The 57,245-nt window shown below is 58.1% G+C and carries 52 protein-coding genes (1 of these 52 running past the window's edge); 34 read left to right on the forward strand and 18 right to left on the reverse strand.

What is annotated here, in order from left to right; translation table 11 throughout:
* The 3 genes from ABIQ96_RS20150 to ABIQ96_RS20160 all read left to right on the forward strand — a co-directional run.
* Nucleotides 1-512: SIMPL domain-containing protein (locus ABIQ96_RS20150; RefSeq protein WP_348216433.1), on the forward strand; the 512-nt coding region annotated here is incomplete at its 5' end.
* 20 nt (nt 513-532) lie between these two features.
* Nucleotides 533-1,231: a hypothetical protein gene (locus tag ABIQ96_RS20155; protein WP_348216434.1), complete on the forward strand. Its 699-nt coding sequence runs from the start codon at nt 533-535 to the stop codon at nt 1,229-1,231.
* 60 nt (nt 1,232-1,291) lie between these two features.
* Nucleotides 1,292-3,064: a VanW family protein gene (locus tag ABIQ96_RS20160; RefSeq protein ID WP_348216435.1), complete on the forward strand. Its 1,773-nt coding sequence runs from the start codon at nt 1,292-1,294 to the stop codon at nt 3,062-3,064.
* Between the two features lie 127 nt (nt 3,065-3,191).
* Here ABIQ96_RS20160 and argS read toward each other — a convergent pair whose 3' ends face one another.
* A complete protein-coding gene (gene argS, locus ABIQ96_RS20165) occupies nt 3,192-4,934 on the reverse strand; it encodes an arginine--tRNA ligase (RefSeq protein ID WP_348216436.1) in 1,743 nt (580 codons plus the stop codon).
* A 26-nt stretch (nt 4,935-4,960) separates the two neighbouring features.
* Entirely contained in the window at nt 4,961-5,434 is a 474-nt protein-coding gene (locus ABIQ96_RS20170; protein ID WP_348216437.1) for a PTS sugar transporter subunit IIA, read from the reverse strand.
* A gap of 201 nt (nt 5,435-5,635) precedes the next feature.
* Here ABIQ96_RS20170 and ABIQ96_RS20175 point away from each other — a divergent pair, with 201 nt between their 5' ends.
* The 5 genes from ABIQ96_RS20175 to ABIQ96_RS20195 all read left to right on the forward strand — a co-directional run bounded on the left by ABIQ96_RS20175 (nt 5,636) and on the right by ABIQ96_RS20195 (nt 11,574).
* The gene (locus tag ABIQ96_RS20175) at nt 5,636-6,970 is read left to right on the forward strand and encodes an ATP-dependent 6-phosphofructokinase (protein WP_348216438.1); all 1,335 of its coding nucleotides are present in this window, start codon (nt 5,636-5,638) and stop codon (nt 6,968-6,970) included.
* 83 nt (nt 6,971-7,053) lie between these two features.
* Entirely contained in the window at nt 7,054-7,614 is a 561-nt protein-coding gene (gene grpE / locus ABIQ96_RS20180; protein ID WP_348216439.1) for a nucleotide exchange factor GrpE, read from the forward strand.
* 5 nt (nt 7,615-7,619) lie between these two features.
* Complete coding sequence (gene dnaJ, locus ABIQ96_RS20185; protein WP_348216440.1) at nt 7,620-8,762, forward strand: molecular chaperone DnaJ; 1,143 nt, start codon at nt 7,620-7,622, stop codon at nt 8,760-8,762.
* A gap of 95 nt (nt 8,763-8,857) precedes the next feature.
* Nucleotides 8,858-9,577, forward strand: coding sequence for a 16S rRNA (uracil(1498)-N(3))-methyltransferase (locus tag ABIQ96_RS20190; protein ID WP_348216441.1), 720 nt, complete (start codon nt 8,858-8,860; stop codon nt 9,575-9,577).
* A gap of 98 nt (nt 9,578-9,675) precedes the next feature.
* Entirely contained in the window at nt 9,676-11,574 is a 1,899-nt protein-coding gene (locus ABIQ96_RS20195; RefSeq protein WP_348216442.1) for a hypothetical protein, read from the forward strand.
* On the opposite strand, the gene mazG is transcribed toward ABIQ96_RS20195, so the two are convergent.
* Both mazG and ABIQ96_RS20205 read right to left on the reverse strand, forming a co-directional pair.
* Nucleotides 11,575-12,390, reverse strand: coding sequence for a nucleoside triphosphate pyrophosphohydrolase (gene mazG, locus ABIQ96_RS20200; protein WP_348216443.1), 816 nt, complete (start codon nt 12,388-12,390; stop codon nt 11,575-11,577).
* A gap of 5 nt (nt 12,391-12,395) precedes the next feature.
* Entirely contained in the window at nt 12,396-13,268 is an 873-nt protein-coding gene (locus ABIQ96_RS20205; RefSeq protein WP_348216444.1) for a rhomboid family intramembrane serine protease, read from the reverse strand.
* Between the two features lie 573 nt (nt 13,269-13,841).
* Between ABIQ96_RS20205 and ABIQ96_RS20210 the strand changes: the two genes are divergently transcribed.
* Nucleotides 13,842-17,207, forward strand: coding sequence for a DEAD/DEAH box helicase (locus ABIQ96_RS20210; RefSeq protein WP_348216445.1), 3,366 nt, complete (start codon nt 13,842-13,844; stop codon nt 17,205-17,207).
* Nucleotides 17,208-17,347: 140 nt separating this feature from the next.
* Here ABIQ96_RS20210 and tal read toward each other — a convergent pair whose 3' ends face one another.
* From tal to mpl, 6 genes are all read right to left on the reverse strand, one after another.
* The gene (gene tal / locus ABIQ96_RS20215; RefSeq protein ID WP_348216446.1) at nt 17,348-18,307 is read right to left on the reverse strand and encodes a transaldolase; all 960 of its coding nucleotides are present in this window, start codon (nt 18,305-18,307) and stop codon (nt 17,348-17,350) included.
* Nucleotides 18,308-18,489: 182 nt separating this feature from the next.
* Nucleotides 18,490-19,341: a sugar phosphate isomerase/epimerase family protein gene (locus ABIQ96_RS20220; RefSeq protein ID WP_348216447.1), complete on the reverse strand. Its 852-nt coding sequence runs from the start codon at nt 19,339-19,341 to the stop codon at nt 18,490-18,492.
* Between the two features lie 51 nt (nt 19,342-19,392).
* The gene (locus ABIQ96_RS20225) at nt 19,393-20,637 is read right to left on the reverse strand and encodes an MFS transporter (protein WP_348216448.1); all 1,245 of its coding nucleotides are present in this window, start codon (nt 20,635-20,637) and stop codon (nt 19,393-19,395) included.
* 62 nt (nt 20,638-20,699) lie between these two features.
* Nucleotides 20,700-20,858, reverse strand: a complete 159-nt coding sequence (locus ABIQ96_RS20230) for a hypothetical protein (protein WP_348216449.1) — start codon at nt 20,856-20,858, stop codon at nt 20,700-20,702.
* A gap of 81 nt (nt 20,859-20,939) precedes the next feature.
* On the reverse strand, nt 20,940-21,149 hold the full coding sequence (locus ABIQ96_RS20235; protein ID WP_348216450.1) for a hypothetical protein: 210 nt from the start codon (nt 21,147-21,149) through the stop codon (nt 20,940-20,942).
* A 33-nt stretch (nt 21,150-21,182) separates the two neighbouring features.
* On the reverse strand, nt 21,183-22,568 hold the full coding sequence (gene mpl, locus ABIQ96_RS20240; RefSeq protein ID WP_348216451.1) for a UDP-N-acetylmuramate:L-alanyl-gamma-D-glutamyl-meso-diaminopimelate ligase: 1,386 nt from the start codon (nt 22,566-22,568) through the stop codon (nt 21,183-21,185).
* A gap of 126 nt (nt 22,569-22,694) precedes the next feature.
* On the opposite strand from mpl, the gene ABIQ96_RS20245 reads away from it, so the two are divergent.
* The 4 genes from ABIQ96_RS20245 to ABIQ96_RS20260 all read left to right on the forward strand — a co-directional run bounded on the left by ABIQ96_RS20245 (nt 22,695) and on the right by ABIQ96_RS20260 (nt 32,680).
* Nucleotides 22,695-24,437, forward strand: coding sequence for a family 16 glycosylhydrolase (locus tag ABIQ96_RS20245; protein ID WP_348216452.1), 1,743 nt, complete (start codon nt 22,695-22,697; stop codon nt 24,435-24,437).
* Nucleotides 24,438-25,095: 658 nt separating this feature from the next.
* Nucleotides 25,096-27,042, forward strand: coding sequence for a hypothetical protein (locus ABIQ96_RS20250; RefSeq protein WP_348216453.1), 1,947 nt, complete (start codon nt 25,096-25,098; stop codon nt 27,040-27,042).
* Nucleotides 27,043-27,097: 55 nt separating this feature from the next.
* Nucleotides 27,098-30,583, forward strand: coding sequence for a TIR domain-containing protein (locus ABIQ96_RS20255; protein ID WP_348216454.1), 3,486 nt, complete (start codon nt 27,098-27,100; stop codon nt 30,581-30,583).
* A 36-nt stretch (nt 30,584-30,619) separates the two neighbouring features.
* Complete coding sequence (locus ABIQ96_RS20260) at nt 30,620-32,680, forward strand: DUF4365 domain-containing protein (RefSeq protein WP_348216455.1); 2,061 nt, start codon at nt 30,620-30,622, stop codon at nt 32,678-32,680.
* Between the two features lie 85 nt (nt 32,681-32,765).
* On the opposite strand, the gene ABIQ96_RS20265 is transcribed toward ABIQ96_RS20260, so the two are convergent.
* Nucleotides 32,766-33,647, reverse strand: a complete 882-nt coding sequence (locus tag ABIQ96_RS20265) for a haloacid dehalogenase-like hydrolase (protein WP_348216456.1) — start codon at nt 33,645-33,647, stop codon at nt 32,766-32,768.
* A gap of 135 nt (nt 33,648-33,782) precedes the next feature.
* Nucleotides 33,783-35,201 carry a discoidin domain-containing protein gene (locus ABIQ96_RS20270; protein WP_348216457.1) on the reverse strand — a complete coding sequence of 473 codons (1,419 nt, stop codon included), beginning with the start codon at nt 35,199-35,201 and terminating at the stop codon, nt 33,783-33,785.
* 650 nt (nt 35,202-35,851) lie between these two features.
* Here ABIQ96_RS20270 and ABIQ96_RS20275 point away from each other — a divergent pair.
* From ABIQ96_RS20275 to ABIQ96_RS20290, 4 genes are all read left to right on the forward strand, one after another.
* Nucleotides 35,852-36,607, forward strand: a complete 756-nt coding sequence (locus ABIQ96_RS20275; protein ID WP_348216458.1) for a polyphosphate polymerase domain-containing protein — start codon at nt 35,852-35,854, stop codon at nt 36,605-36,607.
* Between the two features lie 16 nt (nt 36,608-36,623).
* A complete protein-coding gene (locus ABIQ96_RS20280) occupies nt 36,624-37,316 on the forward strand; it encodes a DUF4956 domain-containing protein (protein WP_348216459.1) in 693 nt (230 codons plus the stop codon).
* Complete coding sequence (locus ABIQ96_RS20285) at nt 37,313-38,068, forward strand: type II secretion system protein (protein ID WP_348216460.1); 756 nt, start codon at nt 37,313-37,315, stop codon at nt 38,066-38,068. The genes ABIQ96_RS20280 and ABIQ96_RS20285 overlap by 4 nt, the downstream gene beginning before the upstream one ends.
* 85 nt (nt 38,069-38,153) lie before the next feature.
* Nucleotides 38,154-39,950 (forward strand): ABC transporter ATP-binding protein, encoded by a 1,797-nt coding sequence (locus tag ABIQ96_RS20290; RefSeq protein WP_348216461.1) that lies wholly within the window; start codon nt 38,154-38,156, stop codon nt 39,948-39,950.
* Here the strand turns inward: ABIQ96_RS20290 and ABIQ96_RS20295 are convergent.
* A complete protein-coding gene (locus tag ABIQ96_RS20295) occupies nt 39,933-41,678 on the reverse strand; it encodes an ABC transporter ATP-binding protein (RefSeq protein ID WP_348216462.1) in 1,746 nt (581 codons plus the stop codon). The two genes, ABIQ96_RS20290 and ABIQ96_RS20295, sit on opposite strands and share 18 nt — an antisense overlap.
* Nucleotides 41,679-41,829: 151 nt before the next feature.
* Here ABIQ96_RS20295 and ABIQ96_RS20300 point away from each other — a divergent pair, with 151 nt between their 5' ends.
* The 3 genes from ABIQ96_RS20300 to ABIQ96_RS20310 all read left to right on the forward strand — a co-directional run bounded on the left by ABIQ96_RS20300 (nt 41,830) and on the right by ABIQ96_RS20310 (nt 43,756).
* A complete protein-coding gene (locus tag ABIQ96_RS20300) occupies nt 41,830-42,648 on the forward strand; it encodes a hypothetical protein (protein ID WP_348216463.1) in 819 nt (272 codons plus the stop codon).
* Between the two features lie 37 nt (nt 42,649-42,685).
* Nucleotides 42,686-43,495, forward strand: coding sequence for a hypothetical protein (locus tag ABIQ96_RS20305; protein ID WP_348216464.1), 810 nt, complete (start codon nt 42,686-42,688; stop codon nt 43,493-43,495).
* Between the two features lie 69 nt (nt 43,496-43,564).
* Nucleotides 43,565-43,756, forward strand: coding sequence for a hypothetical protein (locus ABIQ96_RS20310; RefSeq protein WP_348216465.1), 192 nt, complete (start codon nt 43,565-43,567; stop codon nt 43,754-43,756).
* A gap of 4 nt (nt 43,757-43,760) precedes the next feature.
* On the opposite strand, the gene ABIQ96_RS20315 is transcribed toward ABIQ96_RS20310, so the two are convergent.
* Nucleotides 43,761-44,204 carry a 23S rRNA (pseudouridine(1915)-N(3))-methyltransferase RlmH gene (locus tag ABIQ96_RS20315; protein WP_348216466.1) on the reverse strand — a complete coding sequence of 148 codons (444 nt, stop codon included), beginning with the start codon at nt 44,202-44,204 and terminating at the stop codon, nt 43,761-43,763.
* A 49-nt stretch (nt 44,205-44,253) separates the two neighbouring features.
* Between ABIQ96_RS20315 and ABIQ96_RS20320 the strand changes: the two genes are divergently transcribed.
* Nucleotides 44,254-44,583: an EF-hand domain-containing protein gene (locus ABIQ96_RS20320; RefSeq protein ID WP_348216467.1), complete on the forward strand. Its 330-nt coding sequence runs from the start codon at nt 44,254-44,256 to the stop codon at nt 44,581-44,583.
* A 12-nt stretch (nt 44,584-44,595) separates the two neighbouring features.
* On the forward strand, nt 44,596-45,333 hold the full coding sequence (locus ABIQ96_RS20325) for a putative 4-mercaptohistidine N1-methyltransferase (RefSeq protein ID WP_348216468.1): 738 nt from the start codon (nt 44,596-44,598) through the stop codon (nt 45,331-45,333).
* Between the two features lie 4 nt (nt 45,334-45,337).
* On the opposite strand, the gene tsaB is transcribed toward ABIQ96_RS20325, so the two are convergent.
* Complete coding sequence (gene tsaB, locus ABIQ96_RS20330; protein WP_348216469.1) at nt 45,338-46,018, reverse strand: tRNA (adenosine(37)-N6)-threonylcarbamoyltransferase complex dimerization subunit type 1 TsaB; 681 nt, start codon at nt 46,016-46,018, stop codon at nt 45,338-45,340.
* 293 nt (nt 46,019-46,311) lie between these two features.
* Here tsaB and ABIQ96_RS20335 point away from each other — a divergent pair, with 293 nt between their 5' ends.
* Nucleotides 46,312-46,641 carry a hypothetical protein gene (locus tag ABIQ96_RS20335; RefSeq protein WP_348216470.1) on the forward strand — a complete coding sequence of 110 codons (330 nt, stop codon included), beginning with the start codon at nt 46,312-46,314 and terminating at the stop codon, nt 46,639-46,641.
* A gap of 9 nt (nt 46,642-46,650) precedes the next feature.
* Here ABIQ96_RS20335 and smpB read toward each other — a convergent pair whose 3' ends face one another.
* From smpB to ABIQ96_RS20350, 3 genes are all read right to left on the reverse strand, one after another.
* Nucleotides 46,651-47,109, reverse strand: a complete 459-nt coding sequence (smpB, locus tag ABIQ96_RS20340; RefSeq protein ID WP_348216471.1) for an SsrA-binding protein SmpB — start codon at nt 47,107-47,109, stop codon at nt 46,651-46,653.
* Nucleotides 47,110-47,139: 30 nt separating this feature from the next.
* Nucleotides 47,140-47,343, reverse strand: coding sequence for a DNA-directed RNA polymerase subunit omega (locus ABIQ96_RS20345; RefSeq protein ID WP_348216472.1), 204 nt, complete (start codon nt 47,341-47,343; stop codon nt 47,140-47,142).
* 206 nt (nt 47,344-47,549) lie between these two features.
* The gene (locus tag ABIQ96_RS20350) at nt 47,550-47,945 is read right to left on the reverse strand and encodes a DUF3147 family protein (RefSeq protein WP_348216473.1); all 396 of its coding nucleotides are present in this window, start codon (nt 47,943-47,945) and stop codon (nt 47,550-47,552) included.
* 78 nt (nt 47,946-48,023) lie between these two features.
* On the opposite strand from ABIQ96_RS20350, the gene ABIQ96_RS20355 reads away from it, so the two are divergent.
* From ABIQ96_RS20355 to ureC, 11 genes are all read left to right on the forward strand, one after another.
* Nucleotides 48,024-48,809: a hypothetical protein gene (locus tag ABIQ96_RS20355; RefSeq protein WP_348216474.1), complete on the forward strand. Its 786-nt coding sequence runs from the start codon at nt 48,024-48,026 to the stop codon at nt 48,807-48,809.
* A 143-nt stretch (nt 48,810-48,952) separates the two neighbouring features.
* Nucleotides 48,953-50,686: an urea ABC transporter permease subunit UrtB gene (urtB, locus tag ABIQ96_RS20360; RefSeq protein WP_348216475.1), complete on the forward strand. Its 1,734-nt coding sequence runs from the start codon at nt 48,953-48,955 to the stop codon at nt 50,684-50,686.
* A gap of 3 nt (nt 50,687-50,689) precedes the next feature.
* Nucleotides 50,690-51,826 carry an urea ABC transporter permease subunit UrtC gene (gene urtC / locus ABIQ96_RS20365; RefSeq protein ID WP_348216476.1) on the forward strand — a complete coding sequence of 379 codons (1,137 nt, stop codon included), beginning with the start codon at nt 50,690-50,692 and terminating at the stop codon, nt 51,824-51,826.
* Nucleotides 51,823-52,611 carry an urea ABC transporter ATP-binding protein UrtD gene (urtD, locus tag ABIQ96_RS20370; RefSeq protein WP_348216477.1) on the forward strand — a complete coding sequence of 263 codons (789 nt, stop codon included), beginning with the start codon at nt 51,823-51,825 and terminating at the stop codon, nt 52,609-52,611. Before urtC ends, urtD begins: the two co-directional genes overlap by 4 nt.
* 6 nt (nt 52,612-52,617) lie before the next feature.
* On the forward strand, nt 52,618-53,340 hold the full coding sequence (urtE, locus tag ABIQ96_RS20375; RefSeq protein WP_348216478.1) for an urea ABC transporter ATP-binding subunit UrtE: 723 nt from the start codon (nt 52,618-52,620) through the stop codon (nt 53,338-53,340).
* 260 nt (nt 53,341-53,600) lie between these two features.
* Nucleotides 53,601-54,434, forward strand: a complete 834-nt coding sequence (locus tag ABIQ96_RS20380) for a hypothetical protein (protein ID WP_348216479.1) — start codon at nt 53,601-53,603, stop codon at nt 54,432-54,434.
* Nucleotides 54,435-54,571: 137 nt separating this feature from the next.
* Nucleotides 54,572-55,819 (forward strand): urea ABC transporter substrate-binding protein, encoded by a 1,248-nt coding sequence (urtA, locus tag ABIQ96_RS20385; RefSeq protein WP_348216480.1) that lies wholly within the window; start codon nt 54,572-54,574, stop codon nt 55,817-55,819.
* A 115-nt stretch (nt 55,820-55,934) separates the two neighbouring features.
* Complete coding sequence (locus ABIQ96_RS20390) at nt 55,935-56,231, forward strand: hypothetical protein (protein WP_348216481.1); 297 nt, start codon at nt 55,935-55,937, stop codon at nt 56,229-56,231.
* Nucleotides 56,232-56,243: 12 nt separating this feature from the next.
* The gene (ureA, locus tag ABIQ96_RS20395) at nt 56,244-56,546 is read left to right on the forward strand and encodes an urease subunit gamma (RefSeq protein WP_348216482.1); all 303 of its coding nucleotides are present in this window, start codon (nt 56,244-56,246) and stop codon (nt 56,544-56,546) included.
* Nucleotides 56,543-56,860: an urease subunit beta gene (locus tag ABIQ96_RS20400; RefSeq protein WP_348216483.1), complete on the forward strand. Its 318-nt coding sequence runs from the start codon at nt 56,543-56,545 to the stop codon at nt 56,858-56,860. Before ureA ends, ABIQ96_RS20400 begins: the two co-directional genes overlap by 4 nt.
* Nucleotides 56,857-57,245, forward strand: partial view of an urease subunit alpha gene (gene ureC, locus ABIQ96_RS20405; RefSeq protein WP_348216484.1) — the 5' portion only. Its footprint extends 1,333 nt past the window's final position; the window shows 389 of its 1,722 coding nt (coding positions 1-389); its start codon is at nt 56,857-56,859; its stop codon lies off the right edge, out of view. The genes ABIQ96_RS20400 and ureC overlap by 4 nt, the downstream gene beginning before the upstream one ends.

The following is a 57,245-nucleotide window of genomic DNA, read 5'->3' on the forward strand; positions in this document are numbered from 1 at the left end:
AAGCCCAGGGCATCAAGCCGGACGACATCAAGACCCAGTCCGCCAGCATCACCGAGGAGTTCGAGATGGTGCGTGAGGACAAGGTGCTTCCCGGCACCACCGTGCCCCTGCGGACGGAAACCCGCAAGTCCGCCGGCTTCCGCGCCATGCAGGTGGTATCCGTGAGTTCTTCTAACGTGCCGCAGATTGAGAAGGCCTCGCGCGAGATCACTTCGCTGCTGGAACAGGGCGTCTTCGTGACCTCCAATGCGCCGAACTATTACTATACCCGCCTCGGCGAACTCAAGCTGGAGATGCTGGCAGAGGCCGCCAAGGATGCCCGCAACCGCGCGGAGAACATCCTGCGCTCGGCTGGCAATACCGGCATCGGACCGCTCGTGGATTCCTCGATGGGAATCATCAATATCAACCCGGCCAACTCCACCGAGACCTCCAACGAGGGCAACAACGACACCTCATCCTACGAGAAGGATATTATCACCATCATCCGTGCCGAGTACAAGGTCAATTGACAGGTCACCTGCTTGAACCAATGAAAACCATCACGCTCATCATCACATCTCTCTTCGCCAATGCCACGCTCGTCCTCGCTGATGGCATTCCGGTGAACCACAAAACCGGTGAAGTTACCATTGCACACACCATCGTCTCGCTCACGGCGGAGCAGATCGAGGAAACCCAGACGCTCGGCACTTTCACCCTCACTCCGGAGCAGTGGCGCGAAATCCGCGCGAAGTCGCCGCAGTGTCCGAAGCGATACAACAACATTCTTCCAGTGACATGGAATGACTGCACCTGCGGCGTGGAAGATGGATACGTCATTGCACTGTCCCGGGATCGCATCGCCGTGTTGCATGACGGAGATTCCGTCATCAGCGTCGAATCCGTCCGCTACGAGCTATTCAAAGACCGACGCGTCACCACACTCCGCATGAATGAAAGCGGGGAGTTTCATCTTGGAGGAACACGGGTTCCTTTCCCCACGCTGCTCAAAGCGTTTGCCGTGCCGCCTGAAGGAGCAAAGCGCGACGAACATGGAAAACTCCAGGTGACTGTCAGCGAATATGGGAGCGTGTATCAGTGTTTACGTGGTCTGGATGTGGAGTTGCCAATGGGAGCGAAGCCGTCGGATGCCGTTTTTGCATCACGCCTCAAGCAAATCGCCGCCGCGGCGGATCAAATGGGCTTTTGGGTGCTTTTCTCGGAAAAGGAGAGCGCTTCAGATGAATGAATCCCAATGAATGAGGGATCATTTTTTCCGTCTCAGGACACGCGCCGAACTCAAGCCACCATGGACCAACACACACCCGATCGCGAAACGCCCCACCGCTGGCAGGCCATCGCGTTTCATGTGAAAACCCGCTTGTTTCAACTGCGGCGGGGCTTCGCCGAATTCGGCAAACGTCCCGCAGCATACGGCAAGGCACAGGCGCTGATAGATGCTCCGGTGGTCGCCGAGAAACGTGGGCCATTGTGGCGGGAGGTGAGCCCGGGGGAGTTTGATCTAACTGCTGGAAAGGTCGAGAACCTGCGCATCGCCGCCCGCGCGTTTCACGGCCTGGAAATCCCTTCGGGCGGAGTGATTAGCTTCTGGCGGCAGCTCGGACGGACCACCCGGCGCAAAGGTTACCATTCCGGACGCGAACTGCGCGAAGGCTGCATCGTCCCTGCCATCGGTGGCGGACTCTGCCAGCTCAGCGGCCTGCTCTATCAGGCAGCGCTTGAAGCAGGCCTCGAAATCATCGAACGCCACGGCCACTCGCGCGTGGTTCCGGGTTCCCAGGCCGAACAGGATCTGGATGCCACGGTTTTCTGGAACTATGTGGATCTGCGCTTCCGCAGCCAACTGCCATGGCGCATCGAAACGGAACTTACCGCAACCGAACTGGTGGTTCGTATCCGGGCGATTTCCGGTTCTCAGCAACCGGAGACACCTGTGCCCTTGCCGTTTTCCGCGCCTCGCGCGCTGCCCTCCGGTGATTGCCTTTCCTGCGGCATGACCGGGTGTTTCCGCCACCCGTCCGCAGTAAACGAAAACGTTCCGGCGCTGGGGCATTCCGTATTTTTGTTAGACGCGCACTGGCCTGAGTTCGATCGTTGGTGCGCGGAACACTCGCGACCCGGAGACCGGTGGTTCACACCCATGGACGGCCGTAAGTGGCACAAGCCGAACTACCAGTGGTCCGCGCCAGTTGGCCTTGTGGTGCGTCACGCCACGCTTGCCGCGCTGCGGCGTTCATGGAGCCAGCGCCGGCTGCCCGCCCAAGGAGCCCGCAGGCAAAAGGTCCTGATCCAGGGCGAGGCGGAAATCGCGCGGACTTACGCGTCGATGCTCGATCCCAAATGCCGTCATGTGGTGATTTCCCAGAATCTCCTGCCGCATATTTGGCGGCTCGGCGTGCTGGGTGGCCGGAGTTTCGATGTATTGTTAGAACGCTGGCCGATGGAGGAACTGCAACGGCGGCTCGACCAGGCAAGGGTCGCACATCCGCAATCCACCACATTGGGCGACTTCCGCGCCGATGAGGATTTGCTGCGTGCCGAGCGGGAGGCTCTCGCCGCCGCCGGACGCCTGATCACGCCGCACCTGGCGCTGGCGGCCCATTTCGGCGCGCGCGCCTGGTTGATCCCATGGGAAATGCCTGACCCGATGCCCCGCTTCGCTGTCGCGGGAAAGCCTTCGTTGCTTTTCCCCGCGTCCAAGCTCGGCCGCAAAGGCGCCTTCGAACTGGCAGCCGCGCTGAAGTCCGGCATTGACGCGGAACTGCGCTTCCTCGGAGCGGCCGATGAAGGAGCCGCCGACCCCTTTGTGGGACTGGATTGCTGTCGCGGCAAGGCGAGCGACCTCGCATCGGCATCGGCCTTGGTTCTTCCCGCGTGGATCGAACACCAACCCCGTCTCGCGCTGCTCGCGCTTTCCAGCGGTGTTCCGGTGATCGCCACCGAGGCTTGCGGTCTGCCACCTCATGATATGTTGCACGTGATCGCCTCGCCGGATGCCGCCGCACTTGCAGCCGTGATCCGTTCCGTCTTGCGCCCCTCTCTGTCAACATGCGTTGCCTGACTCCGCGCACGCTCCTGTCAGTGGTTTCGGATCAATCGCTTGGCCGCGACAGGATCATCAAGGGCGATGCAATCCGCAATCTGTCCCAGATCTTCGAGAGCTGTTTCGGTCTCTACGGGGCTGCGCGTTACATCCGCTCCGGAACTTCGATTCCTAGCAGACCCAGGCCTGTTTTCAAGGTCCGGGAGGTGAGGTCGCAGAGTGCCAGACGGCTGGAGCGGATCGGTTCGTCCGCTTTCAGCACCGGGCAGGCCTCGAAGAACGAGTGGAACGCGCGGGCCAGTTCCAGCACATAGTTGGCCAGCAGATTGGGACGGAAATCATCGAGGATGGTCGGCAAAATTTCACCGAAGCGCACCAGCAGGCGCACCAGGTGGATTTCCGCGTCTTCGTTGAGATGGATTTCCGCCGTGGTGGCATCGAACGGGCCGTCGAGTTTGCGGAAAATCGAGCGGATCCGGACGTGCGAGTATTGCAGATAGGGAGCAGTGTCGCCTTGCAGCGCGAGCATCCGGTCCCATGAGAAAACATAGTCGGTTAGGCGGCCTTGCGAGAGCTCGGCGAATTTCACCGCGCCGATGCCGACGGTTTCCGCGATCTGCGCGGCCTCCTCGCCTTGCAGATCCGGGTTCTTCTCGGCGATGGCTTTCGCGGCGCGCTCGACAGCTTCTGCCAAGACTTCGACGAGGCCGACGTTTTCGCCGGAACGCGTGCGCATCAGCTTGCGGTCGTCACCGAGGATAGAGCCGAAGCTGATGTGTTGGAAATCGCCGGTTTTCCCCCAACGCGCGGCGGCGTCGAAGAGCTGGCGGAAATGGAGTTGCTGCGGCACGCCGACGACATACCAGACGTGGTCGGCCTTCCACTCGTCGATGCGGTATTGGATCGTCGCGAGATCGCTGGTCGCATAGAGATAGCCGCCGTCAGCCTTGCGAATGATCGCGGGATTGTCGGTCCAGCCGTCTTCCTTGTGGACGAGGAACGGATCGGCCTCCTTCGGCTTTTCGCCATCAGAGAAGACGCAGATCGCGCCGTTGCTCTCGCGGGCGATGCCTTTTTCCAAGAACTCCTCGACGGTGCCGGCGAGGCGGTCGTTGTAGAAACTCTCGCCGTGCCAGTAGTCGAACTTCACATCGAGGCGGTCGTAGATTTTCTGCAATCCAGCTTTTGAAACGTCGATGCACTTCTGCCAGATCGCGAGATTGGCCGGGTCGCCGGCTTGGAGCTTCACAAGCTCCGCCTTGCAGGCGTCGAGGATGCCTTCGTCTTCCTTGAGCGCGTTGACCTTCCGATAGATGCGGACCAGTTCCGCGATTGGATCGGCAGTTAGAGCAGCTTCGTCGAGGAAATGATTCCAGCCGTAGATGATCATCCCGAACTGCGTGCCCCAGTCGCCGATGTGGTTGTCCGCGATGACGTTGAAGCCGAGAAACCGCGCGATGCGGGCCAGCGAATCGCCGATGATCGTCGAGCGGATGTGGCCGACGTGCATCGGTTTCGCGACGTTCGGCGCGGAGAAATCGACGACCACGGTTTTGCCCGCGCCGGTGGCGGGGACGCCGAGGCGTTCGTCGCGGATCAACGCTGCGGCACGCGCGGCGTAGGCGGTGGGAAGGATGCGGAAATTGATGAATCCCGGACCGGCGATATCGGCGGTGGCGAGATCAGTTAGTTCGAGATGATCGATGATTTCCTGAGCCAGCGCGCGCGGATTTTTCTTCTGCTGTTTCGCTAGCACCATCGCCGCATTCGACTGATAGTCGCCGAACCGAAGATCCGCGGCGGTCGTCACGGAGGCGGTGGCGGGCTCGCCGAGCGTCGCGGTTAGAGCGGCGGCGAGACGGGATTCAAGTTCCTGGAGAAGCGTCATAAAAAAGTCGGTGAAAACCGGCGGGATCAAGCGCCCACGCGGGACGGCTTGGATTCGAAGATGGCGGAAATATCCTCAAGCGTCGCGGCGCTGCCGAGCTGGCGGAGAACCTCGCAGTTGGTGAACATTTTCGCGATGGCCGCCAGCGTCCGCAGATGCAGGTGGTAGTCCTTCCGCGGGACGATGAAGAGGACGATGAAATGGACCGGAGCGTTGTCGAGCGCGGCGAAATCGATGCCGCCCTTGGACCGCCCGAAGACCGCGATGACATGATCGAGATGATCGGAAAACGCGTGGGGAATGGCGACGCCCGAGCCGATGCCGGTGCTGACTTGTTCTTCGCGCGCTTTGAAGGCAGCGAGCATTTCATCGTGCTGATCGGTGGGAAGCTGGCCGGCCTCCACCAGATGCTCGACCAATTCGACGATGGCAGGCCAATGCTCCACCGCCTTCATATCGAGGATGATCTGGTCGCGATTGAGCAGCTTGGCCAACTTCATAAAGCAAGATACACGGATGCAAATAAATGCAGTGGGGGCGAGTGGTTACGGTGATCACATCGTGATGGCAAGCGGATTTCACCACCCCGGAAGAGGCTGAATTGGTTGGATGGTCCACGAAATCGTCATTTTATCCCCATTTTCCCGTCCATCCACACTCTTCCATGATTAGCACGCCGATTGCTAACCGCACCTGAAACCATGTCCACGACGCCTCCCGCCTACGGAAATCTCACGATCAGCAACCTGGGTCCACGCTTGTTTCATTCCCCGACACTCAAGCGCGGCTACTCCCCGGAAGGCCCTGCCTGGCATTCAGATGGCGACCGAATTCTGCTCAACGACCACCTCAGCGTCATCGAGCATGCCTTGAAATATCACACCCCGCTGAAATCCATCGAGCTGGCCGGCCCCCGCCGCGAGATATTCTTCGACCCCGCCAAGTCGGCCTGCGCCATCGTCACCTGCGGCGGTCTTTGCCCGGGGCTCAACGACGTCATCCGCGCCATCGTGATGCAGGCCCGCTATGGCTATGGGGTCAAACGCATCCTCGGCATCCGTTACGGCTACGAAGGACTCAACCCCGCCTACGGCCACGAACCGATGGAACTCACGCCGCGGTCTGTTAGCAACATCCATCATTTCGGAGGCACGATGCTCGGGTCTTCCCGTGGCAAACAGGAAGCCGCCGTGATGGCGGACCGGATTCAGGAACTCGGCGTGAACATGGTTTTCGTGATCGGCGGAGATGGTTCGCAGCGCGGGGCGAACGCGCTGAATCAGGAATTTGAAAAACGCCAGAGCCCCATTTCCGTCATCGGTGTGCCGAAAACCATCGATAACGACCTGCTCTACATGGATCGCAGTTTCGGCTATCACACCGCGTTCGCCTCCGCGTTCCAAGCCGTCACCTCCGCCCACACCGAGGCCGCCGGCGCGCGCAACGGCGTGGGATTGGTGAAATTGATGGGACGCGACTCCGGTTTCATCGCCTGCTCCGCCGCTCTGGCCACCGGCGAGGCGAATTTCGTGCTGATCCCGGAAGTGCCTTTTCAATTGGACGGTGAAACCGGCCTGTTCGCGATGTTGGAAAAACGCCTTGCCGAGCGCGGCCACGCCGTCGTGATCGTGGCCGAGGGGGCAGGGCAGGACTTGTTCGACGCGGGGGCTCTCGGCACCGATGCCTCGGGAAATCAGCGCTACGGCGACATTGGTACCTTTCTCAAGGATCGCTTTTCGGCGCATTTCAAATCGAAAAACACCGAGCTTAATCTCAAATACATCGACCCCAGTTACATCATCCGTAGCGTGCCGGCCGCTCCAGAGGACCGCGTTTTCTGCAGCAATCTCGGACGCCACGCCGTCCACGCCGCGATGGCGGGCAAGACCGGGATGGTCGTCGCACGCTGGCACCAACGCTTCGTCCACCTGCCGATGGACCTCGTCACCAGCGGCCGCCGCAAGGTGGATCCGGCAGGCGACCTCTGGCGCTCGGTCCTCGAATCCACCGGCCAGCCCGCGAAAATGGGAACCTGAGACCCGATCCGCGGCGCGGCATTTCGACTTTCGGTGTGCCAAGTGGGTTGACGCTCGCCCCGATGCGATTACACCTATCCGCCATGCAAGCCGACAACGATCCAAACCAAGCGCATGAAATCCCGGTGGACACCACCGCGGTGGACCCGATTTCCGATGCCCCAGCCGCCGAAGCCACCACGCTCGACCCGTGGGAAGAACTCGAGGCCGAGGCCGCGAAATGGAAGGAAATTTCCCTGCGCACCGCCGCCGAGATGGAAAATCTCCGCAAACGCACCACCCGCGACCGCGAGGACGCCATCCGTTATGCGAATCAACGTCTGCTCGAAGAACTCATTCCGGTCATCGACAATTTCGAAATGGGCATGCAGGCCGCCTCGCAGGACACCAAGTCGATGATCTACATCGGCATGGACATGGTTCGCCGCCAGCTCAACGAATTTCTCTCCTCCCAAGGTGTTGAGGAAATCCCGACCACCGGCAAGTTCGACCCGAATCTCCACGACGCCGTCGCCCAAGAGGAATGTGCCACCGGCGAGGAAGGCCGCATTCTCAAGGTCACCCGCCGTGGTTTCAAATTGCGCGACCGTTTGCTCCGTCCCGCCAGCGTCGTTGTCTCCACAGTCCCAACTGCCGCGGAATAATTTTCATGTCAGCCAAACGCGATTACTACGAAATCCTCGGCGTCTTGAAGGACGCCTCCGCAGATGAAATCAAAAAGGCCTACCGCAAGCTCGCGGTGAAGTTCCACCCGGACAAAAACCCGGGCGATCACACGGCCGAGGATAAATTCAAGGAACTCGGCGAAGCCTACGAGGCCCTCAGCGATGCCGACAAGCGCGCAGCCTACGACCGCTACGGTCACGCGGCGTTTTCCGGTGGTGGCGGCGGACGCCCGAGCGGCGGCGGGTTCCACGATCCGATGGACCTTTTCTCTCAAGTCTTCGGCGGCGCTTTCGGCGGCGGATTCGAGGAGTTTTTCGGTGGCGGCGGTTCACGTCGTGGCTCCGGCAAACAAAAAGGCAGCGATCTTCGCTACGACCTCGAAATTTCCCTCGAAGAAGCCGCTCGCGGCGTTGAGAAGGAACTTGAAATCGAGCGCTACGTCCCATGCGAACCCTGCGGCGCGAAAGGCACCAAAGGCTCCGGCGGCGTCAAAGCCTGCTCGACCTGTGGCGGCCGCGGTGTTGTCGCGCGACAAGCCGGGATTTTCATTCAGCAAACCACCTGTCCGGAATGCCGCGGAGCAGGGGAAACGATTTCCGACCCGTGCACGAGCTGCAAGGGTGACGGTCGCGTCCAGCGTGACAGCCGGATCAAGCTCCGCATCCCGGCCGGCGTCGATACCGGCACGCGTCTGCGTTCTTCGGGAAATGGCGATTCCGGCGTCCGTGGCGGCGCTGCGGGCGATCTCTACGTTTTCCTCCACGTCCGCGATCACGACATCTTCGAGCGCGACGATTCGGATCTCTTCTGCTCCGTGCCGCTGCCGTTTTCCGTCGCGGCGCTCGGTGGCGAGCTCAAGGTCCCGTCACTCGACGGCCAATCCTCGATCAAAATCCCAGTCGGCACCCAAGGCGGCACCGTTTTCCGCCTTCGCGAAAAAGGCATGCCCGCACTTTCCGGTGGCCGTCGCGGCGACCTCAACGTCACCGTGCAAGTGGAGGTTCCGACCAAGCTCAACGGCGACCAACAGGAAAAACTCCGGGCGTTCTCCGAATCCATCGGAGAGCACAACTCCCCGATGCAGGAAGGATTTTTCCAAAAGGCGAAGCGGTTTTTTGATCTGTAAAAAAGACCCAAGACACAAGACGCGAAGACATAAGATCAGACCCACCCTCTTCTCTTTTCTTGCGTCTTACGTCTTGTTGTCTTGAGTCTATTCCCATGGCTCGCTTCTATCTCCCGCCAAACGCTTGGCTCGCCGAGCCAGCTCTCATCGGCGACGAAGCGCGCCATCTGTCGCAAGTCCTGCGGATGAAGCCCGGCGACTCGGTCATCGTCTTCGACGGCCACGGTCGCCGCGCTTCGGCGGAAATTCTCGCAGTTTCCCGCGACCGCGTGGCTTTGAAGCTTGGAGAAATCCTCCCGTCCCGCGCGCCGCTGCCCGCCATCACGCTGGCTCAGGCGATCCCGAAGGGGAAAAACATGGACCTCATCGTCCAGAAATCCGTCGAACTTGGCATCGCCGCCATCCAGCCGCTCGTCACCCGTTACACCGTCGTCCAGCCGGGCGATGGCAAGTCCGAGAAATGGCGGCGAAACGCACTCGAAGCCTGCAAGCAATGCGGCCAAGACACGCTCCCGGAAATCGCCGAGCCGTTGTCGTTTGAAAAATGGATCGTTTCCCAAGCGGAAACACCCGGTTTGAAGCTCATCGCCTCACTCGCACCGGGAGCCCGTCCATTCCGGGAAGTTTTAAAAGATTATCCGGATACTACCCAGGCCACCCTGCTTGTCGGTCCGGAAGGGGATTTCTCGACTGAGGAAACAGCTTCCGCCATCGCTGCTGGATTTCTGCCAATCTCCTTGGGCTCCATCGTGTTGCGTGTCGAGACTGCCACGCTTTTTTGCCTGTCTGCCCTCCGATACGAGTTTGATCGCTGAGGGTGCGACAACTGAAACTCTAAAAAGTTCAATCAAAGTATTGATTAAATTTAGCAAAAGTTTAAAATCGGGCCATCATGAAGATGAACTGGTTTCAAATGGCTGCCTGTGCAGTCGTGAGTTTCCCCTGCCTTGCGCAGGCTTGGGAACCTGGGACCTATCCGGCGGGATCAGCCCGGATGGAAACCGGCGGTTTTTCCGTCGATAATCAGGATCGGAACGACGTGGTGGCCTTCTGGCACGCGGTTTATGAGGCTTCGGAAGGTTATCAGGAGCGCATCAAGTGGAATGGAAATTACACTGGCGATAGCGGAAATGTTTCCGCCGTCTTTGTCGATGATGTGGAGCGCCGGCTCAACTATTTCCGGGCGATGTGTGGTCTCAATTCCCACGGCAAAGTGAATTCGGGATCCACGGTCATCATCGATCCTGTGGACCCGTTCAAGCCCGCTCCATCCACCAAGAAATCCGTGGCCGCTCAGAACGCCGCGTTGATGCTGGTCCGGAATTACAATCCCGGCACCGGCGTCGATCCCGCGCTCACCCACCATCCCGAACCCGGGCTAACAGGATGGTCCACGGTCTCGTGGAACGCCTGCTCGAAAAGCAATTTCGCCTTCGGCCTCTACGGCCCCGGCGCGATCACCGAATACATGATCGAGAAGATCTCCAACGGCTCGGCGACATCGTCATGGAACAGCCTGGTCGGCCATCGCCGCTGGTGCCTCTATCCGCGGGCGACCGATTTTGCGACCGGCGATCAGCCGGGAAGCTCGGCCACCCGTCCGCCATCCAACATTTTCTACGTGATTCAAAACGATCACGAACTCGACGACACAGCGCCTGTGGGATTCGTGGCGTTTCCATCGCCCGGATTTTTTCCGGCCGCGCTCAACACGCCTTTTTGGTCGCTCAGCCGTGAGGATGCCGACTTCACCTTCGCCACGGTGAAAATGAGCGATTCGAAAGGCAATCCGGTTCCCGTTAGCAACATCAGCCGGAGTGACGAATACGGCGATCCGGCGATCATCTGGCAGGTCAGCGACACCGTCGGAGCCAGCTCGGTTTACGACGACACGATCTACAACGTGAAGGTGAGCGGCATTGGCGGCGACGGCATTCCCGCCAGCTACAGCTACTCGGTCACGCTGATCAATCCGGACCGCATCCTTTCCAACCAGAAGCTGTCCGGACCCGCCACCATGAAATCCAACGCCTCCGGCGCGTTCACTCTAACTCCTCCGCCGCGGGCCGAGGCGCTGCAGGTCGTCGCCCTCAAAAAGCAATCGTCGTCGTGGACCGAAGATGCGGAAAATTCGAAGAACACCAAGGTGATCGACGGCACCGGCGACAACTATCCGCTGCTGGCGAAGATGGCGTCCTATTCGGGATTCGGCCCAATCTCCGGGGCCTACTCGTTCCACCTCACGTTCTCCACATCCTACGACGCGATCCTGCGGGGGGTTCCCGAGCAGACGTTCGAGCTCGACCGCGAGATCATCGCGAAGACCGGCGCGAAACTGAACTTCACCTACCGCCGCGGTTACATGACCCGCGGCACTTCGCTCTCTATCGAAAAAACCGGTAACGGCGGACTGACTTGGAAACCGCTCGGCGCTCCCATTAAAGGAGTTTCCGACACGACGGTGGACACCTCCATTTCCTCGGCAAGCATCAGCCTGCCCAAGTCGTCCACGCCGGTTCGCATCCGTTTCCGTTATTTCACCACCGGCGGATCGATCTATACGCATGAAGCCACGCCGACGTTTCCCACAGGAATTTTCATCGACGACATCAAGACAACCGGCTGCGACTGGCTGGAGCCGACGAAGGTGAATTTCCTGCCGGCAACCGCCACCACTTTCCAATTCGACTCTACGAAAGCCGGGGGAAAACTCGTGGCCGGCGAAGGCTGGATGCTCGCCTTGCGCACCAAGCTCGGCGGCAAGTGGTTTCCTAACGGGCCGGTGAAACCGGTTGCCATCGTCGCTCCGTGATCAGCGGGCCTTGTGCTGTTTCGCACTCTCCCACGCGTCCTCCATCTGGTCGGCGCTGGCGGCTTCCAGGGTGAGGTTCTCGGATTTGAGGATACGTTCCATTTCACCGAAGCGGTTCTCGAATTTATTGTTAGCCGCCGTCATCAGGACTTCCGGATCGATCTTGCGGAAGCGGGCGAGGTTCACCACGGAAAATAACAGGTCGCCAAGCTCCTCGGAAACCGCGTCGAGATCCTGCGAGTCCACCGCGGATTGGAGTTCGAGAAGTTCCTCGCGGATCTTGGAAATCACACCGATTTCCACCGGCCAGTCGAAGCCGACCTTCGCCGCTTTTTTCTGAAGCTTGGAAGCGCGGATCAATCCGGGAAGCCCTTTTCCCACGCCGTGCAGATAGGGTTTTTCCTCGTCGCCTTTTTCGCCGCGCTTGATCGCGTCCCACTGCTGGAGAACGGCGTCCGAATCGGCGGCATCGCTCTCGCCAAAGACGTGCGGATGGCGGCGGACGAGCTTGTCACTGATCCCGCGGGCCACGTCATCGAGATTGAAACGCCCGGCTTCCTCGGCCATCTCACTGTGGAAAACGACCTGCAGCAGCAAGTCGCCGAGCTCTTCCTTGAGATGCTCGTGATCGCCTCGCTGGATGGTGTCCACTGTTTCGTAGGCTTCCTCGATGAGGTTCGGCACGATGGATTCATGCGTCTGCTCCGCATCCCAGGGACAACCGCCGGGTGCCCGCAGCCGGTGCATGATCGCTCGTAGTCTGGCAAGTTGTTTGCCGGCTTCCTCACACTCGATCATTTGCGCGTCGGTCATCATGCGGACTATTTGGAATTGGAGGCTTTCTGAAGAAAATCGCGTTCCTCCTGGGTGAGGCTTTGGAAGCCCTCGCGGGAAATCTTGTCGAGAATTTTGTCCACCGCGGTGTCCTGATCTTTTTCCAGATCCGAACGCGGCCGCAGCTTGGATAATGGCTTGGGGGCAACCACTTTGGGCCGGATGATTTCGACCTCGCGGTTAGATCCCAGAATCCAAGGATAGCGCACGAGGAAAAATCCGAGAATGGCACCACCAAGGTGGCCTGCCTGACCTCCTTCATTACTAACCAGTCCGAAGAGATCGATGTGGAAATACCCAAGCAGAATGGTTCCTACGGCAATCCCCATCAGCCACATCGCAAGCTGACGCATGGAAAGTTCCACCGGTGGGATCAAGAGCCTAACCCTCAGTTCCGGCGCGGTGAGCGCGACCCCGATTAGGATTCCATAAATCCCAGCGGATGCCCCCACCAGCGGTGTGTAAGGGCTATCTCCCGGAAGCGCCCCCGCCAACATCAGGAGAGAATAAAACACTCCACCCGCCGCACCACAGAGCAGATAGAAGATCAGGAATTTTTTCCCGCCCCACCAGCGTTCCATCCAAGGCCCGAAAAAAAACAGGGCGAGGCAGTTGAAAAACACGTGTCCCGCGCTGCCATGCAGGAATTGGAAGGTTACAAACTGCCAGATTCTTCCTTCAAATACTGCGGACTGAATGGTGAAGGCCCCGAAATGTCGGAACGGTTTTGAATCGGATTCAATGAAATAGATCCCGATGTTCAGAATCAGCAGCCATTTCACCACGGGAGTGAGCTGCGCGAAAAATCCCGAGGGCTCGCGGCGGTCGTTACGTTGATAATCTCGATCTGCGATTCCCATCTGCCCACGGGTTAGCACGTCATCACCGGGTCCGCAAGGCCGGGTGAAAATACTGTCACTCGGAATGGATTCACCGGCAGAGGTTTTTCCGGTTGGTTGCGGCCGTTGGTTCGCTCACGGGGCGGCTGCCGCTTCACGTCTTTACGGGCTTGAGGCGGCAGCGGCTCGAGCAAACCCTCCCGTCAGGACTGGAGCCGGATGCCGGACTGGAAAAAAGGTGAAATTTCATGAAACAAAACCGCGCTCCGGAGCGTTTATATCTATGTTGCTGATGTGAAGCATTTATGGGTGGCCACCGTTTCGCGCCAAGCTTGATTCAAGCGGCTCGGGACGACGGCGGCCCACCACAATTTACCAAAGGCGGCGGGGTGATTCCCGCCGCCTTTTCCTTTTCCCCTGATGGTTGCGGAGTTGCAGAGCCAAGGGGATTCGCCAATAGTCCCGCCATGCCCGTTCTCCGCGCCGTTCTTTTCCCATTGCCGGGGAGTCGCGTGGCGGATCCCTCGGACGGAGCGCGATCCATCGGAATGCCTGCGTGCGATCCGGAGTGCGTTGAAGGAGATTGTCGGATTTATGGCAGTTGATCTCCAGAGAATCAGCGGGTTTCCGGGGCTTCGGGAATGGATCGCTGCCGATCATTGGCAAGGCCGTTTCGACCGATTTACCCTGCTCAAGAGCCGGCCGTATGTGACGGAAGCGGCGATCGGGAATGTCGGGATTCATCACGGGGACGCACGAGGCGCGGCCGTTGTTTTCGGGCTGGTTCAAGGTAATTCTCTGGCTCCCTATCGAACGCAGGTTTCCTTCACTCCGATAAAAAGCGGTTGGAAAATGGATTCGGTTTGTTCGTGCCCGGTTGGATTGTCCTGCAAGCACGCCGCGGCATTGCTCGCACTGGCATCCTCCCAGCTCGGTGACGAACCCAGCGGTGCGATCACTCTGATCGGACCGGAACTTCACGAATGGCTCAAGCAGATCGAGACCGCCACCAAGGCCGTCACGGTGTCTGTTAGCAAACCTCTGGCAAAATCCGACAGCCGCTTCCTCGCTTATTGCATTGAGAAACCGAGATACCGTCACGGCGCGAGCTATGATTTCGTCATGCGGGTCGGCACCCGCCAGAAGGACGGCAGCATCCAGATATCAGAATCCCGCGCCGGAGCGGATCCTTCGAAGCCGCCGAAATACATGGTCCGTGAGGATATGTTCATCACGGCGCTCTATCACCAGCGCTACCGCAGCCTGCATTTGTGGAATGACATGCCGTTCGCCGGATCAGGCTGGGAGGAAATTCTCGATGAAATCTTCCCGACCGGTCGTTTCTATTTCACCGATGGAGCCTTTCATCCGTCCGGCTACCGATCGATCACGCCGGGTCCGGTCCAAACCGTGAACGCCACCTGGGAAATGTCCGCGGATGGCAGCGCCCGCCCGGTCCTGCGTTGTGCCGATCCCGGTTTCATCATTCTCCCGACGCAGCCGCCCCGTTATCTCGATCCAGCCACGGGCCAAATGGGAGTTCTGGAAAGCGCCTTGCCCGATCATGTCCTGAGTGCGTGGCTGTCCGGTCCGCCCGTTTCAGCGAAAGAGCTTGAGGTGGTTTCGAAGCGGTTCTCGACGATCACCACCGCGGCCTTGCCGGTGCCGTTGAAAATCGAATCCGAGACCCGTGCGACATCCGACCCGCAGCCGCATCTCCGCGTTCATTCAAGATTGTTAGGAAAAATCACGGATCTGCGCAGCCACATCGTCGGCCAGATTTCCTTCCGCTATCTCGACAGTCCGTTGCTCACGCCGCTCCGCAAAGGAGCCACCCAGAACCACGTTGCAATGGTGGACGGCAAGCGCGTCGTCTGGCCGCGCAATTTCAAAGCGGAGCATCAACTGGCGTCCCGCTTCATGAAAGCAGGGTTCGTCGCTCTATCAGAAATTATCCCGGCGGCGCTGCTGGACACCGCGGGTCTTTATTCGTGCGTTCCCGCCAAGCCGCTTCCCTCGCCGCAGCTCGCGTGGATCGATCTGTTGAAAAGCCCGGAAATGGACGATCTCCGCGCTGCCGGCTGGACCATCGAGGTCGATCCCAAGGCCGGTCTAACCGCCTATGACGCGGCGGATTTTTTCCCCGAGATCGAGGCCGATCCCGACCATGGCATCGACTGGTTTCGCTTCGACATCGCCTGCGAACTCAACGGCAGCCGCGTCAGTCTCATACCTGTCATCGCCGCGGCGATCCGGATGGACCTGCCGCCCGCCGATGCGCCGGACCTCCCGGAATTCATCACCCTGCCTTGCGAAAATCCCGAGGACGGCTTCATTCGCTTTCCCGCCCGGCGGTTGATCGAAATGGTCGATCAGGTCCGCCATCTTTTCCACGGTGTTTACGGTGACGGCCCGATCCGCATCGATCGGCTCGCCGCTGCCGGAGTGGCCGATACCTTGGCCATCGACAGCTCCGCCACCAATCGGGCGTTGGCCGAACTCGGGCGCAGTCTGAAAAATATCACCTCGCTTCCTCCGGCGGAAATCCCGGCCAGCGTTCGTGCCGAGCTTCGTCCCTATCAAGCGGAGGGATTCCGCTGGCTCCGGTTTCTGGCAGACCACGGCCTGCACGGCATCCTCGCCGACGACATGGGCCTCGGGAAAACCATCCAAACGCTCGTCCATCTCGCCGCCGAACGGGAGCGAAATCCGGGACGACCCTCGCTGGTCATCGCTCCCACCTCTGTCGTTCCTAACTGGGCGGCCGAGGCGGAGAAATTCACCCCGCATCTCAAGGTGTTGACGCTCCAGGGCAAGGACCGCGCCGACGATTTCAGCCAGATCGCCCACGCCGACATCGTGCTCACGTCCTATCCGTTGCTTGCCCGCGATTTCGACCAGCTTCTCGCGCAGGACTGGCACGTCGTCGTTCTGGACGAAGCGCAATACATCAAGAACCCGAAGGCCGTGAGCGCGCAGAACGCCTGCCGGCTCAAGTCCGCCCACCGTGTTTGTCTATCAGGGACACCGATGGAAAACCACCTTGGCGAGCTCTGGAGCCTCATGCGCTTCCTGATGCCCGGTTTTCTATCAGACGAGAAAACCTTCAACACCCACCTCCGTCGTCCGATCGAAAGGGACCGCTCCAGCGACGCCCAGATCGCCCTGAACCGCCGCGTCGCGCCGCTCATCCTCCGCCGCACCAAGGATCAGGTGGCCACCGAGCTGCCGGAGAAAACCGAAATCATCCACGGCATCGATCTCACCAAGGAGCAGGCCGACCTCTACGAAACCGTCCGCGCCGCCATGGACAAGCGCGTCCGCGACGCCATCGCCGCCAAGGGTCTCGGCCAATCCCACATCATCGTCCTCGACGCCCTGCTCAAGCTCCGTCAGATCTGCTGCCACCCGCTGCTTCTCAAATCGGCGGCCGGCAAGGTCGATCACTCCGCCAAGCTCGAATATCTAACAAGCGAGCTGCTGCCCACCCTGCTTGAGGAAGGTCGCCGCATTCTTTTGTTCTCCACCTTCACCTCCATGCTCGCGCTCATCGAGGAGCACCTGATCGCGGAGAAAATTCCCTATCTGAAACTCACCGGGCAAACCCAGGACCGCGCCACCCTCGTCGCAAAATTCCAAACCGGTGAAATTCCCATTTTCCTCATCTCCCTCAAGGCCGGCGGCACCGGCCTCAATCTAACTGCCGCCGACACCGTCATTCACTATGACCCGTGGTGGAACCCCGCCGCCGAAAACCAGGCGACCGACCGTGCCCACCGTATCGGCCAGACCAAGCCCGTTTTCGTCCACAAACTCGTCTGCCGCGGCACCATTGAGGACCGCATCCTCGAACTCCAGAAGCACAAGGCCGCCCTCGTCGAAGCGCTTCTCTCCGACGAAACCAGCAAGCTCAGAATCGACGCGGAAACGCTTTCGCACCTGCTCTCGCCGTTGGATTAAGGAGGCACCACACTTTTGTGGTGCTGGCGAATGCCCGGTCCTTGAATCGCGCGAAGCGCTTCCCAAAGTCTTCCCATTCGCATCCACGACAAGAGTGTCGTGGCTCCTTATTCCGGCGGCGGATGAAACCGCCTCGAAAGTTAAATCATCCCTTCGATGAGTTTCTCCAGCTTCACGATGTCCGCTGAGAAGGCGCGGATGCCGTGGGCGGTTTTCTCGGTGGCCATGGCGTCCTCGTTGAGGAGGAAGCGGAACTGGCTCTCGTTGAGGCTGATTTTCTCGTCGCTGCTGGCGGCGGCTTCCTCGGCGGTGAGGCGGGCGGTGACCGGTTCGTCGGAGGCTTGCAGCTCGGCGAGCAGGCCGGGGCTGATGGTGAGCAGATCGCAGCCGGCGAGAGCGAGGATTTCACCCTTGTTGCGGAACGAGGCTCCCATGACCTGAGTCTTGTAGCCGAATTTCTTGTAGTAGTTGTAGATGGATTTGACGGAAATCACGCCGGGATCCTCGTCGCCTTGGTAGTCCTTGCCGGTTTCCTTCTTGTGCCAGTCGAGAATGCGGCCGACGAACGGTGAGATCAGGCGGACGCCGGCTTCGGCGCAAGCCACGGCTTGGGCGAACGAGAAAAGCAGCGTCAGGTTGCAATGAATGCCTTCCTTGGCGAGTGCCTCGGCGGCCTTGATGCCTTCCCAGGTGGAGGCGATCTTGATGAGGATCCGCTCGCGCGAGTGGCCTTCCTTTTCGTAGGCGGCGATGAGCTGATGTGCCTTGGCTATGGTGGCCGCAGTATCGAACGAGAGGCGGGCATCGACTTCGGTCGAGACCCGGCCGGGAACGATTTTCAGGATTTCGAGGCCGAAAAGGATCAGGATGCGGTCGATAATCGCTTCGGTGAGGGCCGGGCCGGTGACGCCGGTGGCCTTCATTTCGCTGACAGCCTGCTCGACGAGGTGCTTGTATTCCGGCTTGGCGGCGGCCTGGAGGATGAGCGACGGATTGGTCGTCGCGTCCTGCGGCATGTAGGTTTTCATCGACTCGAAATCGCCGGTATCGGCGACGACGGTGGTTACTTTCTTCAGTTGATCGAGTTGATTCGTACTCATGATGGAACTGACGTAGTCTCCCGACCAGCCGATGAAAAGGTGAAAAGCCCCCCCGAACGGGTCGGCGCATGAATTTCACTTCAGGCGGGGATGAATCTTCTTGGAACCCGTAATTCCGGCATCAGGAGAGTCGTCCGGTCGGGAGCGGAACCCGTCGAGAAACTTTCGTTCTTCTCAAAATTTCACCGCAGCTTCGAATACGCCCGCAGGTAGCCGACGCATTGGGCGATTTCCGGCAGGTTGGTCGTCCAGTTGTATTCGTATTCGATGCTGACATTGCCCGCGAAGCCGTGTTTCCGGACCTCGTCCAGAATGGAGGCGATGTCGATGATTCCGGTGCCGAATGGCTGGTCCCGCGACGGTTCCTGAGTTGATGTCCGGTCCTTCATGTGGAACGCATGGATTCGGGACGCGACTTTTCTAACGACTGTCAGCGGATCCAATCCGGAAGCCGCCCAATGACCAACGTCCGCGCAAAAGCCTAGATTTTCGTGACGGTTTTCAAGCGTTTTCCAAATCGTGTCGGGGTGCCACAGCGCGGTGGGTCTCGGATGGTTGTGGAAACAAACCTTGAGATCGTATTCCGCAGCCAGCTTTTCGAGAATGTCGATCGAGCCGAGCGACTCGGTGGTGATGCCGTAGAGATTGAACTTCCTCGCGAACTCGAAAATCCTGCGGGCTCCGGCTTCGTCTTTCGGAATATCGATGACCCCGCAATTCACGGCTGCAATATGATGCTTCTCTAACTGTCCAATGACGGCCTGGACCTGATCATCCGTCATGTCCGGGCCGAAAGTCGCTTTGCCATGATCTCCCCCGAGTCTCTGGCCCGGATAGACTTCGATCCCACCCGCTCCGGTGGCAGCCGCCATTTCGATGGCTTCGAAAAGAGCGAACTCCTTAAGCGACCAGCATTGCACGCAGATGGAAAATCCCGCTTCGGTGAAAGCGGGCTGAGGAACCGGAGCGCCGTTCGCCCGGAACCCCAGTAACGCGGATGCGGCGGGAAAGATCGATAGCAGGGAGCGCATCATGGATTCACCCGGGATGATGGCGGATTTCCCGCACGGATCAATCCCGCATCCTCAGGATTGATCCGCTTGGATGATGGAATCATCGACATCTTCCTGCTCCACCCGCCCGGCCTTCCATTGGCTCGCCAGCACCAGCGATGCGGCGACGAACGACAGGCCCGTGATGGCCATCCACAGCACCTGCGGATTGAAGTGATAGAGCAGGATTCCCAACGTCGGCCCGACCATGGTGGCGGAGCTCCAGGTGATGGACATCACTCCCTGATAGCGGCCGCGCATTTCGTCCGGCGCGAGGCTGGCCATGTAGCCGTTGCTCACCGGCAGGGCGATCATTTCGCCGATGGTGAAAACGGCCATGCTCACGATCAGCAGGGGTAACGTGGCACCGAGCGAATTGATTCCCATGCCGATCCCTAGCAGAGCATAGCCGATCGCGATGACCTTCACCGGAGCAAAACGCCGCGTGAAGCCGATCAATGGAAGTTCCAGACAAGCGATCATGATGCCGTTCATGGCCATCAGCATGCCGTAGGTGCGTTCGTCGAGACCGGCACCTTCCGTCGTTTGGAGGCTGTAGGTGCAGCTCATTTGCAGGAACACCAGGGTGATCAGGAATCCGGCCGATGAAGCGATCATGAACGGAGGATTTGCCTTCATGTGTTTCAGCGCATGACTCCAACCGCTTTTGGCTTTGGCCGCTTTTGAGGCGGGGCGTGGCTTGAGACCGATGAGAATGGTCAGGCCTAGCAGCAGTGTCGTTCCCGCATCGGCGACGAATAGTGCGAGGAACGATTTTTTCGCCATGAAACCCGCAGTGGCCATCCCGGCCGCGAAGCCGACATTGATCGCCCAGCGTTGGCAGGCAAAGGCGCGCACGCGCAGTTCCGGCGGAATCAGGTCCGCGATGAGAGCGCCTGCTGCAGGTGAGTAGATGCCGGCTGACAGGCCCGTCATGAAAGTCGTCATCAGCAGGGCGATCACGCTGTTAGCCTGCGAAAGGAGCAGCATGAACGTCGCCGCTCCGGTGCAGGAAATGAGCATGGTCGCCTTCCTCCCGACCCGGTCCGCCAACCAGCCACCGAGAATTCCAGCGCACAGCCCGCCCGCTCCGTAGGCTCCGAGCGTGAAGCCGATGGTGCGTTCGTCGTGGCCGTGCATTTTCAGATAGATCACCAGGAACGGCATCACGAAGTTCCCGAAGCGGTTCACGAGAGTGCCGCTGAAGAGAATCCAGTATTGTCCGGGCAGTGATGCGAGATCCTGCAGGAGCGTCGTGTGGCGTGGTTGCGTGTTCATGGGAAACAAAAAAGCCCCGTCTGCCGGTGTGGCGGACGGGGCGAAAGGTGGGTTGGAAATTTCTATCCGATCACGATTTCATCCGGCCGCGCCACACACTCTTTGCGGGAATTCGCAAGCCGCGGGCGAGGGGTGACGGTGAAATTCCACGCGGCATCGTGCAGCACCTCGCTCGTGGCGGGAGCGATATACATCGATTGGGTGGAGATGCGGGAAATCATCGGAAGAGCGCGCACTGTGGCTTTTGGGGCGAAGTTGTCAATTTCGAAAGTCGCCACCCTGTCATTGGTCTGCTAGAAAACTCAATCGTTTTTCTTGATGATGGCCTTCTTCAGCTTGAGATATTCCTTCTCGGTGATGATGCCTTGGTTGTAGGCGGCATCGAGATCGGTGAGCTGCTTGCCAACGCTGGCTTCGTTCTTGCTGTCCACTTTGGAACTGCTGAAGCAACTGGTGAGGCTGAAGGAAATGGCGACGAGAATGACGCTGGAGAGGATGGATCTGGCGTTCATGAGAGAAACGGTTGGCGGGCGGAAGATGCCAGATCAGGCGAGGGCCGCCAACAGTTTTTGGTGGATGCCGCCGAAGCCGCCGTTGCTGAGAACAGCCACGATGTCGCCGGGTTTGGCGACTTCCTTGACCTTGGCGACGATGGTTTCCACATCCGGCAGATACCAGCCGGTGCCGCCGAGGCGGGCGATGTCGGCGGAGAGTTTGTCGGGATTGAGCCGGTCGTTTTCGGGGATTTTGTGGAGGTCCGGGATGGCGGCGACGACGGAGAAATCCGCGAGTGCGAGGGACTCGGCGAGTTCGGTTTGGAAAACGGCGCGACGGGTGGTGTTGGAGCGGGGTTCGAACAGAACCCACAGCCGCGAATCCGGGTGGCGCTGGCGCAGGCTTTGCACGGCGAGGCGGATGGCGGTCGGATGGTGGGCGAAGTCGTCGAAGACCTTGATGCCGTTAGCCTCGCCTTTAAGCTCCTGGCGGCGGGCGACGCCGTCGAAGGTTTCGAGTCCGGCGCGGATTTCGTTAGGTGTTAGGCCGGCGAAGGTGGCGGCGGCCACGGCCATCGCGGCATTGCGGACATTGAACTCACCGGTCATCGGCACCGAGTAAGATTCGCCGCCGAGGGTGAAGGAGCTGCCGCCGGTGTCGTAGGAAACGTTTTCAATGCGCAGCGCGCAGTTTTCTCCGAAGCCGACGGTGGTGACGGGGCAGGGCGCTTTGATGGCGACATCAAGGCAGTTCTGTTCGTCGCCGTTGACGTAGGCATGACCGGCGCGCGGGACGACGTTGAGCAGGCGGCGGAAGGTGAGTTTGATTTCCTCGATGTTGTTATAAATATCCGCGTGGTCGAACTCGACGTTGTTCACGACGACGCACTCGGGCAGGTAGTGGAGGAATTTCGAGCGCTTGTCGAAGAACGCGGTGTCGTATTCGTCGCCCTCAAGGACGTTGAATTCCGAGTCGGTGAAATGCGCGCCGCAGCCGAGATTTTTCGGCAGCCCGCCGATCATGTAGCCGGGATTGCGGCCTGCGCTTTTGAAAATCCACGCCAGCATCGACGACGTCGTTGTCTTGCCATGCGTGCCCGAGACGACGAAATTCCGTTTCCCGCGGAGGAAGAATTCCTTCATCACCTCGGGCAGGGAATGATAGAGCAGCTTGCGATCGAGCGCGGCCTCGGCTTCGGGGTTTCCCCGGGAAATGGCGTTGCCGATGATGACGACGTCCGTGTCCGCCGGGATGTTTTCCTCCGCGTAGCCTTCCGTGAGGGTGATCCCCTGATCGCGGAGGAAATCGGACATCGGCGGATAGACGCTGGAATCCGAACCGGTGACGGTGAATCCGCGTTGCTTCATGGCGGCGGCGACGGCTCCCATGGCCGTGCCACAGATCCCGGTGAAGTGAAATTTGTTCTTGTCGGACATCGAAGGGCGCGAGGCTATGCAGCGAAATCCGTTCTTGCCAACCCGGAAAACGGGGAAACGGGCGGGGCCGTCATTTGCCCGGGAAATCCTGACAAATCCGCCTTGGGAATGAAGTAGTGACCCGACATGTCCTATTGCTTGAGAACGATTTGGAGACTTTGCTTGGTGCTTCCGTGGATCGCAATTTCCACGGCGCGGGCGGCACCGGTGATGGTGGAGGATTTCGAAAAAGCGGAGCTGACGGCCAAGGTTTGGGTGGTGAACATTCCCAATGAAAATGCCACTGTAGTAAGATCCGCCGGAGGGGCGCATGACGGCGCGGGCTGTCTGAAACTGCACTACCGATTTCTCGGCGAGGGAAATTTCCAATACCTCGGCGTCCCGAATAAAGTGCGGATCGAGGCTCCGGTGCATCGGCTGCGGTTCTGGTTGAAGGGGGATGGTTCGAGGTGTTCTTACGGAGTCCAAGTGAGTGATGCGAGCGGCGAGACGCACCAGTTCAGCAAGAACTCGGGGCAGGGCGGGACCATCGATTTCACGGATTGGAAGGAAGTCGTGATCGATCTCGATGCGGGTCATGAAACTTGGGACGGCGACAAGAACGGCAAACTCGACTACCCGATCACGGCGATCACCTTGACCATCGGCCAGCCATCGGAAAACGGAAAGTCATTGGCGGCGCAGGGTGATTTGTTGTTCGACTCGATCGCCGTCGATTCCGATCTAACTGCGGCGGAGACGCTCGGCTCACGGATCGCGGTGACGTCGCCGGAATACGGTTCGGAAATCCGGGGCGCGACGAAGATCGCTTTGTCGGCACCCGGCTTTAAAACCATCACCGCGAAATGTTGGAAGCAAGGCGACGTTTTCGGTACGGATTCCACGGTCGCCACAGTGACGCTGGATGCTGACGGAAATGGCGGGTTCGTATTTCCTGCCGACGCCTATCCGCACGGTCCGGTCACGCTGCGGCTCCACGGTGAAAATGGAACGCTCAAAGACAACTGCTATCTCCAGCTTTATAACAAAGGCGGCGTGTCATGGAAGGAAGGCTTGCCCAAGGGATCGCCTCCCGCGGCGAAGGACATGACGCTGGTGTTCGCCGATGACTTCAACAAACCGCTCTCGATTTCCAGCAAGGACCCGAAGGCAACTTACTACGATCACAAGCCGCCCGGTGGTTCGCAGGATTTCAGCACGCTGCGTTTTACCGGAGCCGGGGAAGCGGGCGATCCGTTCCATCAGGTGGATTCCTACATGCGGATCCGCGCCAGTGAGAAATCGAACAGCGCGGGAATCATTTCCTCGATGAAAAACGACGCCACCGGCATCACGGCCAAGGCGCCCTGTTATTTCGAGTGCCGCTTGATCGGACCGAACGCGGTCGGGACGTGGCCGGCGTTCTGGTTGCTAACGGATTACATGTCGGATCACGTCAAGGGCCGCAAGGTGCCGTGCGATGAGCTCGACATCATCGAGGCATACGGCGGCGAAGGTCACGGATCGCCGAACGCCTATGACACCTACATGGTGACGCCGCATTGCTGGGATCAGGGCGACGAAGGCAAGGCGATCGAGAAGAAAGCCTTCGAAGCGATGCACAATCCCGTCCGCATGAACAAGGCGGGGATTCCCTCGGCGTGGTTCGAGGCCTTCCACACCTACGGCTGCAAGATCACAGAAACAGAGACGATCTATTACTGCGACGACATCGAGGTCGGCCGTCATCAGACGCTGCCGCTGTCGAAAACCCAGCCGTTCTTCTTCCTCATCAATCTCGCCACCGGCGGCGGCTGGCCGGTGGACCTGTCCCGCTACCACGGCACGGCGGACATGTATGTGGATTACGTGCGGGTCTATCAAAGGTGAAGCCTTGTAGCGGCGCGTCGATGACCGTCGGAAACTGAAAAACGATTTTCCGGAGAGGGCCGCACGATTCGGGAAGCTCTCCACCGACACCGTCAGCCTCGTCGAGGGCCTCGTCAGCAAGGACCACGAGCTCACCCTCAAGCTCCGCGGCCTGCGCGCCAACCTCGTCGGTTCCCAAACCCCGGCAGCCCCCGCCGTCCCAACCGCCGGGCCCATCGGAGTCGTTCCCTCAGGCGAACGACTCCGTCCGTTTTCCAAACGACCGGGGTCGTTTCCAAAAACGCCCCCGGTCGCATCCCCGGCGACCTCTTCCCTCCCGCCGACGACCCGTTCCCTCCTTAAGAATACCCGGGTATTTCGTGAAAATACCCAGGTCGTTTGCCAAACGACCTGCTCCACCAAGCCAACGACCCAGGTCGTCAGCCCGACGACCGCGGTATTTTGCCAGACGACCGGGGTCGTTTGGAAATACCGGCGCTTATAACGGCTTTCCGGGCTTCTCTGGCAGATTCCAACCTTGCAGCCTGCTCTCGAACTATCAAACATGGGCGTAACTCACAGATCATGCCCGACGAATTCCCCCACGACGTCTTCCTCCGCCAGAGTTCGAAGGACAGGCTTGCGACTCTCAAATGAAGAGCCTTACCAGAAAGTCCTTATGAGTAATGACCAAGAACAGCGGCCACACCGCACCTGCGACATCGTGATGAAAGGTGGCATTACGAGTGGTGTTGTCTATCCCAAGGCCATCGTCACTCTCGCAACGCGGTTTACTTTTAAAAACGTCGGCGGCACTTCAGCGGGGGCAATCGCTGCGGCTGCGGCTGCCGCGGCAGAGTATCGGCGAATAAAGACAGGCGGCGACGAAGGGTTCGTTTTGCTCGGGCTGCTCGGAGACTTTCTCTCTGAAAAGCCTGCGGACGCGTCGGAGACCCGGCTATTCTTGCTCTTCCAGCCAAATGCCGGGACACGCCGTCTGTTCGATATACTCACCAGTGCACAGGGCGGCGGAAAATCCTTGGCGTATGCAGTGTTGAGACGAGCCATCTGGCAATACTCCGGAATTGGACTGCTCGGGGCTGCACCCGGCTTCGTTCTGGCAGTGTTTAGTGTTTTTCAGCTCAATGCCGGTGTTCTCGCGTGGATATTGGTGTTTGTCGGTATTCTGATTGGTCTAGCAGGTGCCGCGATTGCGATTGCGGTTTCGTTCGTGCTTGAGTTTATCAATGAGGTCCCTAGGAACAACTTCGGCCTTTGCTCTGGAATGCCCGATAGTGATTCTACCGCCGAGTGTCCCGCCGAGCCGCTCACTACTTGGTTGACAACGTATCTCAACGAAGTCGCTGGCTTTGAGCCCGGCCACCGCCCGCTCATCTTTGGCGACTTGTGGAATCCGAAAGACGATCCGAATCAAGGGGACGTTCGCGACGTGAATCTGGAGATGATGACTACCAATCTCACTCACGGTCGTCCCTACCGTCTGCCATTCCGCGACGACGAAGACCTTCACGAGAACCACCTTTTTTATTTCCGCGAAGACGAATTCCTCCGACTTTTCCCGAAATCTGTCGTCGATTGGATGATCGGCCGGCCTCGGCCCATACCTGCGGGAGAAGACAAAAAAGGGGAGCGGCAGCGCGAGCGGGAGGACCGGGCAAAGGCCGGTTACTTCCCGCTTCCCGCACCTGCGGATCTGCCGGTCGTCGTCGTCACCCGAATGAGTCTCAGCTTTCCCTTTTTACTCAGCGCCATCCCACTTCACTCGATCGACCGCAAGAAGCTCAAAGCCCATCAAGCGCTCGAACGCTGCTGGTTCACCGATGGTGGCCTGTGCAGCAATCTCCCGCTCCACTTCTTTGATTCTCCGCTTCCGCGCCGTCCTACTTTCAGCATTGACCTCACCGAAAAGCCCGACGACACCGCGGACAGCGAACTCGTTCCCGAGATGGATAAAACCAACGGTGGCGAGCCCATGGACCGTTGGAACCGCTTTGACCAGATCGTTTCCTCCGACCCCACCAAGATCTCCGTTGAAAAGCCCGACTTGGGAAAACTTACCGGCTTCGTCTGGACGATGATCGCCACCATGCAAAATTGGAACGACGCAACCGTGAGCCGACTCCCCGGCTATCGCGATCGTATCGTCCGCATCCCGCTCACTTCCAAGCAAGGCGGCTTGAATCTGAATATGCCGCCGGAACTCGTAAAGTTCCTCACCGACCAGGGAGGCCAATGTGGCAAGGTGCTCATGGAGCATTTCGACGTTCCCGCCTTTCATACCACAATGACGTGGGAGAATCACCGCTGGATCCGCATCCGCTCCATGCTCGCCGCCTTGGAAAAGATGATTGAGCAAACCCTCACCACCTGCGAAAATCCGGAGAACGGAGACATGAGCTACGAAGACTGGCTCGAAGAGCTCCTCGCCGATACTACGGGCAAATACAAACAACTCAGCTACGAGCCAACGAAACCTCAGATCAAAGCCGCGCTCGAAACTATCGGACACCTGCGGGAGCTCGCGACGATTTGGAGTGATGCCGGGACCGCTGAAAAAAAAGCCCCGAAGCCCCGCCCCACGCTTCGCCCGCGCCCGCAAATCTGATTTCGTCGCACTCTACTAATTCCCCCCACTCTCACCCACAATCTATCCACAAGCCATGTCCGAAGATTTCCGATACGACGTGTTCCTGAGCCACAGCAAGAAGGACAAGCAGATCGTCCGCGACATCGCCGAGCGATTGAAGAAGGATGGGGTAAAGGTCTGGTTCGATGAATGGGAACTCAAGCCTGGCGATAGCATCCCGTCGAAGATCGAGGAAGGGCTGGAGAGCTCTCGCGTGCTGGTGCTCTGCATGTCGGCGAATGCGTTCGGCTCGGACTGGACGCAGTTGGAGGCCGGCACCTTCCGGTTTCGCGACCCGCTGAACAAGGATCGCCGCTTCATTCCCCTGAGGCTCGACGACGCCACCATCAAAGGCTCGCTTGGGCAATTCCTTTATATCAACTGGGGATTGGAACACCGCGACAAGGAATATTCGAACCTTGTTGATGCATGCGTCTTATTTAAGGGTGAATCGTTGCTATGCGCCAATGATGGTCTCCTCGAAAGAACCACCACTATTGCCTCGCCATCCCGGGGAAATAGTGGCCGGAAACTAAGGTTTGCTCTAACCGGACATCAGGATCTGATAACCCGCATCGCGTGGTCTGTTGATGGACACCGTATTGCCTCAGCATCTCGAGATTATTCCGTCAAAATTTGGGATGCCGACTTAGGTATTCTCCTCCACACGTTTCGCGACCATGAGTCAGCAGTCCACACAGTCGCGTGGGCACCGAATGGGGAGCAACTGGTGTCAGGTTCGACCGACGGTCAAATACGTCTATGGAACACCACAACCGGAGAAATGATTGGCGAAGGGTGGGAGGGACATACGGATCGAGTATTCCGAGTCATCTGGTCACATGATGGTGAAATGATTGCTTCTGCTTCTGCGGACAATACCATTCGCCTCTGGAACGCGAAAACTGGCACGCAAATCGGGATTCGGATCGCGCATTTCGCGGGTGTCAATGACTTGGTGTGGTGTCCGCTTGGCAACAAGACGCTTTTGGTTTCCGGATCTTTTGATCAACACATGCGTCTCTGGGATCCATCCAATTTAACTGAGAAATGGCCCTGCCTATGGGACGCCCATGCTCATTCCGATTCAATAGCTTGTCTGGCCTTGTCTTGGAACCGACGATGGATAGCATCCGCTGGAGACGACGCGACCATCCGTATCTCAAATTCTTCAGACGGTTCGCTTGTCATCATTCTTGAATGGCACACGGCTGAAGTATCTGCTGTGAGTTTTTCCTTCGACGATAAGTTGCTTGCTTCAAAATCTCAAGATGGCAAGATTCTAGTGTGGAGAACAGATACTTGGATGCCCGTCGATCAGTTCGATGAACCGTCAGGCGGCAGCTTCGAATCGGGGCTAGCCTTTCATCCAACTGAACCTATTCTCGCGACGTTGGGCGAGAAGGATTCCGTAATACGAATATGGGAACTCAACCCGATTGAGCTGCTAAGTAAGGCTTCGCCTGTCGACGGAAGTTTCTATGTGAACGCGAAAGTCCTCCTCGTCGGCGATACGAGCGCAGGGAAGACCGGATTGACGCATCGTCTTGCGACCGGCGAATGGAAGCCAAGCGAAAGCTCCACGGTGGGTGCGTGGTCCACGCAGTGGCAACTAAAGGACGCCAGCGCGGAGCCCGGCGTGGATCGAGAACTCTGGCTGTGGGATTTCGGCGGGCAGGCGGACCAGCGCCTCATTCACCAACTCTACATGGATCGCACGGCGCTCATCCTGCTGATGTTCAATGCGGATCAGGAGGATGTCCTGCCCAGTTTGCGCGACTGGCAGACGGCGTTACGGCGCTGCGTGAAGGACGAGATTCCGTACTTCCTCGTGGCTGGACGGATCGACACCGGTTTCAAGGCGAGCCGGGGGAAGCTGCAAGCCTTTGCGAAGGAACAGGGGCTGGCCTACCATGAGACAAGCGCTAAGTCGGGCGAGGGTTGCGACGAGCTGCGCGCGGCGATGATCACCGGAATCCCGTGGGCCCAGATGGAGAAGCGCACGTCGCCGCGCATTTTCAAACTGATCAAGGATGAGATTCTGAAGCTGCGGGACGAAGGGCAGGTGCTCCACACCTTCAAAGAATTGCGTGAACTGCTTTGGCAGCGCCTACCGGATGAACCGCGCTTCACGGACGAAACCTTGCAAACGGTGATCGGCCTGCTGGACGGTCCCGGGGTGGTGAAGGAACTCGACTACGGCACCTACGTCCTGCTCGCGCCAGAGTGGATCAATGCCTACGCGCAAGCCGTGATTCGCACCTTGCGTAGTGCGGAGAACGATCTCGGCGTGCTGCCGCTGCGCAGCATCGCGGAAGGGAAGCTGATCTACCAAAGCATCGGGCGCGACGGTGCCCCCGCGGAGATGAAGCGCCTGCCGCCCGCCGAGGAGCGCGTGGTGCTGGGCGAGATGGAGCGGCAGCTGGAGCAGCGCTACCTTTGCCTGCGGCAGGGCGACCAGCTCGTCTTTCCGAGCCATTGTGGGCGCGACCGTCCGGCCGTGTTGGAGCATCCCTCAGTCTTTGTGAGCTACGCGGTAAAGGGCTTCCTCGACGACATCTATGCGACGCTGGTGGTGAAGTTGGCGGTCAGCGAGTCCTTCAAACTCGCCGAACTCTGGCGTGATGCCGCAGACTTTGTGACGTTGGCGGGTGAGTATCACATGGGAGTCAAGCTGACCCGCGAGAGCGGTAGCCAGGGGGAAATAGGTGTTTATTTTGGCAAAGGCGTGGCGCAGCAGGAGCAGGTGATCTTTGCGAACTACATTCACCGCCATCTCGAAGGTACCTGTGAGCAAGCAGTAAGGTTGAGGCACTATATCTGCCCGAAGTGCCACACACCGAAAGGGAATCTGGATGTGTTGATGAAGAAGTTGCTCGTGAAGAAGCAACAGGCCGATACTGAATGCGACGGATGCGGAGAGCGTTTTCCGCTCTGGGATGGGCTGGAGAAGAGGTTTGCCAGCGAGGCTGCGCGCAAACAGGTTGAGGAACTTCAGGCGGATGATTGCGCGCAACTCACTACACGCAGGAAAGGAAAGCTGCTGGTACTAGATGTTGGTGCGCGCATCACAAGCGCCAATCAGAAATGGATGGAGATTCCCGGCGACGAGGACGATGGCATCGACATGCAGGTGGAGTTTACTGACGAGGTTGGCAACGGCGTCGGCAAGGGGCTATGCCTGCAACTCAAAGCGGGCAACTCATTCCTCAAAAAGCGGCAAACGGACGGGGTTGAAATTTTCACGATCAAGAAGCAGCGCTGGGTAAAGACATGGATAAACCAACCCTATCCCGTGATGCTCGTGATCGGCACTTTCTCCGAGGAGGACGAGCGGTCTGCTGGGAAGGAGAAGGTGGAGTTTGCTGCCGTGCGTTGGATGGAAATCAGCAGTGTGCTCCGACACGAAAGCGCGAACGGAACGAAGCCGGTGAAGCAGATCGAATTCAAGGGTGAACGCTTGGACATCACCAGCGTGAGGAAGTGGCGGGAGAAAGCCTTAATTCTTGGAACGGCGTAGACTTTCTTCATGTACTGAAACCAACAGAAACTGCATATGAAATCAGCAAGTGGCATGGTGCAATACACGAACGCCAAAGTGTTAATAGTTGGCGATAAAGGGGCTGGAAAGACAGCACTGGCATACCGACTTGCGACCGGGAAATGGAAGCCGAGCGACGGATCCACGGTTGGGGCTTGGTCAACTCAGTGGAAAATTAAGAGCCAAGCCTCCGAGAAAAGGTGCGAACGTGAGATCTGGCTTTGGGATTTTGGCGGTCAAGCCGATCAGCGATTAGTCCATCAGCTATATATGGAGCACTCTGCACTCATCGTAATTCTGTTTGACCCCGACAAGGAGGATGCGCTAGCGGGCCTGGTCGAATGGCAGGCGACCCTTAACCGGTGTATCCCATCGGATACGCCGCGGTTTCTTGTCGCGGGACGAATCGAAACGGGCTTTAAAATCAATCGTCAGGCTCTGGACGCATTCGTGGCAGAAAACCATTTTACATATTTCGAGACAAGCGCGAGAGAAAATAAAAATTGTTTGGAATTGCGGGATGCAATTGTCGCGAAAATCCCGTGGCCGCAAGGACAACCCACGCGCACGCAGGTTTTCATTCGAATCAAAAACGAGATTCTGAAATTACGGCGAACGGAATGGGTATTGCCTACCTTCAAAGAACTTCGCGAGGAACTTCGGAAGCGGCTGCCGACCGCATGCAGCTTCATGGATGAAGAATTACGAACGGCAATCAATCTTCTCGACGGACCAGGCATAGTAAAGGAACTCGACTACGGCTCTTATATCCTGCTCCAGCCGGAGTGGATTAATGCCTACGCACAAGCTGTAATCCGAACACTCCGCCAAGATCCATTTGAGATGGGTTGTATTCCCTTATGCAGTGTTGCGGAGGGCAAGCTTCTGTTTCAGATGATCGATCCGAATGGTGGCATTGAAGAGATGAAGCGTCTTCCGGGAGATCAAGAACGAATTGTCCTCCGTGAAATGGAACGCCAATTAGAAGACCTTGCTCTTTGTTTGCGCCAAGGAAACAAACTTGTTTTTCCTAGTTACTGTGGACGAGACCGGCCAGCCGTCCAAAAATATCCTTCGGTGGTAGTAACGTATAAAGTTCAAGGATACCTAGATGCAATCTATTCAACATTGGTCGTCAAACTAGTGGATAGTGAGGCATTTAAACTCAAAGAGCTTTGGCGCGACGCCGCAGACTTCGACACTCTTGTAGATGGGCATCGAATGGGCATCAAACTCATGCGAGAATCCGCCACCAGTGGTGAAATAAGTGTGTATTTTTCTCCCAAAGTTTCAATGAATGATCAAGTTGTATTTGCTAACTACATTCACGCTCATCTTCAAATTCCTAACGATCCTATACACCGCATTAGACATTACGTGTGCCCGTATTGCGGCGAGGAGAAAGGAAAGTCAGAAGCCTTAATGAAGAAATTGCTGGTCAAGAAGCGAGCGGCGGATACCGAGTGCGACAATCATGAATGCGGAAAGCGATTTCCGCTTTGGGATGCGCTGGAAAAGATGTTTGCCAGTGAAGCTGTGCGCACGCAGGTGGAGGAGCTCCAGGCGGACGATCTGGCGAATCTGACCACGCGGAGAAAAGGTAAGCTGCTTGTGCTCGATGTTGGCGCGCGCATCACGGGTGCGAATCAGAAATGGATGGAGGTTCCCGGGGATGAGGATGACGGCATTGATATTCAAGTCGAATTCACTGACGATGCTGGCAATGGAGTTGGCAAGGGCCTCTGTTTGCAGCTCAAGGCGGGAAATACCTTTCTTAAGAAGCGGAAGACTGACGGGATTGAGGTATTCGCGGTCAAAAAACAGCGCTGGGTTAAGACTTGGATGAATCAGCCCTATCCGGTCATGTTGGTGATCGGTACCTTTTCCGACCAGAACGAGAGAGCGGTGGGGAAGGAGAAGGTGGAGTTCGCCGAGGTGCGCTGGATGGAGATATCGAGCGTGCTCAAACGCGAAAGCGCGAACGGGACGAAACCGGTGAGGCAGATCAAGTTCAAAGGTGAACGACTGGACTTGGCCAGTGTCCTACGATGGCGGGGGAAGATGATGGCTGAGTAAGATTGGTCGTCTATCGAGCACGTTTGATCCCGTTCGGGCAAATCGCATTTCAGCTACAGGCGCTCATAGTGGCGCCTTTACATTTTTAGAACGTCGGAGCCGCGACGGTCGCATTGTCCCGTTCCTCAATACGCCGGCGCAAGATGCGGTCGGCGGTTTCGGTGACCATTTCCTGGAGGAGGAGCCAGAGGTGGGAGCCCTGGCGGTAGTCGGCGGGGGCGATGTGTTTGACGCGGCCGGCGTGGGTGGAGAGCTGGAAACATTTGCGGAAGGATTTTCCGCTGGCGTCGTCGGGGTTGTAAACGGCGATGCCTTGGCCGCCATTTCTCGCCATGACGGTGAAGCAGGGGACGTCGGTCGGGCCGTCGCCGACGTAAACCATGTTTTCAAACGGGATGGGCCGTTGGTCGGGTGGCATGTGGTCGTTCACGTCCTGGTCGTAACCTAACATGCCCTTGTTGATGCGGAAGAGGAACTGGGTCTTGGTGGTGTGCGAGATGGCGCGCTTGGGGAAGCTGATGCGGCCCTCGGCATCCTCGCCGAATTCGCAGCCGAACATGGCCTTGACGAAGGGCTTGAGGCGCGAGCCGTCTAACAATGCCTTGAGGCCGGAGGAAATGATGTAGTGCTCGACCTTGATGCCGGCGATTTCGTGCTCGGGCCGGAGCGCGGCTTTGGGCAGGGCTTCGAAGAGCTCGGGCAGGCCGGGGAAGAAGCGCAGGCCGGCACCGAGTTCGGTGAGGCGCTTGTTAGTCACGTTGTCCATGCCGAGGTAGTCGAGCAGGCACTTCATGTAGGCGAGCTCGCCGTCCCATTTCTGGTCGTGGACGAGGGTGTTGCACTTGGCCCAGAATTGCGCGGGGTCGATGCCGAACTCGGGGAAGACCACGTCATCCTGCATGTAGCGGGGGCTGAGGGTCTGGTCGTAATCGTAAACCAGCGCGATGATGTTTTGAGGAGCGGCCATGGGTGGATGGCAGGCAACCAAGCAGGGCACGCGCCGACAAGGCGGAAATCCCGTGGAGGTTGATGCTTCAGGGTGAATTGAAGAATTTCAGCCGCAAAGATGCGCAAGAAGACGCAAAAAGGGCGATGAAAAGGCTCAGCGGGACGTTTCCTTGAGCCGGATGAAGCGCTTCTTGTCCGGAGTGACCGGGGTGTTGTCGCGCACTTTGAGAATGGTCTCGTTGTCGATGACGACGGTGGTGTGCTTTTCACCGCTGAACCAGTCCATGAGATCCGGGGAAACTTGGACGGTGCGTTTCACGCCGTCCGACACGATGGGTTTTGAGAGGGTGAGGGAGAGGTATTTCCGGCCGTCGATGACTTCGGTGGTGAGGGTCGGAGGAGTAGCTGGCGAAACGCTGCTGGCGGTGGGGATGCCGTTGGATCCCGCGGCGGCGGAGTTGGTGGAACTCACGATGGCAGGGGAAGCTGTGGTGATGGCATGGGAAACGGCGGTCGCGGATGAAGCGGCGGGTTTCGCTTTGATGGATTTCAGGACCTCCAGTTCGGCGATGTTGGTATCCGTGTAGCCATTCACTTCCGAGATGCTGCGAAGCCGGAGGTAGCGCCCGCGCTTCGGGGTGAAATAGACGAGTTTCTCGGCGGTCGAGCTGTCAAACGTGCCGCTGGCGACTGCTTTGCCCCATTTTTTGCCGTCCATGCTGACGTAAAACTGGTATTTGCCGATGTCGCCGATGGTATATCCGTCCTGGCGCGACAGGTATTTGAATCCGCTGACTTCGCTGGCTTTGCCCATGTCGATTTGGATTTCATGGGGTCCCTTCACCAACGCGGAGTCTTTGAACTCAGTGTGCCAGAACGTGCCGGGGTTGCCATCGAAGGCATTGGTGGCGGCGTAACCTGTGGCCTCCTGGCTATCGACGAATTTGAGTTTCCAGCGCTTGCGGGACACCATCTCGGAGGCGGGTTTCCTGACGATGATGGTTTTCCGGGCCGGAGTCGGGTCGGAAGTCCCGAGAGAGTTGGTGACGGTGAAGGTGACGTTGTAGGTGCCGGGTTCGTTGAATCTCCGGTTGCCGGGATTGCGGGCGGTGGATTCCGGGATTCCGGATTCGGAGCCGAAGTCCCACTTGTAAGTCAGCGGCGTGTTGCCGTTCGGATCGTTGGCCTCGCCGTTGAAAGTGACTCTTTCACCGGCTTCGATGGTGACGGTGTCTTCCGGAGAGGTAATGGTTCCGCTGGGAGCAATCGAAGCGCGCCCGATGGGCTGGGAGGTGACTTCCGCGGATTTCGGGCTGATCTGACCGGCCCTGTTCCGGGCGACGACGACGAAATAGTAAGTAGTGCCTTGCTCCAGATTCGTGATGGTGGCGGTCGTGTTGTTTCCGGCATCCACGGTATTGGGGTAAATTCCGGAAACCGTACCGTAATTGAGCTCATAGCTGACCACATTGGATTCGGGATTCCGATCCCAAGCCAGTTGAACCGAGGCGGCGGTTGCCACTTGGGAAAACAACCCGATGGCGGCCAGCAATCCGAAGGTGATTCTCCGCAAGACGCATTGAAGACCAGCCAATTGACCCGACCGGGAGAGGTGTCCCGAGGTTCGGGGACGTCCGTTCAAGACTTCAGATTTTGAGGTCGGTGCTTCCGACTGTGAAGGAGCTTGAGACGTAAGTCGTTGCATTTGAAAATTTTAGAAAAAGCGCAAGCCAGCCTGGGGGCTGCTTTTGGGAGGCATCAGCAGGATCCGATCCACTCTCGCCGGGGCACATGCCCTATCCGTCCGCAACTGGCAATCTCATTCTTCCTAACATGCAAATTTTATTGATATTTTAGTAAAATTAATAAAAATTCGCCCCTCCGCATTGGGAATTCGGGACCGCCAGACCTTCAACAGGTTCTTCGGGCGCAAGGACGAAAGTCACTCTGAAGCCACTTTTCCGCCGGCTTGCCACAAGAAGTTCGCAATCAACCGGAATTGAGTCCGAAGACGGAATTTGCCGGTAGGGTCCGTGAACTGAAGAAAAGTTACCTTGGGTTCTATTGTTAGGGCGGCTTCGCGTCGTGGGATCCTAGATGTGCCCATAACCTGTTGATCGTGTGGCGGAAACAACTTGTCGGCAATTCAAGTAAAAAAATGTGAAGATTTTGTCAATTTGATCGACGCACCGGGGGGGGCCGCTAGGTTGCGCAACCAAGTGTATGGATGCCACCCAAGATCGTCGTGAATTCAAGTTCCTGCTGCCAGCGGAGGAAGGCGAGAGGTTCCGCGACTTTGTCTCGGGCGAGATTCCCGTGGACCGCGGTGCCGAGGATGGCTACCCGGTGATTTCGGAATACTACGATACAGAAGACCGCCACAGCTATTGGCAGAAGATCTGGGGCGCGGGAAATCGCCGCCGCGTGCGGTCCCGGGTCTATGGTCGGCCGGATGGATTGATCCCTCCTGCGGCTTTCATCGAGATCAAGCACAAGCTCGATAGCGACGGTGTGAAGCGCCGCGCGGCACTGCCGATCGAATCGCTGCGGGAGTTGTCCGTCGGAAAAATCCCGGCATCCTTATTGGAATCCGGGCGTTCGAAAGCGGATCGCAACGTGGTGGAGGAGTTGAGAGACCTGGTAGTCCGCGGCGGTGCCAGGCCGGTGGTGCAGGTGCGCTATGACCGGATGGCCTACGATAGCGGCCCTGAGGGCACGATCCGCATTACTTTCGATACCGGACTGCGCTGTCGTTTCGATTTGAAGCCGCTCACCCCGGACGACCCGGATTTCCATCTTCCCGTCGTAGATCACGAAATCGCGGTCGTGGAAGTGAAGACGATCGGCGCGGTTCCGACCTGGCTGCGCGATGCGACGGGAAAATTTCGCCTCCAATCGCAGAGTATGAGCAAGTACTGCCTGTCTCTCGAACGTTATGACCCGGCGATAACGCGTACCCCGCTGCCCAGCATTTTCTGATAGCACATAAAAACCCATGGATGACCTACTGACGACCGTCAACGAATACCTGAGCACCGATTTGCCCCAGCCGCTGGAAGTGGTGGGGGCGATGGCCCTGAGCTTCATGCTCAATCTGTTTATCGCGCAGCTCTACCGAAGCACTTACAAGGGAACCCGCTATTCACAGGACTTCGTCCAGGCGTTGATCATGATCGGCACGATCACGACGATCCTGATCATGGTGGTCAGTGGGAATCAGGGGATTGCGTTCGGGATGTTCGCGGCGTTTTCGATGATTCGATTCCGCAGCAACCTCGGCCAGTCGCGGGATTTAGGATACGTATTCTTCGCGATGGCGACCGGAATGGTGGTAGGAGCTCGATATTATTCGATGGCTCTAATCGTCACTTCGCTGGTGGCGGCGCTGCTCTATCTGATTTCAAAAAACGACGCGTTTGCGCCGAAGAAGGCTTCCCACTTGCTGACCTTGCGGATGACCAGCGACATGAGTTTCGAAGAGCGCCTGTTTCCGATTTGGGAGGAGTTCGCAGACCAGGCGGAGTTGCTTACCGTGCGTTCGGCGCAGGCCGGCATGATGACGGAGCTGCGCTACGGCCTTCAGTTGAAGTCCGGTGTGAAAGTTTCCGAGCTCATGGAACGTCTGCAAGTGGCTTGTGGAAACAATCGCATCGTGCTGATGCCCACCGGCAATGAATTAGGACTATGAAAACAAGACTACGGGGATTCACGTTGATCGAGCTGCTGATCGTAGTCGCCATCGTCGGTGCCTTGGCGGCGATCGCTATGAGCATTTCCAAATCCGCGAAGGCCAAAGCCCAGCAGACGGTGACCATGCAGAAGATGAAAGCGCTGGGCACCGCATTCAGCACCTACGTTTCGGAGAAGAACGGCTTGCTGCCCTACGAGGATGCGACGGGCACCGATGATTGGACCAACGCGGCCAAGCCTGAAAATCAAGAAGCCTGGTACAACGCCCTTCCCAAGCTGATGCATGCACCTTCCGTCGGGGAAATCGGTGCGACCAACCCCGTGAAGTTTTACGACAACGCCTATCCTCTCTACGTCCCGGGAGCTCCCTACCCGAGCGAATCGAAGCGGTTGGGCAGCCCTTCATTCGCCATCGGCATGAACAGCCGGCTCCAACGGAAATCCGAGGACGGAGTAAAGGGTCAGGGTCGTTTCGCCCAAATCATGGACCCTGTCAAAACTGTGATTTTCCTGGAGCGGGGACTCCCGAATGACAAGAAAACGATGGCGGCCCAGCGTGGATTCGACGGTTCGCCCAAAGCAAACGCCCGGGCCTTCGCCGCCCGCGGGAATCAAAAAGGCTGCCTGATCTTCGCTGACGGTCACATCGAGGTTCACGCGGCGTCCGATCTTTTGACAGCAGGCGGCGGAATCGTAGTGCCGCAGACGTCCATTGTTTGGACTATGAATCCGGAGTCGGATCCGAACTGATCCCGCGCGGTGCGCCCCCGGATGGGGCTCACCGAGAATCGCGCTTGCCCCCGGCGGAAGGGGCGGAGAACCTGCCTCCCTTATCGTGAATCGCTTTCGACCCTATTACAAATACCTGCAGGCTGTCCGATGGCAGTTCGGACTCGGAGTCCTGGCCGGACTCGCCTACGCGATTGCCAGCGGCGCGGGGTTGCCGCTGATGACCAAGGTGGTTTTCCCGATCCTGTTTCATGAGGAAAACACGAAGGCGAAATGGTGGATCGTTTTGCTTCAGAAGACGCTCCGGTTGGATTCGATCCCGCATGACCGCCTGGTTCTCATCACCTGTCTGTGGATCCCGGTGATTTTCCTGATCCGCGCCGCCGCGAACTATGCGAACTCGATCCTGATCCAGTATTCCGGACTGCGGGTGGTGGAGGCGATCCGCACCGACCTTTTCATCAAGCTCCAATACCTGCCGCTTTCCTTTTTCAAGAAGAACAAATCCGGCGATCTGTTAGCCCGGTTGATGAGCGATACCGAGGTCCTGCGGCAGGTGGTCGTGCAAAACTCCAGCGATTTGATCAAACAGCCGGCCACGCTTCTTTCCGCACTGGGTTTTCTCGGTTATCTGGCATTCAAGGATCACAGCGTGTTCATCGCGTTGATCGCCTTGGTGACGGTTCCCGCATGTGTCATGGTCATCCGGATTGCAGGCAAGCGCCTGATCGTAAGAGCCAGGGCTCTCCAACAACGGGGCGGTGATCTAACTGCTGCGCTTTCGGAAAGCCTGCAATCGCCGCTGGAAATCCGGGCCTATAATCTGGAGGACCGCCAGGTCGGGATGTTCCGCCGTCGGGTTCGGGAGATGCTGAGGCTGACGATGAAAGTCGCGAAATACCGCCAGGCGATTTCTCCGACCATCGAAGTGGTGGCCGCCGCCGGATTCGCCGCGGCGCTTTATTTCGGAGTGAGCAGCGGCATGAAACTGGACGGCTTCATCACCCTCGGAATGGCGCTTTTCATGTCCTACGAGCCGATCAAAAAGCTGGGGATGGTTCATTCGCAAATCAAACAAGGCGGAGCGGCGGCGGAGCGGATTGAATTCATTCTCAACGAGCCTGATGGTTTGCCGGATGCCGCCCAACCCCGGCCGTTTTCGGCACCGCATGAGGCGATTCGTTTTGAAAATCTGTCGTTCGCCTACGGGGAGGAGCCGGTGTTGAAAAACCTGGAGCTAACCATCCCTATCGGCCAGGTGGTCGCGCTCGTCGGACCCAGCGGCGCGGGGAAATCGACGTTCGCCCATCTCATCCCGCGGTTTTACGATCCGCAGTCCGGGAAGATCACCTTTGACGGCACGGACATCCGTGAATTCGGGAAAAAAGACCTGCGGAATTCCATCGCCGTGGTGCCCCAGATGCCTTCGCTGTTTTTGGGATCGATCGCGGAAAACATCCGGATCGGACGTGAAAACGCCACGGACGAAGAAGTGCGGGAAGCGGCGCGCAAGGCCCATGCCCATGAGTTCATCGTCACCCTGCCACAGGGATACGAAACCCAGGTTGGCGAGCGGGGCGACCTTCTATCAGGTGGTCAGCGCCAGCGGATCGCCATCGCCCGCGCGTTCCTGAAAGACGCGCCGATCCTGATTCTCGACGAGGCCACCAGCGCGCTGGACTCCGAAAGCGAGAGCATGGTCCAGCAGGCTCTCGCCGCGCTGGTGAAAGGCCGGACGACCTTCATCATTGCCCACCGCTACAGCACCATCACCATCGCCGACCGGGTGCTGGTTTTCCAACAGGGCCGCATCGTAGGGGATGGAAATCACGAATCGCTCCGCCAGACGGATCCGACCTATCAGTCGATGATCGGCAGCCAGTTTCTAGGCGCCGGCGCTTGAGGGGGCCGGAGAGAGAAATGATTTCCGGCTGAGTTCGGCGTATTTCCCGCCCCGTGCGAGCAGGGTGGCGTGGGTGCCTTGCTCGATGACCTCGCCTTTTTCCAGCACGTAGATGCAGTCGGCGTTCTGAATCGTGGAAAGCCGGTGTGCGATGACAAACGCGGTGCGGTTCTCCATCAGCCGGTCGAGGGCGTCCTGGATCAGGCGCTCGGTTTCGGAGTCCACGGAGGCGGTGGCCTCGTCGAGAAGGAGGATCGGCGCGTTCTTCAGCAGGGCCCGCGCGATGGAGAGGCGCTGCTTCTCGCCTCCTGATAGTTTTACTCCACGTTCGCCGACATTGGTGTCTAACTGCTCCGGCAGGTTGCGCACGAATTGGTCCGCGTGGGCGGCTTCCAGTGCTAACCAGAAGTCAGCGTCCGAGGCGTCGCGTTTCGCGAGCTGGAGGTTTTCCCGCACCGTGCCATTGAAGAGGAAAGGCTCCTGGGTGACGTAGGCGAGATGGTCGCGGAGCGAGGATTTCGCAAGCGTGCCGATGTCGATGCCGTCGATGGTGATCCCGCCCGAGGTGCTCTCGTAAAAACGCGCTAACAGGGAAAGGACGGTGGTTTTCCCCGCCCCGGTCGAGCCGACGAGCGCGATGGTCTGGCCGGGCTGGGCGTCGAGCGTGACCTCGTGGAGGGTCGGCTGGTTCTGATAGGCGAACGAGACCTTTTCGAACCGCACGTGGCCGGCGATTTTCTCCGGCAGCTCCGCCCCGGCCACCGCGTTGAGCTCCTCTTCGGAATCGAGGATGTCGAAGACCCGGTCGGCCGCGGCTCTGCCTGATAGAATCATCTGGTTCAGCGAGTTCAGGCGGTCGATCGGTTCGTAGAAGAGCGACAGGAACAGCAGGAATTTCGTGAAGTCCCCCATGGTGAGTTCGCCGTGCATCACCGCCCGGCCGCCGAACGCGAGGACCAGCACGTAGCCGGTCATGCGCAGGAACGACATCCCCGGCGAGTATAGCGCCCACCATTTCATCATCCGTAGCGAGGCGGTTCTGAGTTGGTTCGAAAAGTGATTGAAGCGCGCGTGTTCGGCGGATTCCGCGGCGTAGGCCTTGATCTGGCGGACGCCGGAAATGTTGTCGTGCAGCAGTGCGTTCAAATCCGAAGCGGCATCGCGTTGGTTGCGGTAGCGGTCACGTCCCCTGGTGGAGTAAATCCATGCGCCGACTGCAAGGAATGGCACCGGCAGCGTGGCCCAGGCCGCCACCGTCGGATTCAGGAAAAACAGGAAGATGCCGATCCCGAGCACTTGCAGCGCCGCGATCAATCCCTGCTCGATGCCATCGATGAGCACGCGCTCCATGTTGGTCACGTCCTCGACCACCCGCGTCATGATGTCGCCGGTGCGCCGCGTATCGAACCACTGCAGCGGCAAACGCTGGATTTTCTCATAAAGATCCGAGCGAATGTCGAAGATCACCTTCTGCTCGAAGATGTTATTGATGTAAATCCTCAACGAATTCAGCCCGTCCTTGGATAAAAATCCGATCAGCGCGATGATGATCCAAAAGGAAAATTCATGATGCCGTGCCGGATTCGGAATGATTTTATCAATCACGTAGCCCGTCGCATTCGGGAACACGAATACCGCCAAAGTCATGCCCACAGCGCAGAAAAGCTGCGCTGCGGCTAAACCCGGGTAGTGGCGCAAGTAGGAAAAGACACGCAGGATCGACTTCATGGGAGAGGGACAGCGATGCCCCCGTGTGGTTGCTTTGTAAAGCCAAGGAAGAGTCGCAATGAAAAGTCGGTGAAATTTGGGATTGCCGAGGTCAATCGGGACTTCCTAGTGTCTCTCCACACACGGAATTCAAAGCTTACTACAAAACCCCATGGCCAACGTCTTCGGAATCCTCACTGCAATCGCTCTCGCCCTCTCGGCATTCGTTGCTTTCAAAAATCACGCTGCTTACGAGAAAGATCTCGCCGACACCGATACGAGAAAGGGTGAGTTGGCGAAAAGCGAAATTCGCCTCGCCGACGACAAGAAAGTCCTCACGGCCCTGCCGATCGAAATCGACGGAGTGGATGCCGAAGTGGACACTCTCACCGCTTCGGAAGCCGCTCAGAAAAAGGTCAACGATGGTCTGAGCAAGCAAGTCGACGAAAAGACCAAGAAGATTGCCTCCGACAAGGAGCAACTCGACGGCATCCGCGAGAAGACCGCGAAAGTCGGCAACATCGACGAGCTTGCCGCCAAGATGCGAGAGATGAACGCCGCGATCGAACAACTCAAGCAGTCGATCACCGGAAACGAAGCGAAGCTTGCGAACCTCACTGCGCAGAATACCTCCACCGAAGCGCAGATCACCGACACCAAAGGCAAGTTCGACGACTTCGCCGGGGGCCGCTCGCTGGCTTCCCTCAACACCCGCATCCGTTCGATCTATCCGAACTGGGGTTTTGTCACTCTGGCTGCCGGAAACAATGCCGGTGTGGTGAACAGCTCCACCCTCAACGTGGTGCGTAACGACCAGGTCATCGCCAAACTACTCGTCACCGCGGTGGAGAGCACCACGGCTTCCGCCAGCATCGTTCCGGATTCCATGGCAGCCGACGCCACCCTCATGGTGGGCGACCGGGTGGTTCCGGGACTGAAGGAAACCACTCCATCCGTCTCCGCTCCTGTCGTCACTCCTCCTTCCAACTGATCCGCAGATACTTCGTAAATCCTCTTAAAGATCTCACATGAAACCCATTCTTTACGGCGTCGCCATTCTTGCAACCTGTGGTGCTGCGTTTTTCTCCTTCAGCCACTCTTCAAAATTCAAAGCTCTTGAGGAAGTCCGTCTCTCCACGATTGCTACTAACAAATCGGTGACGGCGGAAGCGGAAGGTGCCGAAGCCAACATCAAGAAAGAGAAAGCACGCCTTGCCGCTTCCGAAGAGCGTCGCGAGCTTTTGACGCAAAGTGTTTCCTCGCTCAAGTCGACCGGTACCGGCATGACCAGCGACCTCCAGAAGCTGGACGGGGATATCAAGGAGCAGGCGGCGGAATTCGCGCAATTGGAAAAAACACTTGCAGCGGTCAAAGAAAGCCTCGCCGGTCTCGGTGACGGAGTGAACCTCGACAACTTGGCGGACAAGATTCATGAGATCGAGCAGGATAGGGACGCCAAACAGAAGAAGCTCGACGAACTTGAAACCTTCGTTGGCAGCGCTGAGAAAGGCCTTGCCACCAGCCGTTCCGAACTGGATCGCCTCGGCAAGCGTATGATCGACCGCAGCTCGCGTATCAGTCGCAATGGGATGCAATCGGTGGTCACCGCAGTGAATCAGGATTGGGGATTCGTCGTGATCGGCGCAGGTTCCAACTCCGGCTTCACTCCACAAACCAGCTTGTTGGTGGAGCGTGATGGTCGTAAGATCGGCCGCGTCCGTCCTTCGTCGATCGAGCCCACCCAAACGATCGCCGAGATCGATTTCGACTCCATCGCTTCCGGTGTCCGTATCCAACCGGGTGATCGCGTGATCCTCGCGACTCCGGCCAGCAACTAAAGCCGGTTGAATTTTTTCTCACAAGCTCCGCAGGCTTGCATGCTGCGGAGCTTGTTTTATGTTCAGGCCATGAAACGAAACGTTTTCCTCATCCTCATCTCGCTTGCCGCTGCCCTGGGATTCTCCGCCTGCGCGGATGACGTCGAGAAGAAGCCGGTCGGACCGGTTTCCGACACCACCAACATTCCGTGGAATACGCCAGTCGCCGGACAAGGTGGCGGTCAAATGGGGATGATGCCGCAGAACCAGTATCGCCGCTGATTTTTCAGTCGCGGTGATAAGGTGATCCGCTTTTCAGGGACGCCACTCGATAGAGTTGTTCCAGCAGCACCAGCAGCGCGAGTTCGTGTTGCAGGGTGAACGGTGAAAGTGTCAGCACCAGATCGCATTGATCGCGGAGGGCCTCGGTGTGGCCGTCTGCCGCTCCGATCAGGAAGGCCATGGTTTTCACGTCCCCGCGCATCTCCAGCGACTCCAGCCTGTCGGCGAATTTACGGGTGCTGAGGCATTCTCCGCGTTCGTCCAGAGCCACCCGGAAGCATCCCTGGGAACGCTCTAACAATCTGGCTGAAACCTCTTCCCGATTGCCCGCCTTGATCACAACCAACTCGTGTCCGCCGGCGCGCGACAGGCGCTTCAGATATTCCTCCACTCCCGCTTTGGCATAGGCCAGCGCGGGCTTCCCGGCGACGATCACACGGATTTGCATCGGATCGAAGCTTGCCCGTGGAGTCGGACCGCGCCAACCTCAATTGAACATGAAACTCCACGTTTTTCTAGCCGCCGCCGTTTGCTGTTCGTGTCATCAGGGCATGAGCCCCGCTGTCCCGAAAACCCGCACCCAACGCCAGATGGTCGGTCTGCTGGAAAAATTCGATCGCTGGGATTACAACGGCGACGGTTATTTGAGCAAAAAGGAACTCAGCCACGGCATCGACAGCCTCAAGGGCAAGCCCCAGCAGGTGAACTACACCGCGACGGAAGTGCTGGATTTCTATGACACGAACAAGGACGGAAAGATTTCTCTCGCCGAGGCGCAGGACGGCTACCGGCGTTCACACGAGGACGGCGAAACTCTCGGTTCCTGACCCCGCCGCGTGATGAGCGACATTTACGAAACCGACAAGCTTCTCGCGGAGTATCTGTTATTTCATTTCGGCACCGCGGATGAGATGCTGCCGCCTGGTCGATCTTGGCCGCAGGGCATGCGCGAGGCATTGGATTTTGCGAAACGCACGCCCGGACATTTTTCACCGCACAACGTGAAACGCGGTCTGGATCTCGGCTGTGCGGTCGGACGTTCGGCTTTTGAAATGTCCCGGACTTGCGATGAGGTGGTCGGCATCGATTTTTCCCACGCCTTCATCCGCGCCGCCGATGCTCTTCGGAACGGAGAAACCCTCGCCTATGAGCGCCGCGAGGAGGCGGCTTTGACCACTCCGCTGACAACGCGTCTAACCGACGGTTGTGACGGCGCGAAACTGCGTTTCCTCCAAGGCGATGCGATGGATCTGCCGGACAGCCTCGGCTCATTCGACCGCGTGCATGCGGCGAATCTTCTCTGTCGTCTGCCGGACCCTGCGAGATTGTTAGGCCGGCTTCCGTCGCTGGTGAATCCGGGAGGGGAACTGGTTCTCGCCACACCCTGCACCTGGCTCGAGGAATTCACTCCGTCGTCCAACTGGCCGGTCGGCGGCACTTTCGAGTGGCTGAGATCGAAGCTGGCTCCGGATTTCGAACTCCTGCGTCATCTCGACGAGCCGTTCCTCATCCGCGAAACCGCGAGGAAGTTCCAATGGACCACCTCGCTCGTCACCGTCTGGCAGCGGGTGGGTTGATAGGCTACGGCAGCACTAGCCATGGCCGCTTGGCGGGGGTGATGTGCGGTGGTTTGAGATACATCGGTTGCGGACTGGCGGATGACCAGAGTTCGCGGGTTTCCGGAGCGGCCGCGGACCATGCCTGCCAGAGCCGCTCGGCATTGGGGAATTCGAGGCGGACTTGTGTTAGGATTTCCGGTGGCAGCGGAAAGCGGTTGGGGTCTTCGAAGGAGAAGACCGGGATGCCATCGGTTAGGGCGGCGGAGACGATTCCAAAAAGTCCTTCCGCATCGGTGAGCTCCGGCTCGGTCATCAAGCGGGATTCGCAGATGGCGGCGGTCCAGAAGCTGCCACGACGGGCGTCGCCGATGGCAAGGCAGCTTGCCCCATTTTGCGCGCTTGGCACCGCAAGGATCGAGGGCAAGGCGATGGCCGGACAACCGCTGGTGATCGCCACGCCTTGGGCGGCGGCGATTCCCACCCGCGTGCCGCTGTAGCTGCCGGGGCCGCTGCCGACGAGAACCAAGCCGATTTTCGGGGCTTGCCGGGCGTCGAGAAGTTCCTTGAGCGGGCCAAACAAGACCGCGTTGTGGCTGCGGTCGCTGGTGAATTCACGATGCTCCAAGTGGCCATCCGGTTCGATGGTCGCCAGCGATGCCTGCGGGGTCGAGGTTTCCAGGACGAGGGTGAACGTGTCCGTCATGGGAAAAACATTATCGAGCGACGTGCGAGCCTGCCAGCCCGGTTTCTGCAAGCCGACACTTCAAGGTTCGGTCCGGTGAAGAGTTTGATTTGCCGCGGAGCGGACAAGGGGGAAGAATGTGTCGACTGTCTCAGTCGGGAGGTGAATCCGGCTGAGACAGCCGGGACCCATTCGCGTGTGCTTCCGCGCGAGCCGAGAATGGAGTTACACCCGGTTCGGCCTTGCGCCGGGTTCGGCAAAGCGCTTTGTTGCGTCCGGGCAGGTGAAATCAAGCCGCCGCACGTATTTCCGGAATGACACCGAACCTCAAAATTTTCGCGTTGCTGGGCCTTGCGATGGCGGCGATCTCCTGTGCTGCTCCCAAGGCACCAGTGGTTGCTGAAGAGCCGGTGGAGAAAAAGCAGGAAAAAGTCCCGGAGCCCCTGGTTCAGGAGCCGGAAATGCCCGCTTTGCCTAGCGATGATTCTCCGCGTTTGCCTGGGCAAATGCTGGATTTGCCTTCGGATGGAGATTTCCGGCCGAGCAATCCCGTTCTTCCCAAAGTCGGCGCGGGCGGTGTGGTGATTCGTCCGCCGACTGATCCGCCGTCACGGGTGAAACCGAAGGATCCGGCTCCGGAGTGAGTTTCCCGTTTAGCGTTGGTTGAAGCGTGACATCTCGCGGGCGGCTTCGCGCAGCTCGACTTTTTCCTTCAAATCGTGGCGCTGGTCGGCATGGGTTTTGCCCTTGCCGACACCGATTTCCACCTTCACGCGCCGGTCTTTCCAATACATCCGCAGCAGGGGAAGCGTGCAGCCTTTGACGTGGGTGGCGTTGGCCAGCTTGAGGATTTCGCTCTTGTGGAGCAGCAGCCGGCGCGGGCGCTTTTCAGCGTGGTTATACCATTCGCCGGCGGTTTGCCATGGCTGGATGTTGCAGCCGTAGAGGAAGATCTGGTTGTTTTCGACGCGGGCGAACGCATCGGAAATGTTGACCTTTCCGGCCCGGATCGATTTGACCTCGGTGCCTTTGAGCTCAAGCCCGGCCTCGTATTTTTCCAGAATGTGGAAATCGCGCCCGGCCTTCCGGTTAGTGGCGATGTCCGCACTCATGGGGTGACTCAATGGTCAGAAAGCGGCCTCTCAGGGAGCTTCCTTGTGAACCAGCTTGATCTTGCCCTCGATGATTTCAGTGAGGGCGATGTCTGCAACTCCCATGCTCGGGCGGGTTGCAATCAACGGCGAACGGCCGCTGTTCAATTGTCTGACGCGCTGGGAAACCAGATTGACCAAAACAAGGGGGTCGGTGACAATTTCAGAGGCCTTATCAAGGAGATCGCTTTTCATAGGAGAACCGGGAAATCGCGAAATCGGCTTTGCTTGCTCGAACGGGACGACGTTCTCGGGAAGCTCGGACGGTTTTTTTTCGCTCAAAACAATGGATTGGACAGAATTTTCCGGAATTGACGCCGGGCCGATGGTCAAACCAGAGAATCGACAGGCTGACAAGCCTTATCTGGTTGTTTTTCCGAGGATTTTTCGAAACCGGGGAATCACTTCGGCATCAGATCGATGCCGAATCGCCGGAGCACGATGACGGTGAGCCAGAAGAGGATCACGGTGATGACGCAATTGGCGGCCAGAGCGGTCCAGAACGTCCAGTGGTGACGGAGCATCCAAGGGAAAATCAGGAACATCGGCAGGGTGGGGAGGACGAACCAGAACGTGCCTTCGGCGTGGTTGGCAAGGCGCTCGGACGATTGCTTGGCATGGTGCATCCAGATCATGGCGACCAGCGAGGTAAGCGGCAGCGCGATGAGCAGGGCGGAGAGCCGGTCGTTGAAAAGCTGGACCTTGTTGACTACCACGATGATCAGGGCACTGAGAAAGATTTTTCCGAGATCGAGCGGGGTGAAGCTGAGGATTTTATCCCAAGGGATGCGGTTCATGGGGAAGCGGGCTTGCGGCTGGGGCAAGCATAGAGGTAGGCTCGATCCATGCAAGCCGCCTGTCTCGTTTGTTCTGTCATGGTCCTTCTGTCCGCTTGTGCTCCCGGCGGGCCGCCTGCCGGGCAGGTAAGTGCGGTTGGAGGAAATCTGACCGCTGCCCAGAAAGCGGCGATCGGTAAAAAAATCTGGCAGAACGAATGCGCCGGAACGGTCGCCGGGCTGACGACCTGGAATGCGGGCGAGGAATTTCCCTCGATCGGCATCGGGCATTTCATTTGGTATCCGGCGGGTTTCAAAGGGCGCTTTGAAGAGAGCTGGCCGCCATTTGTCGCATTCGCCCGCCAGCGTGGAGCGGATTTGCCGGCGGTGGCGCTTGAAGCGCACAGCCCGTGGAAGACGAAGGCGGAGTTTCAGGCGGATTTCAAAGGGACTCGCTTGACGGCCTTGCGGACTTGGCTTGCGGCCAATGTCGGGATGCAGACGGATTTCATCATCGCCCGTTCGCGCGCGGCGTTGCCGAAAATCCTCGCGGCGGCCCCGGCCAGTGAACGAGCTCGGATCGAGGCAAACTACCGGAAGGTGTCCACCACCTCGCAGGGGACTTACGCCTTGATCGATTACGTGAATTTCAAGGGCGACGGCACTCAGGCTTCGGAAAAATACAACGGCCAGGGTTGGGGTCTGATGCAGGTTCTTGGCGGCATGAAGGATGCGCCCTCCGGGGCTCCCGCAGCCGCTGAATTCGCCGCTTCCGCGAAAAGGATTCTCTCGCGACGGATTGCGAATTCGCCACCGGGGCGAGGCGAAAAGCGGTGGGAGGAAGGCTGGCACAACCGTTGCGGCACTTATGCGAGACCGCTTTGAATTGAGGCTGTTAGCATGATTTTCGCGGCAGCTCGTCTGGGTTTTTTGATTCCAGCGCGCAGTTGAAATGGTTCTTCGTTGAGGCGGTGCGGATTTATTTCCGCGAGTCATGGCACAGGCGGTGCTTTGCCGCTAGAGGGCCCATGTTGAACTCAATCGTCACCAAGTTTTCCAAACGGTTGTTAATCAGCCTGCTGCTCGGATGGGTTGTTTCATCGGCCTGTGTCGCGCAAGCCCCGGAAAAGACCATTCGGGAAACAGTCGCTGCAGCCACCGTCGCCGCGACACCAGACGAGCAAAAAGAGATCATCCTCACTCTCAAGCTCAAGCCGTCCCTTGAATCACTGACTTGGTTCGAAAAGTGGAAGGCAGGCGAGATTTTCCTCCTCGATGACGGCGGCGTGGTCACTCCGGTCCTTTTGACTGGGGCTGCGGATGGCAACGATACTTTTGAAACGATCAAGCTCAGCGACGGCACTCCTTACAAGGCTGCCGATGGCAAGGCTGTTAGGATTAATCCAAAGGAAGTGGAAGCTGCGGAAACGGACTCCGGTCTTCGCCGCGCGATGAAGGAGGTCTCGGATCTTGCCGCTCTCGCCAATCCGGACCCCGCCAAGCGTCTGCGAGCCGTGGCGGATTCCGCGATCGGTCAGAATGTTGACAAGCTTCCCGCGCTCCAAGTGCTTCAGAAGTCGGAAAAAGATCCGCAAGTCATGCGGGTTTTGGAAGAGTCAATCGCGCTCATTCAGCTCAAATCCACGGTTCCTGCCGACAAAATTGCCGCCTGTAAAAAGCTCGGCGAACTCGGATCGATCGCGGCTCAGGATCCTCTCAAGGTCGTTCTCAAGGATGCCACGGCGGTCAAAGACACTCCCGTGATGACCGCCGCGCAATCGGCAATCGGTGCCATCGACGGTCATATTTCAAGAATCAATGCCGTGGGCACCGCTTTCCGCGGAATATCTCTCGGCTCTGTCCTGTTGGTGGTGGCCATCGGTCTCGCGATCACCTTCGGTTTGATGGGGGTCATCAACATGGCGCACGGCGAGTTCATCGCTGTTGGGGCCTACACGACCTATGTGATTCAAAATATCTTTGCCGGTGGGCTGAAACTCTCACCATTCGGATACAACGTTGCGTTGCCCGGGATGAATTTCGCCAGTGGGGCTAACAGCTATTTCATCCTCGCGATCCCTGCCAGCTTCGTGATTGCCGCGCTTGTTGGCATCGTGCTCGAGCGGTCGGTCATCCAGTTTCTCTACAAGCGCCCGCTCGAATCCCTGCTCGCTACCTGGGGCATTTCACTCGTCATGCAGCAGGTTTTGAAGCTGATTTTCGGTTCGAACAACGTGCAGGTCGGCAGTCCTAACTGGTTGTCAGGAAACTGGACGGTCAACGATGTCATCTTCGGTTGGAATCGCGTATTTGTCATCGGGTTCGCCATTCTAATCATCGTCATCACTTGGCTCGTATTGAACAAAACATCGCTCGGTCTTCTCATCCGCGCCGTCATGCAAAACCGCAACATGGCTGCCTGCATGGGCGTCCGCACCGAGCGGGTCAATACGATGACCTTCGCTTTCGGTTGCGGCCTCGCCGGTCTCGCGGGTGCGTTTCTCTCCCAAATCGGCAACGTCGGTCCATCCATGGGCCAGCTCTACATCGTCGATTCGTTCATGACCGTTGTTGTCGGTGGCGTCGGCAACATCATGGGCACCGTCATCAGCGCGGTCGGTATCGGCATGTCCGATCAAACACTCCAACAGTATCTCGGCAATCCGGTCATTGGGAAAATCCTCGTTCTCGGGGCCATCATCCTCTTCCTCCAATGGCGTCCCGCCGGCCTCTTCGTTACGCGTTCCCGCAGCCTTGATTGACCGATGAACAAATCTCCTCTCACCAGCCGGGTTCATTTTTCCCTATTGTTAGTTTCAGGGGCGTTTCTGCTGATCGGGATGCCGGTCCTCCATGCCTGCGGGCTGATTCAAGATCTGACGTTGAGCCTCTGGGGCAAATACATCTGTTATGGCATTATGGCCATCTCCATCGACTTGCTGTGGGGATACACCGGGTTGCTCTGTCTCGGCCAGGCGCTGTTCTTCAGTCTCGGCGGCTACATGATGGGGATGTACCTCATGCTGATGATTGGAAAACTCGGGCAGTATAAAAGCGATCTGCCTGACTTCCTGGTATTCCTCGGCCACACCTATCTCCCCACTTTCTGGAAACCGTTCTACTCGTTCCCGTTTGCCATGCTGATGGTGATCCTCGTCCCCGGCCTGCTTGCCGCTGTCTTCGGCTTTCTGGCATTCCGATCCCGGATCAAAGGCGTTTACTTCTCCATTCTCACCCAGGCGCTGACCTACGGTGCTTCGCTGTTGTTTTTCCGCAATGAGCTACTGGTGGGAGGAAACAACGGATTCACCGATTTTAAAACCATCGTTGGTGCGGACCTCCGCCTGCCGGAAACCAAACGCGGTCTCTACATCGCATCGGCGCTCTTGTTAGTCATGGTGGTCGCATTCTGCAAGTGGCTGACCAACTCCCGTTTCGGACTCATCCAGCGCGCCATCCGAGATTCGGAAAATCGCGTCCTTTTCTCCGGCTATGCCACGGCAAACTTCAAGCTCTTCATCTTTGTGATCTCCGCCGTCATCGCCGCCTTCGCCGGCGCGTTGTTCGTTCCGCAGGCCGGCATCATCAACCCCAGCGAAATGACCACCGACAAATCCTTGGAAGCCGTCGTCTGGGTCGCCCTCGGCGGCCGCGGCACCATTGTCGGTCCTGTCGTCGGAGCTATCAGCGTCAACGCCCTCAAGAGCTGGGCCTCCCGCGCCTATCCGGATTACTGGCTTCTCATCCTCGGCGGCACTTTCGTCCTTATTGTGATGTTCATGCCCAAGGGAATCGTCGGACTTCCCGCTCAAATTCAAGGGACCATCGCCCGACTGAAAAAGAAAAAGGAATCCGACGACGTTCCGGTCACTTCCAAAAAATCTCCTGTCACCGACCCATGATCGTAGAAAGCCCGATGCACCAGAAGCCTTTCCTCCTCGCGGCGGAGGGCCTGACCCGATCCTTCGACGGCTTCAAGGCCATCAATGATCTCAATTTCTATCTCGATGAAGGCGAGCTCCGCACGGTCATTGGTCCCAACGGCGCGGGCAAAACCACCTTCCTCGATCTCATTACCGGCCGCACCAAGCCCGATGTCGGAAGCCTCAAATGGGACGATGGGAAACACGATCTTCTTAAGATGAACGAGTACGAAATCTATCGCCTCGGCATCGGCCGCAAGTTCCAGACACCGACGGTTTATAACGACCACACCGTCACCGAAAATCTAGTCCTCTCCCTCGCCGGATCCCGCGGCATTTGGCACAGCCTTTTCGGGAAGATCACCTCCGAGCAAAAAGACCGCATTGCGGAAATCCTGAAAATCATCAAACTCAGCGACAGTGCCAACCGCAAGGCCGGCATCCTCGCCCACGGCCAGAAACAGTGGCTCGAAATCGGCATGCTGCTCGCCCAGGAAGCGAGACTCCTGCTGGTCGATGAACCGGCCGCCGGCATGACCGACGAGGAAACCTATCGCACCGGCGAGCTGCTTCTATCACTTGCGGGAAAACACACCATCATCGTCATCGAGCACGATATGACCTTTGTCCGTCAGATTTCCCAAGGCCGCAAGGTCACCGTTCTTCACCAGGGCCACGTCCTCTGCGAGGGACCGGTGGATGAAGTGCAGTCCGACGAGCGCGTCATTGAAGTCTATCTGGGCAGAAAATCCAAAGCCGCCTGACCCTCCATGTCCGCCACCCTCACCCAGGAAAACCTCAGCATCTCCGGTCTCCGAGTCTCCATCGGCGGCAGCGCCATCCTGCGCGGGATCGATCTCACCATCCGCCCCAAATCCGTCTTCTGTCTCATGGGCCGCAACGGAGTGGGCAAGAGCACTACGCTCAAGGCGCTTACCGGGCTCTATCCGATCGACTCCGGGAAATTCGAACTGCAGGGTAGGGACATCACCAAACTCAGCTCGGCTGATCGTGCCCACGCCGGGCTCGGCTATGTTCCACAGGGTCGCGATATTTTTCCGCTGCTCACGGTGGAGGAAAATCTGTTCATCGGCCTCAACGCCCGCGGCTGGAAAAAGGACCCCGCCGAGATCGACAGGATTTACACGCTCTTCCCCATCATCAAAGACTTCCTCCACCGCAAGGGTGGCATGCTTTCCGGTGGCCAGCAGCAGCAGCTCGCCATCGGTCGCGCGCTTCTAACAAAGCCCAAGCTCCTCATCCTGGACGAGCCCACCGAAGGTATCCAGCCGAACATCATCGACCAGATCGGCGATGCTATCAAGATGCTCCGCGCGGAAGGCAAGATGAGCATTCTTCTGGTCGAACAATACCTCGATTTCTGCAAGGAGCTCGGCGACGACTTCGCCATCCTCGAACGCGGCGCGGTCGCCGCATCCGGTGAGATGGCCGAACTCACCGAGGATATCGTCAAAAAGTTCCTAACCGTGTAACCATTCGGCTGCGATTAAAAGGCGGGGTCCTTGAAGGGGCTCCGCTTTTTTGTGTCGAACTGCTGAATATGTAGTGAATTCATGATGGCGTCTTTGCTTGTGAAGCCGGATTCATGATTGTCTCGCGTACGGTTAAAAAAGTCATTCATCAGATGATCCTAACTCATGAAATTTAGTGAGGTGGCATGATTCGAGCTGTTTTTGAATCCGTCGTGGTATCTCCATCCAACTGCCACCACCACCAAACAAATAGCTGAACCATGAAAAACAAGTATTGCAAAAATCGAATCAACACCTCGCTCCTCGCGCTTGCTCTAGTCACGGGCACGGCATTTGCCGGTGAAGAAAAACCGACCACCATGGCGCCTGCGCCTGTTGCTGAAGACGTGATCTCAGGCGTGCTGACGCTTTCCGCCAACTCACACTTCATTTCCTATGGAAATGATGTCTGGAAGGATGGCTCTTCCATGTCGGATCTCGGATTCAACCCGAGCCTTGAGTTCACCATCAAGCTTCCTGAGAACTTCTCCCTCATTCTCGGAACCTGGTGGGACGTCAATAGCAAGGGTGCTCCGTCCCTCGGCGGCGACATTCAGGAAATCGATGTCTGGGCGGGTATCGGATACACTTACGATAAATTCTCGATCACCACCACCTATCAGGCGTGGAATTATAACAAGGGAACTGAACAGATTCTCGACGTCAAGTTGGCCTACGCCTGCTTTCTCTCCCCCTCGCTGACCTTTCACAACCGCCTTGACGAAGGTGGTTCCGGTGGTGCCGACGGAACGATCGCCGTGCTTGGTCTGTCCCACTCCATCGAAGCGGGTCCGTTTTCCATCTCGTTCCCGGTCAATTTCGCCGCGATCGTTTGTGACAACTACTACGGTGGCGCTGCCGGAAGTGACAGCGGTTATGCCTACACCTCGATCGGAGCCCAAGCCAGCTATCCTCTTGCCTTCATGGGCGAGACATACGGCAAGTGGGCCCTTACCGGCGGTCTCACGCAGTATTGGACAAACGGACCTGTCATCCCTGGCAATCCGACCAATCAGTTCCTGACCTATAACTTCGGTCTGACTGCGGCTTTCTGATGATCTGTAGTTGGTTTTCTTGCTGAATCGGTTGTGGCGGGAGAGTTCTCATTGGTTATCAGGTTCCAATGCTCTCCCGCCTGCATTTTCCCTCCCCGTTGCTAAACAATTCAAATCTTTTATCCTTCCCCATTAAAATGATCTCGAAACTTATCCCGTCCGCACTTGTTGCGATCGCTCTCACCGGTGCCTCCCTCAATGCGGAGGAAACCGTCAAAGTCGGTGTGCTTCACTCACTTAGCGGCACCATGGCCATTAGTGAAACCTCCCTTCGTGACGTCCTCCTGTTCACCTTCGACGAAATCAACGCCGCTGGCGGCGTGATGGGCAAAAAAATCGAACCTGTCGTCGTTGACGGCGCCTCGAACTGGCCGCTGTTCGCCGAAAAGGCCAAGCAGCTCCTCGATCAGGACAAGGTCTCCGTAACTTTCGGCTGCTGGACATCGGTTAGCCGCAAGTCGGTGTTGCCGGTGTTCGAGGAAAAGAAGGGCCTGCTCTTCTACCCCGTGCAATACGAGGGTGAGGAAATGTCCCACAACATCATGTACACTGCCGAAGCGGTCAACCAGCAGGCGACTCCCGCCGTTGACTACTTCCTCGCCGAAGGCAAGAAGAAGTTCTATCTCCTCGGCTCCGATTACGTCTATCCGCAGACCACCAACCTGGTGTTGCTCGAGTATCTCCTCAGCAAGGGAGTGCCGATCGAGAACATTGGCGGCGGCTTCACCAAGGACGGCACCGGCAAGATCATCTCGGCCGGTAAATACACCCCGTTTGGTCATACCGATTACCAACAAATCGTTTCGGAAATCAAACAGTTCTGCGCTTCCGGCGACGCCTGCATCATCAGCACCCTGAACGGCGACACCAACGTCCCGTTCTTCAAGGAGTATGCTGCCGCCGGTCTCACTGCTGAAACCGCACCTGTCGTTTCCTTCTCGATTTCCGAAGACGAGTTCCGCGGACTTCCTGCGAAACAACTCGTCGGTCAACTGGGTTGCTGGACCTACTTCCAGTCGATCAAGAGCCCCGAGAACGCCAAGTTCATCAAGAGCTTCCAAGCATGGCTCGCCAAGTCCACCGTTCCGGGCATCGTCAAGGAAGGCCGTGTGACCTGCTCCCCAATGGTGCTTTCCTACGACGGTGTCTATCTCTGGAAGGCCGCGGTTGAAAAGGCCAAGAGCTTCGAGGTTGAAAAAGTCATCGCCGCGCTTGAGTCCGGCGTTTCCTTCGACGGCCCCGGCGGCACGGTTACCACGCAGAAGAACCACCACCTTACCAAGAACGTCTTCATTGGCGAGTCGAAGGCGGATGGGCAGTTCAAGATCATCAAGGAATTCAAGAACGTGGTTGGCGAGCCTTTCCTCAAAGGTACTTTCAAGTGATTCTCTGATTAATGTTGTTTGGTTTTCAAACCACGTCCTCTCTGGAGGGCGTGGTTTTTTTCGATACCCGCTTGGCATGGCCTTTGCTCGAATGCACCATCCGCACAGTCATCCCATGAAAATTTCCCGACCCTCCCAGTGGCCACGATCCGCGATGCGTTTGTTTTGTGTGACTGCTTGTTTCTTTCCGTCTTGGTTGCTGGCGCATCCGGGCCACTATCATCCCGATGAGACCGATGAGTTTGACTTCCTGCGGGCGACGTTTTTTCACTCTCATGGAAGTCTCGATTACGTGATTGCGGCGGTCGCCATTACCAGTATCGCGGTGGCCTGTTTCAGTGCCAAGCCGACCATAACGATCGGCGCTCTCGCTGCCACGCTGGGCTCGCTGGCATTGCTTCCGATTTTCTAACTTCTGTCGCCGATGCATCTTTCACCGCGCGAACAGGAAAAACTACTTATCGTCGTTGCCGGCGATCTCGCCAGCCGCCGCCGTGCCCGTGGCCTGAAGCTGAATTATCCCGAGACCGTCGCGCTCATCACCGCCGAGCTGTTGGAAGCGGCCCGCGATGGAAAATCCGTGGCCGAGCTGATGAGCTACGGCACCACCCTCATTTCCCGTGATGAAGTCATGGAAGGCGTCGCCGAAATGATTCACGACGTCCAAGTGGAAGCCACATTCCCGGACGGCACCAAACTCGTCACCGTTCACAATCCCGTCCGATGATCCCAGGAGAAATCATCACCCCGCCCGGTGCGCCGGATCTCGATCTGAATCCCGGCCTGGCAACCGTTAGCATCGTGGTGGCCAACACCGGCGATCGTCCGATCCAAGTCGGCAGTCATTTTCATTTCGCCGAAGTGAATGCTTCCCTCAGCTTCGATCGTTCCGCGGCGCGAGGCTTCCGTCTCAACATACCCGCCGGCACCGCCATCCGCTTTGAACCCGGCGACACCCGTGAAATTCCGTTAGTCGCTTTTGCCGGAGCCCGCGAGGTGCATGGTCTCAACAATCTCATTAACGGACCGCTAGACTCATGAAACAAACCCGCGCCAACTACGCCGGCATGTTCGGCCCGACGACCGGCGATCAGGTTCGTCTCGCCGACACCGAACTTTTCATCGAAGTCGAGCGCGACCTCATCGCCGAAAACGGCGGCTACGGCAACGAAGTGAAATTCGGCGGCGGCAAGGTGATCCGCGACGGCATGGCCCAGTCACCGCTGGCTCTGGATGCGGATTCGTTAGATCTCGTCATCACCAACGCTCTCATTCTCGACGCTGCCCAAGGCATCATTAAGGCGGACATCGGCATCAAGCACGGCCGCATCGTTGGAATCGGCCACGCGGGAAATCCTCTACTGCAGGACGGCATCACTATGACCATCGGCGCCGCGACCGAAGTGATCGCTGGCGAAGGCAGCAT

This window comes from Luteolibacter sp., from assembly GCF_039920825.1.
Classification (GTDB): domain Bacteria; phylum Verrucomicrobiota; class Verrucomicrobiia; order Verrucomicrobiales; family Akkermansiaceae; genus Luteolibacter.

Bases quoted from the DNA above. Each gene is read 5' to 3' on its own strand.
- ABIQ96_RS20175 (WP_348216438.1), top strand. From the start codon at position 5,636: ATGTCCACGACGCCTCCCGCCTACGGAAATCTCACGATCAGCAACCTG.
- ABIQ96_RS20310 (WP_348216465.1), top strand. From the start codon at position 43,565: ATGAAACGAAACGTTTTCCTCATCCTCATCTCGCTTGCCGCTGCCCTG.
- ABIQ96_RS20190 (WP_348216441.1), top strand. From the start codon at position 8,858: ATGGCTCGCTTCTATCTCCCGCCAAACGCTTGGCTCGCCGAGCCAGCT.
- smpB (WP_348216471.1), bottom strand. From the start codon at position 47,109: ATGAGTGCGGACATCGCCACTAACCGGAAGGCCGGGCGCGATTTCCAC.
- ABIQ96_RS20285 (WP_348216460.1), top strand. From the start codon at position 37,313: ATGAAAACAAGACTACGGGGATTCACGTTGATCGAGCTGCTGATCGTA.
- ABIQ96_RS20280 (WP_348216459.1), top strand. From the start codon at position 36,624: ATGGATGACCTACTGACGACCGTCAACGAATACCTGAGCACCGATTTG.
- ABIQ96_RS20300 (WP_348216463.1), top strand. From the start codon at position 41,830: ATGGCCAACGTCTTCGGAATCCTCACTGCAATCGCTCTCGCCCTCTCG.
- mpl (WP_348216451.1), bottom strand. From the start codon at position 22,568: ATGTCCGACAAGAACAAATTTCACTTCACCGGGATCTGTGGCACGGCC.
- ABIQ96_RS20345 (WP_348216472.1), bottom strand. From the start codon at position 47,343: ATGAAAAGCGATCTCCTTGATAAGGCCTCTGAAATTGTCACCGACCCC.
- ABIQ96_RS20335 (WP_348216470.1), top strand. From the start codon at position 46,312: ATGACACCGAACCTCAAAATTTTCGCGTTGCTGGGCCTTGCGATGGCG.
- ABIQ96_RS20225 (WP_348216448.1), bottom strand. From the start codon at position 20,637: ATGAACACGCAACCACGCCACACGACGCTCCTGCAGGATCTCGCATCA.
- ABIQ96_RS20265 (WP_348216456.1), bottom strand. From the start codon at position 33,647: ATGGCCGCTCCTCAAAACATCATCGCGCTGGTTTACGATTACGACCAG.
- ABIQ96_RS20260 (WP_348216455.1), top strand. From the start codon at position 30,620: ATGAAATCAGCAAGTGGCATGGTGCAATACACGAACGCCAAAGTGTTA.
- mazG (WP_348216443.1), bottom strand. From the start codon at position 12,390: ATGATGACCGACGCGCAAATGATCGAGTGTGAGGAAGCCGGCAAACAA.
- ABIQ96_RS20305 (WP_348216464.1), top strand. From the start codon at position 42,686: ATGAAACCCATTCTTTACGGCGTCGCCATTCTTGCAACCTGTGGTGCT.
- urtC (WP_348216476.1), top strand. From the start codon at position 50,690: ATGAACAAATCTCCTCTCACCAGCCGGGTTCATTTTTCCCTATTGTTA.
- ABIQ96_RS20325 (WP_348216468.1), top strand. From the start codon at position 44,596: ATGAGCGACATTTACGAAACCGACAAGCTTCTCGCGGAGTATCTGTTA.
- ureA (WP_348216482.1), top strand. From the start codon at position 56,244: ATGCATCTTTCACCGCGCGAACAGGAAAAACTACTTATCGTCGTTGCC.
- grpE (WP_348216439.1), top strand. From the start codon at position 7,054: ATGCAAGCCGACAACGATCCAAACCAAGCGCATGAAATCCCGGTGGAC.
- ABIQ96_RS20210 (WP_348216445.1), top strand. From the start codon at position 13,842: ATGGCAGTTGATCTCCAGAGAATCAGCGGGTTTCCGGGGCTTCGGGAA.
- ABIQ96_RS20295 (WP_348216462.1), bottom strand. From the start codon at position 41,678: ATGAAGTCGATCCTGCGTGTCTTTTCCTACTTGCGCCACTACCCGGGT.
- urtA (WP_348216480.1), top strand. From the start codon at position 54,572: ATGATCTCGAAACTTATCCCGTCCGCACTTGTTGCGATCGCTCTCACC.
- ABIQ96_RS20320 (WP_348216467.1), top strand. From the start codon at position 44,254: ATGAAACTCCACGTTTTTCTAGCCGCCGCCGTTTGCTGTTCGTGTCAT.
- ABIQ96_RS20230 (WP_348216449.1), bottom strand. From the start codon at position 20,858: ATGATTTCCCGCATCTCCACCCAATCGATGTATATCGCTCCCGCCACG.
- ABIQ96_RS20390 (WP_348216481.1), top strand. From the start codon at position 55,935: ATGAAAATTTCCCGACCCTCCCAGTGGCCACGATCCGCGATGCGTTTG.
- ABIQ96_RS20220 (WP_348216447.1), bottom strand. From the start codon at position 19,341: ATGATGCGCTCCCTGCTATCGATCTTTCCCGCCGCATCCGCGTTACTG.
- ABIQ96_RS20315 (WP_348216466.1), bottom strand. From the start codon at position 44,204: ATGCAAATCCGTGTGATCGTCGCCGGGAAGCCCGCGCTGGCCTATGCC.
- ABIQ96_RS20255 (WP_348216454.1), top strand. From the start codon at position 27,098: ATGTCCGAAGATTTCCGATACGACGTGTTCCTGAGCCACAGCAAGAAG.
- ABIQ96_RS20275 (WP_348216458.1), top strand. From the start codon at position 35,852: ATGGATGCCACCCAAGATCGTCGTGAATTCAAGTTCCTGCTGCCAGCG.
- ABIQ96_RS20355 (WP_348216474.1), top strand. From the start codon at position 48,024: ATGGTCCTTCTGTCCGCTTGTGCTCCCGGCGGGCCGCCTGCCGGGCAG.
- urtB (WP_348216475.1), top strand. From the start codon at position 48,953: ATGTTGAACTCAATCGTCACCAAGTTTTCCAAACGGTTGTTAATCAGC.
- ABIQ96_RS20205 (WP_348216444.1), bottom strand. From the start codon at position 13,268: ATGGGAATCGCAGATCGAGATTATCAACGTAACGACCGCCGCGAGCCC.
- urtD (WP_348216477.1), top strand. From the start codon at position 51,823: ATGATCGTAGAAAGCCCGATGCACCAGAAGCCTTTCCTCCTCGCGGCG.
- ABIQ96_RS20155 (WP_348216434.1), top strand. From the start codon at position 533: ATGAAAACCATCACGCTCATCATCACATCTCTCTTCGCCAATGCCACG.
- ABIQ96_RS20235 (WP_348216450.1), bottom strand. From the start codon at position 21,149: ATGAACGCCAGATCCATCCTCTCCAGCGTCATTCTCGTCGCCATTTCC.
- ABIQ96_RS20160 (WP_348216435.1), top strand. From the start codon at position 1,292: ATGGACCAACACACACCCGATCGCGAAACGCCCCACCGCTGGCAGGCC.
- ABIQ96_RS20400 (WP_348216483.1), top strand. From the start codon at position 56,543: ATGATCCCAGGAGAAATCATCACCCCGCCCGGTGCGCCGGATCTCGAT.
- dnaJ (WP_348216440.1), top strand. From the start codon at position 7,620: ATGTCAGCCAAACGCGATTACTACGAAATCCTCGGCGTCTTGAAGGAC.
- ABIQ96_RS20245 (WP_348216452.1), top strand. From the start codon at position 22,695: ATGTCCTATTGCTTGAGAACGATTTGGAGACTTTGCTTGGTGCTTCCG.
- ABIQ96_RS20170 (WP_348216437.1), bottom strand. From the start codon at position 5,434: ATGAAGTTGGCCAAGCTGCTCAATCGCGACCAGATCATCCTCGATATG.
- ABIQ96_RS20350 (WP_348216473.1), bottom strand. From the start codon at position 47,945: ATGAACCGCATCCCTTGGGATAAAATCCTCAGCTTCACCCCGCTCGAT.
- urtE (WP_348216478.1), top strand. From the start codon at position 52,618: ATGTCCGCCACCCTCACCCAGGAAAACCTCAGCATCTCCGGTCTCCGA.
- ABIQ96_RS20195 (WP_348216442.1), top strand. From the start codon at position 9,676: ATGGCTGCCTGTGCAGTCGTGAGTTTCCCCTGCCTTGCGCAGGCTTGG.
- ABIQ96_RS20380 (WP_348216479.1), top strand. From the start codon at position 53,601: ATGAAAAACAAGTATTGCAAAAATCGAATCAACACCTCGCTCCTCGCG.
- ABIQ96_RS20250 (WP_348216453.1), top strand. From the start codon at position 25,096: ATGAGTAATGACCAAGAACAGCGGCCACACCGCACCTGCGACATCGTG.
- argS (WP_348216436.1), bottom strand. From the start codon at position 4,934: ATGACGCTTCTCCAGGAACTTGAATCCCGTCTCGCCGCCGCTCTAACC.
- tal (WP_348216446.1), bottom strand. From the start codon at position 18,307: ATGAGTACGAATCAACTCGATCAACTGAAGAAAGTAACCACCGTCGTC.
- tsaB (WP_348216469.1), bottom strand. From the start codon at position 46,018: ATGACGGACACGTTCACCCTCGTCCTGGAAACCTCGACCCCGCAGGCA.